This is a genomic window from Rahnella sp. PAMC25617, from assembly GCF_050606005.1.
Lineage (GTDB): Bacteria > Pseudomonadota > Gammaproteobacteria > Enterobacterales > Enterobacteriaceae > Rahnella > Rahnella variigena.
The window spans coordinates 1-56477 of the sequence record NZ_JBOCUM010000009.1 but is presented as its reverse complement, the minus strand read 5'-3'; the positions used below and the strand labels follow the sequence as shown (position 1 = coordinate 56477).

The 56477-nt window shown below is 49.9% G+C and carries 61 protein-coding genes, 4 tRNA genes and 1 other annotated feature; of the genes, 36 read left to right on the top strand and 29 right to left on the bottom strand.

Annotated elements, in window-relative coordinates; translation table 11 throughout:
- The first annotated feature begins 32 nt into the window (after nt 1–32).
- The 24 genes from fliP (at nt 33) to luxS (ending at nt 23859) form a co-directional block, all read left to right on the top strand.
- Nucleotides 33–689: a flagellar type III secretion system pore protein FliP gene (gene fliP, locus ACM615_RS12860; RefSeq protein ID WP_232829978.1), complete on the top strand. Its 657-nt coding sequence runs from the start codon at nt 33–35 to the stop codon at nt 687–689.
- A gap of 65 nt (nt 690–754) precedes the next feature.
- Nucleotides 755–1024, top strand: a complete 270-nt coding sequence (fliQ, locus tag ACM615_RS12855; protein ID WP_112291438.1) for a flagellar biosynthesis protein FliQ — start codon at nt 755–757, stop codon at nt 1022–1024.
- Nucleotides 1025–1026: 2 nt separating this feature from the next.
- A complete protein-coding gene (gene fliR / locus ACM615_RS12850; protein WP_120163533.1) occupies nt 1027–1806 on the top strand; it encodes a flagellar biosynthetic protein FliR in 780 nt (259 codons plus the stop codon).
- A 34-nt stretch (nt 1807–1840) separates the two neighbouring features.
- Complete coding sequence (locus tag ACM615_RS12845) at nt 1841–3517, top strand: methyl-accepting chemotaxis protein (protein ID WP_431012001.1); 1677 nt, start codon at nt 1841–1843, stop codon at nt 3515–3517.
- Between the two features lie 239 nt (nt 3518–3756).
- On the top strand, nt 3757–7107 hold the full coding sequence (locus ACM615_RS12840) for a methyltransferase regulatory domain-containing protein (protein WP_431012000.1): 3351 nt from the start codon (nt 3757–3759) through the stop codon (nt 7105–7107).
- A complete protein-coding gene (locus tag ACM615_RS12835) occupies nt 7100–8089 on the top strand; it encodes a hypothetical protein (RefSeq protein ID WP_129639222.1) in 990 nt (329 codons plus the stop codon). The genes ACM615_RS12840 and ACM615_RS12835 overlap by 8 nt, the downstream gene beginning before the upstream one ends.
- 91 nt (nt 8090–8180) lie before the next feature.
- Nucleotides 8181–9383 carry an ATP-grasp domain-containing protein gene (locus ACM615_RS12830; protein WP_431011999.1) on the top strand — a complete coding sequence of 401 codons (1203 nt, stop codon included), beginning with the start codon at nt 8181–8183 and terminating at the stop codon, nt 9381–9383.
- Nucleotides 9384–9401: 18 nt separating this feature from the next.
- The gene (locus tag ACM615_RS12825) at nt 9402–10469 is read left to right on the top strand and encodes an FkbM family methyltransferase (RefSeq protein ID WP_129639220.1); all 1068 of its coding nucleotides are present in this window, start codon (nt 9402–9404) and stop codon (nt 10467–10469) included.
- The gene (locus tag ACM615_RS12820) at nt 10462–11163 is read left to right on the top strand and encodes a WbqC family protein (RefSeq protein WP_205951112.1); all 702 of its coding nucleotides are present in this window, start codon (nt 10462–10464) and stop codon (nt 11161–11163) included. The genes ACM615_RS12825 and ACM615_RS12820 overlap by 8 nt, the downstream gene beginning before the upstream one ends.
- Nucleotides 11164–11185: 22 nt before the next feature.
- Nucleotides 11186–12334: a DegT/DnrJ/EryC1/StrS family aminotransferase gene (locus tag ACM615_RS12815; RefSeq protein ID WP_431011998.1), complete on the top strand. Its 1149-nt coding sequence runs from the start codon at nt 11186–11188 to the stop codon at nt 12332–12334.
- A 102-nt stretch (nt 12335–12436) separates the two neighbouring features.
- A complete protein-coding gene (gene mltB / locus ACM615_RS12810; protein WP_129639218.1) occupies nt 12437–13540 on the top strand; it encodes a lytic murein transglycosylase B in 1104 nt (367 codons plus the stop codon).
- 162 nt (nt 13541–13702) lie between these two features.
- Nucleotides 13703–14197: a nicotinamide-nucleotide amidase gene (pncC, locus tag ACM615_RS12805; RefSeq protein WP_113878058.1), complete on the top strand. Its 495-nt coding sequence runs from the start codon at nt 13703–13705 to the stop codon at nt 14195–14197.
- A 107-nt stretch (nt 14198–14304) separates the two neighbouring features.
- Nucleotides 14305–15369: a recombinase RecA gene (gene recA / locus ACM615_RS12800; protein ID WP_112291457.1), complete on the top strand. Its 1065-nt coding sequence runs from the start codon at nt 14305–14307 to the stop codon at nt 15367–15369.
- Between the two features lie 258 nt (nt 15370–15627).
- A complete protein-coding gene (gene recX, locus ACM615_RS12795) occupies nt 15628–16194 on the top strand; it encodes a recombination regulator RecX (RefSeq protein ID WP_181955564.1) in 567 nt (188 codons plus the stop codon).
- Nucleotides 16195–16332: 138 nt separating this feature from the next.
- Complete coding sequence (gene alaS, locus ACM615_RS12790) at nt 16333–18960, top strand: alanine--tRNA ligase (protein ID WP_129639217.1); 2628 nt, start codon at nt 16333–16335, stop codon at nt 18958–18960.
- Nucleotides 18961–19216: 256 nt separating this feature from the next.
- Nucleotides 19217–19402: a carbon storage regulator CsrA gene (csrA, locus tag ACM615_RS12785; protein WP_013574027.1), complete on the top strand. Its 186-nt coding sequence runs from the start codon at nt 19217–19219 to the stop codon at nt 19400–19402.
- Nucleotides 19403–19728: 326 nt separating this feature from the next.
- Nucleotides 19729–19821: transfer RNA gene (locus tag ACM615_RS12780), tRNA-Ser, on the top strand.
- A gap of 8 nt (nt 19822–19829) precedes the next feature.
- A tRNA-Arg gene (locus ACM615_RS12775) sits at nt 19830–19906 on the top strand.
- Between the two features lie 110 nt (nt 19907–20016).
- Nucleotides 20017–20093, top strand: a tRNA-Arg gene (locus tag ACM615_RS12770).
- A gap of 46 nt (nt 20094–20139) precedes the next feature.
- Nucleotides 20140–20216 (top strand) — tRNA-Arg (locus ACM615_RS12765).
- 321 nt (nt 20217–20537) lie between these two features.
- Entirely contained in the window at nt 20538–21104 is a 567-nt protein-coding gene (gene yqaB / locus ACM615_RS12760) for a fructose-1-phosphate/6-phosphogluconate phosphatase (RefSeq protein WP_431011997.1), read from the top strand.
- Nucleotides 21101–21529 carry a YqaA family protein gene (locus ACM615_RS12755; RefSeq protein WP_113878061.1) on the top strand — a complete coding sequence of 143 codons (429 nt, stop codon included), beginning with the start codon at nt 21101–21103 and terminating at the stop codon, nt 21527–21529. The genes yqaB and ACM615_RS12755 overlap by 4 nt, the downstream gene beginning before the upstream one ends.
- Nucleotides 21530–21614: 85 nt before the next feature.
- The gene (gene gshA, locus ACM615_RS12750) at nt 21615–23186 is read left to right on the top strand and encodes a glutamate--cysteine ligase (RefSeq protein ID WP_431011996.1); all 1572 of its coding nucleotides are present in this window, start codon (nt 21615–21617) and stop codon (nt 23184–23186) included.
- 157 nt (nt 23187–23343) lie between these two features.
- Entirely contained in the window at nt 23344–23859 is a 516-nt protein-coding gene (gene luxS / locus ACM615_RS12745; RefSeq protein WP_112286851.1) for an S-ribosylhomocysteine lyase, read from the top strand.
- A 68-nt stretch (nt 23860–23927) separates the two neighbouring features.
- On the opposite strand, the gene ACM615_RS12740 is transcribed toward luxS, so the two are convergent.
- Nucleotides 23928–25217, bottom strand: a complete 1290-nt coding sequence (locus ACM615_RS12740) for an HlyC/CorC family transporter (RefSeq protein WP_112286850.1) — start codon at nt 25215–25217, stop codon at nt 23928–23930.
- 16 nt (nt 25218–25233) lie between these two features.
- Entirely contained in the window at nt 25234–26025 is a 792-nt protein-coding gene (locus ACM615_RS12735) for a cytochrome C assembly family protein (protein ID WP_013574033.1), read from the bottom strand.
- 164 nt (nt 26026–26189) lie between these two features.
- Between ACM615_RS12735 and ffh the strand changes: the two genes are divergently transcribed.
- The 5 genes from ffh (at nt 26190) to rplS (ending at nt 29782) form a co-directional block, all read left to right on the top strand.
- Complete coding sequence (gene ffh, locus ACM615_RS12730) at nt 26190–27551, top strand: signal recognition particle protein (protein WP_112286849.1); 1362 nt, start codon at nt 26190–26192, stop codon at nt 27549–27551.
- A gap of 178 nt (nt 27552–27729) precedes the next feature.
- Nucleotides 27730–27978, top strand: coding sequence for a 30S ribosomal protein S16 (gene rpsP / locus ACM615_RS12725; protein ID WP_056772785.1), 249 nt, complete (start codon nt 27730–27732; stop codon nt 27976–27978).
- 18 nt (nt 27979–27996) lie between these two features.
- The gene (gene rimM / locus ACM615_RS12720; protein ID WP_013574036.1) at nt 27997–28545 is read left to right on the top strand and encodes a ribosome maturation factor RimM; all 549 of its coding nucleotides are present in this window, start codon (nt 27997–27999) and stop codon (nt 28543–28545) included.
- Nucleotides 28546–28612: 67 nt separating this feature from the next.
- Nucleotides 28613–29386: a tRNA (guanosine(37)-N1)-methyltransferase TrmD gene (trmD, locus tag ACM615_RS12715; RefSeq protein WP_013574037.1), complete on the top strand. Its 774-nt coding sequence runs from the start codon at nt 28613–28615 to the stop codon at nt 29384–29386.
- A gap of 48 nt (nt 29387–29434) precedes the next feature.
- Nucleotides 29435–29782 carry a 50S ribosomal protein L19 gene (rplS, locus tag ACM615_RS12710; protein ID WP_095923499.1) on the top strand — a complete coding sequence of 116 codons (348 nt, stop codon included), beginning with the start codon at nt 29435–29437 and terminating at the stop codon, nt 29780–29782.
- A gap of 91 nt (nt 29783–29873) precedes the next feature.
- On the opposite strand, the gene ACM615_RS12705 is transcribed toward rplS, so the two are convergent.
- From ACM615_RS12705 to ACM615_RS12670, 8 genes are all read right to left on the bottom strand, one after another.
- Entirely contained in the window at nt 29874–30053 is a 180-nt protein-coding gene (locus ACM615_RS12705; protein WP_112286848.1) for an ogr/Delta-like zinc finger family protein, read from the bottom strand.
- Between the two features lie 71 nt (nt 30054–30124).
- Nucleotides 30125–31198 (bottom strand): contractile injection system protein, VgrG/Pvc8 family, encoded by a 1074-nt coding sequence (locus ACM615_RS12700; protein ID WP_431011995.1) that lies wholly within the window; start codon nt 31196–31198, stop codon nt 30125–30127.
- Nucleotides 31199–31200: 2 nt separating this feature from the next.
- Nucleotides 31201–31671 carry a phage tail protein gene (locus ACM615_RS12695; RefSeq protein ID WP_113878063.1) on the bottom strand — a complete coding sequence of 157 codons (471 nt, stop codon included), beginning with the start codon at nt 31669–31671 and terminating at the stop codon, nt 31201–31203.
- Complete coding sequence (locus ACM615_RS12690; protein WP_431011994.1) at nt 31668–33296, bottom strand: phage tail tape measure protein; 1629 nt, start codon at nt 33294–33296, stop codon at nt 31668–31670. Before ACM615_RS12690 ends, ACM615_RS12695 begins: the two co-directional genes overlap by 4 nt.
- Nucleotides 33289–33423 carry a GpE family phage tail protein gene (locus ACM615_RS12685; protein WP_013574043.1) on the bottom strand — a complete coding sequence of 45 codons (135 nt, stop codon included), beginning with the start codon at nt 33421–33423 and terminating at the stop codon, nt 33289–33291. The genes ACM615_RS12690 and ACM615_RS12685 overlap by 8 nt, the downstream gene beginning before the upstream one ends.
- A gap of 20 nt (nt 33424–33443) precedes the next feature.
- Nucleotides 33444–33731, bottom strand: coding sequence for a phage tail assembly protein (locus tag ACM615_RS12680; RefSeq protein WP_113878065.1), 288 nt, complete (start codon nt 33729–33731; stop codon nt 33444–33446).
- 59 nt (nt 33732–33790) lie between these two features.
- Nucleotides 33791–34300: a phage major tail tube protein gene (locus ACM615_RS12675; RefSeq protein WP_013574045.1), complete on the bottom strand. Its 510-nt coding sequence runs from the start codon at nt 34298–34300 to the stop codon at nt 33791–33793.
- A gap of 14 nt (nt 34301–34314) precedes the next feature.
- Nucleotides 34315–35484 carry a phage tail sheath protein gene (locus ACM615_RS12670; protein ID WP_113878066.1) on the bottom strand — a complete coding sequence of 390 codons (1170 nt, stop codon included), beginning with the start codon at nt 35482–35484 and terminating at the stop codon, nt 34315–34317.
- A 247-nt stretch (nt 35485–35731) separates the two neighbouring features.
- On the opposite strand from ACM615_RS12670, the gene ACM615_RS12665 reads away from it, so the two are divergent.
- Entirely contained in the window at nt 35732–36508 is a 777-nt protein-coding gene (locus tag ACM615_RS12665) for a glycosyltransferase family 25 protein (protein ID WP_431011993.1), read from the top strand.
- Between the two features lie 82 nt (nt 36509–36590).
- Here the strand turns inward: ACM615_RS12665 and ACM615_RS12660 are convergent, their stop codons facing one another.
- The 15 genes from ACM615_RS12660 to ACM615_RS12590 all read right to left on the bottom strand — a co-directional run bounded on the left by ACM615_RS12660 (nt 36591) and on the right by ACM615_RS12590 (nt 45430).
- Complete coding sequence (locus ACM615_RS12660; protein WP_431011992.1) at nt 36591–37994, bottom strand: phage tail protein; 1404 nt, start codon at nt 37992–37994, stop codon at nt 36591–36593.
- A gap of 11 nt (nt 37995–38005) precedes the next feature.
- The gene (locus tag ACM615_RS12655; RefSeq protein WP_120163553.1) at nt 38006–38533 is read right to left on the bottom strand and encodes a phage tail protein I; all 528 of its coding nucleotides are present in this window, start codon (nt 38531–38533) and stop codon (nt 38006–38008) included.
- Nucleotides 38526–39434, bottom strand: a complete 909-nt coding sequence (locus ACM615_RS12650) for a baseplate assembly protein (RefSeq protein ID WP_431011991.1) — start codon at nt 39432–39434, stop codon at nt 38526–38528. Before ACM615_RS12650 ends, ACM615_RS12655 begins: the two co-directional genes overlap by 8 nt.
- 5 nt (nt 39435–39439) lie before the next feature.
- On the bottom strand, nt 39440–39790 hold the full coding sequence (locus tag ACM615_RS12645; protein ID WP_113878068.1) for a GPW/gp25 family protein: 351 nt from the start codon (nt 39788–39790) through the stop codon (nt 39440–39442).
- On the bottom strand, nt 39787–40428 hold the full coding sequence (locus ACM615_RS12640) for a phage baseplate assembly protein V (RefSeq protein WP_113878069.1): 642 nt from the start codon (nt 40426–40428) through the stop codon (nt 39787–39789). The genes ACM615_RS12645 and ACM615_RS12640 overlap by 4 nt, the downstream gene beginning before the upstream one ends.
- Before the next feature lie 81 nt (nt 40429–40509).
- The gene (locus ACM615_RS12635) at nt 40510–40971 is read right to left on the bottom strand and encodes a phage tail protein (protein ID WP_431011990.1); all 462 of its coding nucleotides are present in this window, start codon (nt 40969–40971) and stop codon (nt 40510–40512) included.
- Nucleotides 40934–41176, bottom strand: coding sequence for an Rz1-like lysis system protein LysC (lysC, locus tag ACM615_RS12630; protein ID WP_243701073.1), 243 nt, complete (start codon nt 41174–41176; stop codon nt 40934–40936). The genes ACM615_RS12635 and lysC overlap by 38 nt, the downstream gene beginning before the upstream one ends.
- The gene (lysB, locus tag ACM615_RS12625; protein ID WP_159282309.1) at nt 41064–41492 is read right to left on the bottom strand and encodes an Rz-like lysis system protein LysB; all 429 of its coding nucleotides are present in this window, start codon (nt 41490–41492) and stop codon (nt 41064–41066) included. Before lysB ends, lysC begins: the two co-directional genes overlap by 113 nt.
- Nucleotides 41493–42002, bottom strand: coding sequence for a lysozyme (locus tag ACM615_RS12620; protein WP_431011989.1), 510 nt, complete (start codon nt 42000–42002; stop codon nt 41493–41495).
- Nucleotides 41983–42204, bottom strand: coding sequence for an HP1 family phage holin (locus ACM615_RS12615; protein WP_279920059.1), 222 nt, complete (start codon nt 42202–42204; stop codon nt 41983–41985). Before ACM615_RS12615 ends, ACM615_RS12620 begins: the two co-directional genes overlap by 20 nt.
- A complete protein-coding gene (locus ACM615_RS12610; RefSeq protein ID WP_112290612.1) occupies nt 42195–42398 on the bottom strand; it encodes a tail protein X in 204 nt (67 codons plus the stop codon). Before ACM615_RS12610 ends, ACM615_RS12615 begins: the two co-directional genes overlap by 10 nt.
- A gap of 211 nt (nt 42399–42609) precedes the next feature.
- The gene (locus ACM615_RS12605) at nt 42610–42804 is read right to left on the bottom strand and encodes a hypothetical protein (RefSeq protein ID WP_112290611.1); all 195 of its coding nucleotides are present in this window, start codon (nt 42802–42804) and stop codon (nt 42610–42612) included.
- A gap of 75 nt (nt 42805–42879) precedes the next feature.
- Entirely contained in the window at nt 42880–44841 is a 1962-nt protein-coding gene (locus ACM615_RS12600; protein WP_431011988.1) for a replication endonuclease, read from the bottom strand.
- 92 nt (nt 44842–44933) lie between these two features.
- Nucleotides 44934–45155, bottom strand: coding sequence for a TraR/DksA C4-type zinc finger protein (locus ACM615_RS12595; RefSeq protein ID WP_112290608.1), 222 nt, complete (start codon nt 45153–45155; stop codon nt 44934–44936).
- Nucleotides 45155–45430, bottom strand: coding sequence for a hypothetical protein (locus tag ACM615_RS12590; RefSeq protein WP_132965901.1), 276 nt, complete (start codon nt 45428–45430; stop codon nt 45155–45157). Before ACM615_RS12590 ends, ACM615_RS12595 begins: the two co-directional genes overlap by 1 nt.
- 132 nt (nt 45431–45562) lie before the next feature.
- On the opposite strand from ACM615_RS12590, the gene ACM615_RS12585 reads away from it, so the two are divergent.
- From ACM615_RS12585 to tyrA, 3 genes are all read left to right on the top strand, one after another.
- Nucleotides 45563–46153, top strand: coding sequence for a phage repressor protein CI (locus tag ACM615_RS12585; protein WP_112290605.1), 591 nt, complete (start codon nt 45563–45565; stop codon nt 46151–46153).
- Nucleotides 46154–46444: 291 nt separating this feature from the next.
- On the top strand, nt 46445–47521 hold the full coding sequence (locus tag ACM615_RS12580) for a 3-deoxy-7-phosphoheptulonate synthase (RefSeq protein ID WP_112290603.1): 1077 nt from the start codon (nt 46445–46447) through the stop codon (nt 47519–47521).
- A 6-nt stretch (nt 47522–47527) separates the two neighbouring features.
- On the top strand, nt 47528–48649 hold the full coding sequence (gene tyrA, locus ACM615_RS12575; protein ID WP_129639203.1) for a bifunctional chorismate mutase/prephenate dehydrogenase: 1122 nt from the start codon (nt 47528–47530) through the stop codon (nt 48647–48649).
- A gap of 82 nt (nt 48650–48731) precedes the next feature.
- Here the strand turns inward: tyrA and pheA are convergent, their stop codons facing one another.
- The 4 genes from pheA to bamD form a co-directional block, all read right to left on the bottom strand.
- Complete coding sequence (gene pheA, locus ACM615_RS12570) at nt 48732–49886, bottom strand: bifunctional chorismate mutase/prephenate dehydratase (RefSeq protein ID WP_112290600.1); 1155 nt, start codon at nt 49884–49886, stop codon at nt 48732–48734.
- Between the two features lie 53 nt (nt 49887–49939).
- Nucleotides 49940–50064 (bottom strand) — a sequence feature (Phe leader region).
- Nucleotides 50016–50063 (bottom strand): hypothetical protein, encoded by a 48-nt coding sequence (locus tag ACM615_RS12565; protein ID WP_369794779.1) that lies wholly within the window; start codon nt 50061–50063, stop codon nt 50016–50018. (Overlaps the previous feature by 48 nt.)
- 134 nt (nt 50065–50198) lie before the next feature.
- On the bottom strand, nt 50199–50543 hold the full coding sequence (gene raiA / locus ACM615_RS12560; protein ID WP_112290598.1) for a ribosome-associated translation inhibitor RaiA: 345 nt from the start codon (nt 50541–50543) through the stop codon (nt 50199–50201).
- A gap of 316 nt (nt 50544–50859) precedes the next feature.
- Nucleotides 50860–51594: an outer membrane protein assembly factor BamD gene (gene bamD, locus ACM615_RS12555; protein ID WP_112290596.1), complete on the bottom strand. Its 735-nt coding sequence runs from the start codon at nt 51592–51594 to the stop codon at nt 50860–50862.
- Between the two features lie 130 nt (nt 51595–51724).
- On the opposite strand from bamD, the gene rluD reads away from it, so the two are divergent.
- The 3 genes from rluD to clpB all read left to right on the top strand — a co-directional run bounded on the left by rluD (nt 51725) and on the right by clpB (nt 56143).
- On the top strand, nt 51725–52702 hold the full coding sequence (gene rluD / locus ACM615_RS12550) for a 23S rRNA pseudouridine(1911/1915/1917) synthase RluD (RefSeq protein WP_112290595.1): 978 nt from the start codon (nt 51725–51727) through the stop codon (nt 52700–52702).
- Nucleotides 52702–53439, top strand: coding sequence for a purine nucleoside phosphorylase YfiH (gene yfiH, locus ACM615_RS12545; RefSeq protein ID WP_132965905.1), 738 nt, complete (start codon nt 52702–52704; stop codon nt 53437–53439). The genes rluD and yfiH overlap by 1 nt, the downstream gene beginning before the upstream one ends.
- 130 nt (nt 53440–53569) lie before the next feature.
- The gene (clpB, locus tag ACM615_RS12540; protein WP_129639200.1) at nt 53570–56143 is read left to right on the top strand and encodes an ATP-dependent chaperone ClpB; all 2574 of its coding nucleotides are present in this window, start codon (nt 53570–53572) and stop codon (nt 56141–56143) included.
- The last annotated feature ends 334 nt before the right edge of the window (nt 56144–56477 follow it).

The window sequence follows — 56477 nt, the reverse complement described above, 5'->3', positions numbered from 1 at the left end:
CCCGTGATGTTTTTGCTGCCAACGGTGATGTGATGCTGACCCGTTCAGCCGATGGGGAAAGCTGGTCACTGCCGGTGCAGACACTGGTTCTGCTGACCTCACTCACTTTCCTGCCCGCCATACTGCTGATGATGACCGGTTTTACCCGAGTGATCATCGTGTTAGGGCTATTGCGCAATGCACTCGGTACGCCCTCTACACCGCCCAATCAGGTCTTACTGGGGCTGGCGCTGTTCCTGACGTTTTATGTTATGTCTCCGGTCTTTAATCAGATCTACAAAGACGCCTGGCAGCCTTTATCGGAAGATAAAATCAGCATGGAAACCGCGCTGGAACGAGGCGTTCAGCCACTGCGCAGATTTATGCTCGAACAAACCCGCGAAACCGATCTGGCGCTGTATACGCGCATGGCTAAAGAAGAAAACTTCCAAAGTAAGGAAGAAGTGCCTCTGCGCATTTTACTGCCCGCGTTCGTGACCAGTGAATTGAAAACAGGTTTCCAGATTGGCTTCACTGTTTTCATTCCTTTCCTGATTATCGATCTGGTAGTCGCCAGCGTACTGATGGCGCTGGGCATGATGATGGTTCCCCCTGCGACCATTTCGCTGCCTTTCAAACTGATGCTGTTTGTTCTGGTGGATGGCTGGCAATTACTGATGGGCTCACTGGCACAAAGTTTCTTTAGTTAAGCCGTGAACAGTAAGCAGTGAATAGTTAAAAAGTTAAACAGTTAAACAGTTAAACAGGACGAAAAATGACACCGGAAAGTGTAATGGCGATGGGGTTTCAGGCCATGAAAGTCGGGTTAATGATTGCGGCACCTTTGTTATTCGCCGCATTGTTCACCGGATTGCTGGTCAGCATATTCCAGGCATCCACGCAAATTAATGAAATGACATTATCATTTATTCCAAAAATACTGATGATCGTGACTGTCGGTATTCTGATGGGGCCGTGGATGCTAAATCTTTTTCTGGATTATATGCGCACGCTCTTTACTAATTTGCCGTACGTCATCGGATAGTTATGCTTACGTTGTCCGTTGCCAGCTTATATGCCGTCATGAACCAGTATTTCTGGCCAATGCTGCGGGTGCTGGCTTTATTCACGACCGCGCCAATTTTTAATGAGCAGGGCATCGGGAAGAAAGCCAAGATAGGGTTGGCGATCGTGATTTCATTACTGATAGGACAACATCAGCCCAACACGCACATTGAAATTTTTTCTTTCGCCGGATTATGGGTAGGCGCGCAACAGTTCATTATCGGTGCTGCCATCGGGCTGACGGTGCAGTTTATTTTCGTGGCCGTGCGTAATGCCGGGGAGATTATCGGTCTGCAAATGGGATTATCCTTTGCCACATTTTTTGACCCGGCGGCGGGGGGAAATATGCCGGTGATTTCCCGCATCCTGAACCTGCTCGTGACGTTGCTGTTTCTGACCTTTAATGGTCATTTATGGATGCTTAATACTCTGGCGGACAGTTTTATATTACTGCCAGTCAGTGCAACGCCGATCAACGCAGATGGTTTGTTAGCGATTACTTACACCGCCGGAATGGTCTTTAAATGCGGGTTGATGCTGGGGCTACCCATTATCACTCTGCTTCTGACACTGAATTTGACGCTGGGACTGCTTAACCGCCTGACGCCTCAGCTTTCCATCTTTGTCGTCGGTTTTCCGCTGACGCTGAGTATTGGCATGATAGCGATGTCGATGATCATGTACACCCTTGCGCCGTTTTTTGAAAATATGATGGAAGATATTTTTGAGCAACTGACAAAAATAATCCTTCTGTTGACCTGACTTTTTTATATAGTAGATAATTGCAGAGGCTTTAATGGCATCCTTCAAAATATCGACCCTGATCAAAACTATTTTATTCCTGCTTTGCTTTATCCTGGTGATCATCTCGGCTTTTTCATTTAAATCCATGTCACAAGCCAGTGATTCTTTCAATGAAATGAAAACGCTGACTCAAAATCTCAGAGAGTTACGCCGCATGAGTACATTTCTTGGCTCTGTTCGCGGGGATATTAACTATGTGTACAATGACCCGACGGCTTCTCATGAGGTACTGGCAGAAAAAGCAGCAGTAATTTCTGAAGGAATTAAAAATGCACAGCGTCATGCCAGTAATTTTCAGCGCGCTGCTGAAAACAGTGAAGAGGGCAAAGTTTTTTCGACCAATGTTTATAATAAATTTAACGCATTAATTGAAAACTACACCAATAATATGCGTTCTCTCGAAGCTTACAACAATACCGGCTTCGATAACGGCAAGCTGGAAAATGCGCTGGATGACGCAGTACAGGAATACGCAGATTATAGCGTTAAGGTTGAGAGTAATATTACTGACAAGTTTTCTGCAGATCGTCTTGCATTCCTGATCACCTCAGGGATCCTTCTGGCATTGACTGTCTGTATCTCATGTCTGTCATTTATTCTTATCAAACGATTTGTGTTCAATCGTCTGCAAACAGCGTCATCCATGCTGGATAAAATCAGCTCCGGCGAGTTGTTCCATGAGTTTGAAACAGGGGCTCGCAACGAAATTGGTGTGATGCTGGAATCGCTGCAGAACATGAAAGGATCACTGAGCGGGATTATTACTTCCGTCCGTCTTACATCGGGTAACATCAGAACCGATGCTTCGGAAATCGATACCGGTAACCACGATCTGGCTTCCCGAACCGAAGAACAAGCCAGCGCACTGCAACAGACCGCCGCGAGCATGGAAGAAATTAAAACCACCGTGTCTAACAATGCCGAAAATGCACGTCAGGCAAACCTGTTGTCTCAGCAGGCACGTACCACTGCGGATAACGGATCTTCTGTGATGGCCAATGTGGTTTCCACAATGGATAAAATTTCCAAAAGTGCGCGCAAAATTTCTGAAATCAATGGCGTGATTGATGGCATTGCCAATCAGACGAATATTCTGGCACTGAATGCCGCGGTTGAAGCTGCGCGTGCCGGTGAGCAGGGACGAGGTTTCTCCGTTGTCGCCAGTGAAGTTCGCAATCTTGCAGCCCGCAGTGCCGATGCGGCAAAAGAAATTAACCTGCTGATTAATGAGTCTGTTAAAAACGTCGATGACGGTGCGCGCCTGATAGAAGATGCAGGTAAAACGATGCATGAGATTGTCACGTCCGTCACCCACGTCAGCAATATCATGCAGGAAATAACCCAGGCTTCTGAAGAACAAAGTACCGGGGTTTCCCAGATAGCGATGGCGGTGAATGAAATGGATTTAGCCACTCAGCAGAATGCGGCAATGGTGGAAGAGTCATCCGTGATAACTCAAAACCTAAATAATAATGCTCGGCACCTGTTTGATATCGTCTCCTTCTTCCGTGTGGAAAAAACCGATAATGCAACACAGCCTGTGATGGAGGAGTCTGTTCACGGAGAACCTGTCCGTCAGACGGGCCGGATTAAGAAAAACACTCAGGTGAAAGAACCTGCATTTAAAAAAGACGTCAGCACAACGGAAGGTGCCTGGACCGAATTTTAAATAATTTGATGACTCACGTTATTACCGGAAGAGGCAGATATGTCTCTTCCGTTTTTTTTTACCTGATAACTCTATTTGGTCGTTAAGTTGTCATCTTTTCAAACAATGGACTCTTGGGTTCTGATGATAAAATACCCCTATATTATTACTGTGTAAAAAATAAGGCTGCATTGCGCGAGTCGTGCGGTAGCTTTGCTTACAGATAACTAAAACAAATTTGAGATAACAGGATTTATATTTTGAAAGATTTGTATTCATCTCATCACTTTTCTCCTGCCGGAATTTATACCTCAGCGGCAATGTATGGCGTAAAAGGCGCTGATCCGAAAACGGCGAACGTTCTCCAGATCGGTTGTGGCGAGGGCGAAGATCTCATTCGCTTTGCCGTTGCGAATCCTTTAAGTTCGTCAGCAGGAATAGATGTTGACCCTGATTCTGTCAGAGAAGGGCAACAGAAGGTTTCCGCCTTTGGAATTGAAAATACCCATTTATATTGCCTCGGTTTACAGGATTTGTTTTCCATTGATCCGGGTAAGTTCGATTACATTATTATTCAGCAATTCTTCAGCCTGCTGGATGAGGAAACCCGTTATTCATTGCTGAGTTTCTGTGAGCAACATTTAACAGAACAGGGAATTATCGCGGTAAAGTGGAATACGTTACCGGGCGCACAGGTCACTGACACATTGCGTGAGGTCATTGCACTGCACACCCAAAATTCAGTCAGCGATGAAGAGAAAATCTCATCAGCAAGAGCGATGCTGGGATTTATGAATATTGCTCATCCTGACGGTGCCCTGAAAGACCGTATCACTGAAGCATTATCTTTATCGGATACAGAGCTGGCTGTACGTTATATTTACAGTAAAAATGATGCACGCTATTTTGTTAATTTCACTCACGACATTATAAAATCAAATGTTAACTACGTCGGGGATGTGACGCCTCAGTATGAAATAGCGCAGCACTACGGGAAAGAGGTCGCCACTGTACACACAACGGCCACAGAACGACTCGATAAAATCACCGCGCAGCAATATCTGGACTTTGCCGTCGACCGGCAGGTTCGCTTTAGTCTATTGATTTCAAAAAATAATCAATCAGTGATTCATGAACAGATGCAATTCAGCGAAATTGAAAATTTGCACTGGGCAGGAAATTATCAAAGACAAGCGGATGCAAAAACTTTCTATAATCGCCAGGGAGAATCCCTGACTTCAGATAATGATTTGCTGGGGCGGATCCTGGATGTAATGGGAAACAGCTGGCCGCTGAGTGTCAGTACGCAGCAGATTATAAAGAATACGTATTTGCCAGAAGAACCTGAACAGCATGCCGGCAATGTGATTAAAACACTGCAGGCATTATATATTGAAAACGTTTCAGGTATTTATGCGTCTTTAACGCCTTCGCCTTATAACCTCTCACGCTTTGGTAATCTTAAGCTGATTTATCCGACTGACAATATTATCTGGCCCGAATGCGGATACATCGAGTCAGAGAATCTGTGGGGGGAGAAGGCTGTTCTGAAGAAAAGTGAAGCCGGGTTTGTTCAGTCTGGTTTACGTCTTTCAGATGAGGAAAGTTATATGCTGGCGATGGATCTGGTGAGCAAAGGGTTGCTAACCGGTTCAGACATTGCCTGGTTGCGCTTATATCAGCAGGTAATGGCATTGCAAGATGTGGATATTGCCCGACGCCGGATTTCAAGCTTAATGCTGTTTTCCGCAAGCACAAAGGAAGGGGGATTCCGTCAGGAACATGCCGGTCATAAAAGCCTCAGTAAAAAAACAGAAAATGATGTAGACCAGAAAGCATTGAGTAAAGTGAAAGGGCTGTATTTATCCGGGCATGTTCAGGAATCTTTTGAAATCATGGAAGAACTGAGAACCAGATACCCGGACAGTGTCACGTTGTTAAGCGATATATCCTCTATTTATCATCAGGCCAATAATGTCGACGAGGCATTAAGATGCCTTACCAAAGGGTTGTCGATCAATTCGGGGTTGTTTGAATTTTACAGCGGTATTGTATTGTGCCTTTCAAAACTTAATGATCGTCATTATCCCAAAAAAGTTGCACAGCATTTGCTGAGAAATTATCCGAAAAATGCTGAAGCGTGGGATTTACTGGGTAAAGTTTATAACGATCTGCGTAACAGCCTGAAATATGAATATTGCGCACGTAAAGCCGCAGACATGAACAGTAATAACGCAACATACCTGCTCAAATTAGGCAATGTGCTGAGCGAACGTAATCAGATGCGTGAAGCCAGAGAGTATCTGGAAAAAGGCGTGAGATTGTCAGAGTCTTCACTCGGATATTTTGCTAATTACAGCAATATGTTGTTTGTCATTCTTCACGATCATCAATGTTCGCCAGAAGAAATCCTTGCCGAGCATCAGAAGTACGGTCAAAAGCTGAGCGCGTGGGCGAAAAATAAGACGGTTGAACGCCCGGTTTTAGTGAATGACAATCCCCGCCTGCGGGTTGGTTTTGTATCGGGTGACTTCAGGGACCATCCGGTGAGTAACTTCATCTATCCTGTGCTCAGTTCAATCGATAAAACCCGCTTTGACGTCATTGGCTACAATGTTTCTCCGTCTAATGACCGCCATACACAGCTTTATGCGGCATTATCTTCAGAATGGAATGACGTTAAAAGTCTGAGTCATATTGAGCTGGCAGAGAAAATTGCAGCGGATGGGATTGATATCCTGATCGACTTATCGGGCCATACGGCATTCAACCGCTTACCTGTTTTTGGTCTGAAACCGGTGCCGGTTCAGATGTCGTGGATAGGATATCCGGGGACTACCGGCGTAAAAGAGATGGATTACTATCTTATTGACAGCAATTTTGCCGCGCCGGGGGTATTAGACAGTCACTTTACTGAGAAACTGGCTTATTTACCTGCGGCTAAGCAATTCGAACCTGCTGATTACAATATAGATGTTAATGCTCTTCCTGCGCTCAAAAATGGGTATATCACGTTTGCCACGTTTAACCGCCCGCAAAAAATTACCGCCGCTGTGCTCGATGCATGGGCAAGAATATTAACTCAGCTTCCTGATGCCAGATTACTTTTCGCGTCAATGAGCGATGAGGAAATGATCGAAAAATACATGCTGGAGTTTGAAAGTCGTGGAGTCCGCAGGGAGCAAATTATTGCCCGTCTTAAGTGCGGTTTTGGGCCTTATCTGCAAATGCATAATGACGTGGATATTATCCTCGATACCTTCCCTTATACCGGCGGTACAACCACCAACCATGCCAGCTGGATGGGCGTCCCGTCGCTGACACTGGCGGGCGACAGTGTCGTGTCACGTCAGGCCGGCGCGGCGATGAAATTCCTGGGTCTTGAGGAGTTTGTCGCGAGTTCAACCGATGAATACGTGGCGAAAGCTGTCGCGCTCAACGGACAGTTTGAGCATCTGAACAGTGTGCGCTTGTCTCTTCGTGACCGTATTTTGGAAAGAGAAAAAAGAGTCAGCCATCGCGCATTCTATTTTGAAAAAGTCCTCGAACAGGCCTGGAGCTTGCACCAGCAAGGGTTGCCCGCACAAGCCATAGTTCTTGCCGATGACTAAATTCTCAGATGCTATCGGGGGATATTTCCCCCTTGAGCTTCCCCGCTTGCAGGCGCATTTTTATCCGAATTTAGCGTTATTTTCGTCTGCCCGTGGCGCTTTTTACGCATTGCTGGTGTCAGGCAAACCCGATGCAGTGTGGGTGCCGCGTTATATCTGTGATGCGATGCTTTCACCCCTGGAAACATTGCAGATCCCGGTGAAATATTATTCGCTGGATAGCCAGTTGATGCCGGACTCAGAGGTGGTGCCAGCGGAGAATGAATGGGTATTGTGGGTCAACTATTTCGGGTTATGTGATGTTCAGGAGCAAAAAATGCTCGCCCGGTTTAATCCCCGTCAGCTCATCCTTGATCATTCCCAGGCCTTTTATTCCCCGCCCGGCGATTGTCTGGCAACGCTGTATTCACCGAGAAAATTCTTCGGAGTCCCTGACGGTGGCCTGCTGGCAACGTCATTACCTGTGGATGTGCCGCAAACTGACCCGCTGGTTTCCCTGAACCGCTCGGCGCATTTGTTGCGGCGACTGGCAGAGAACGCGGAGTCTGGTTTTGCGGCCTATCAGCAGGCAGAAGAGACGTTTACACAGGCGCCGTCTGCCATGTCTCAGCTGACGGAAACACTGTTAAAAACGATTGATTATCAGCAATGCCGAAAGGCGAGGAACGAAAATTTTCAGTTCCTGCATCAGCACCTCGGACGCTTTAACGAGGCTGCATTTGATAACGTTACTGCTGACGGGGCTCTTTGCTATCCCTTTTTGAACAGAACATCCGGTCTGCGTCAGTTCTTAACTAATGAACGTATTTACACGCCTTCGTACTGGCATGATGCAGGCTGCAGAGTCAGGCCATCAGGCATTGAGAGCGATTTTATTCATCATCTGATCCCTTTACCTGTCGATCAAAGATATGGCATTGCGGAAATGGAATTCATTGTTGAAAAAGTCGCTGATTTTCTTAACCCGTCTGCGGGGGGTTAAATTAAAAACTTAAATGAAAAAATTAAACGTTTTAGTATTCCCCTGCGGCTCGGAAAATGCGGGTGAAATATATCAGGCACTCCGGTATTCCGTGCATGTTAATCAGTTAGTGGGGGCGTCAGGCGTCAGCGATCATGGTGAATTCAGGTTCGAAAATTACCGGGGCGATTTGCCGCTGATTGATGACGAAAGTTTTGACGATGCTTTTCTGGCCCTGTTAGAAGAGTGCCAGACGGATATTGTTTTTGCTACCCATGACAGTGTGGCCGTAAAACTCGCGCTACTGGCGCAGCGGCAGGGGTTTTATCTGGTGAATGGCAATGCCACCACTGCACAAATTACCCGCTATAAAAGTGAAACCTATGCGCTTTTCCAGGATTGTCGCTGGGTGCCCGCCTGTTATCACCCGGAATATCCCGTGGCAGAATGGCCGGTGCTGATTAAACCGGATTGCGGGCAGGGGGGAAAGGATGTTCAGAGGGTCGATGATGCGGCTCAGTTACTTCAGGCCATTAAAAACGTTCCTCAGCCACTGGTGGTGGAGTTTCTGCCCGGTGAAGAAATCACGGTCGATTGTTTCACCGATCGAAAAAGGCAACTCATCTGGGCAGGGCCGCGCAGCCGGGAACGTGTACGTGCCGGTATCAGTATGCGTTCGCAAAAACAGAACCCGGATGATGAAATCATGGACATCATTACCACGATAAATTCCCGCCTGGTGTTTCGTGGTCCGTGGTTTGTTCAGTTAAAAAAAGATAAATATGGCAAATGGAAGTTGCTGGAAATATCTTGCCGTATTGCAGGCACAATGGTTTTCCAGCGCGCGCGTGGAATTAATTTACCTCTGATGACGCTGCATGATTTTCTGGAGCGCAGTATAACGCCGCTCGCCAGTGAACATATCACTCTGGTTGACAGATCCATTAAAACCGTCAGTCGTATCGATATTCCTGTTGAACATGTTTTTATTGATCTCGACGATACGCTAATCATTAACGGTTATGCCGTTCCGGCTGTGATGGCATTACTTTATCAATGCAAAGCACAGGGGAAATCACTTCACCTGATTACCCGGCATATCAGTGATCCTGTTGATACCCTGCGTCAGTCTGCAATTGCTGAGTCTTTATTCGATCAGGTTATTCATTTAACGGAAAGTACAGATAAGAAGTCATTTTATATTCCTGAGAAGAGTCTTTTTATCGATAACTATTTTATTGAACGTCAGGATGTCGCGAAGCTGAAAAATGTCGCAGTGATGGATGTGGATGCTGTTGAGTTTTTGCTACGTTAACCGGATACGGAAATTATTATGATTTATAAAGATGCTGTTATATTTTGCGAGGAGTTTGCAAAAACTACCCGACCACGGTTTGCTTTTGGGGTGACGACTCATTCAAAAGATATCGCCAAAAAATTTGCGGTAACCGGATTTATCGATGAGTTTACTGATGCTACGTCGGTTGACGGTCTGCCTGTCGTTTCATGGTCAGAAGTGCCGGCGGATGCCATGGTGGTGTCCGGTATAGCAGATGGTCGTCCCCTGACTGCCCAGAAGATAATGGAACATAAACATTGTGACTGTTTAGATTTCTTTTCCTTCTATCGGTATTTCACGACTTTTTTAAACCCTGTCGCTTTTTACCATGGTCAGGCTTTTGTCGATGATTACCGCCAGAATAAAAGCCGCTATGAAAACGTACGTCATCAGCTGGCGGATGCCCTCTCAGCAGAAACGTTCGACAAAATTATTAATTTCAGGCTGACAAACCGCTTAGCGGCACTTGAAGGTTTTACCTGCCGGACGAATGAGCAGTATTTTGATCTGCCGTTTGTCAAAGATTATGCCCGTCACTTTGTAGATTGTGGCGGTTTTGATGGCGCAACCAGCCTGGAATTTGCGAGACTGTTTCCGGATTATAAAAGTATTCAGGTTTTTGAACCCGACATCAGCCAGTGCCAGCTTATCGCGCAAACGCTGAACGCTCTTCCGGGTGTGAGAGTCTACCCTTATGGTGTTTCGGACCAGTCAGAAACACTGCGGTTTTCACGGGCCGGCAGTGCATCGAAGATTTGTGATTCAGGCGACGTCACCATTGAGGTTGTTACGCTGGATGGATTGCTTAAAGGAGATGTCAGCTGCTTAAAAATGGATATTGAGGGCTACGAATTGCCTGCATTAGCCGGTGCGCAGAATATTATTAAAACTCAAAAGCCCCTGCTGGCTATTTGTTGTTACCATAAGCCTGATGATCTGTGGACAATTCCTCAGCGGGTTCTCAGCTACAATCCGGACTATAAAATTTATTTACGCCATTATTCCGAGGGGCTTTTAGAGACCGTATTTTATTTTGTTCCTGAAAGTCTTACTGATGAGTGAATTAAAACGCGTTGCTATCATGCAGCCTTACATTTTTCCTTATTTAGGCTATTTCCAGCTGGCTGCTTCAGGCGATATTTTTGTGCTGTATGACAATGTTAACTATATCAAGCAGGGGTATATAAACAGGAATTGTATTCTCAGTGCCGGTCAGATTCAGCGTTTTGTTATTCCTGTCCCCGGAGCGTCCTCATTCAAACCTATTAAGGAACTTGAGTTCAGTCAGGACGTGGGGAAAGTCATCAAACAAATACGGCAGGCCTATCAGAACAGGCCTTTTTTTGGCGCAGTTTTCCCCATTATTGAGCAGGTGTTGCAGTCTGAACAGCGAAGTATTGCCCTGATGTGCCAGAAGATGATGCGCTGTTTCTTTGATTATCTGGGTATGGAAAAGGTTGTGATGCTTTCCAGCCAGATTAATTATGCTCAGACGGGCAGTGCCAGCGACAAAATTATTGCTATATGCCATTCACTTGGTGCAGATGTTTATATTAACAGTGCAGGTGGTGTTGATTTATATGACCGCGAACAGTTTTTAAAATCAAAGCTGGTTTTGAAGTTTATAAAAATGAATGACATCCGCTATCCGCAAGGTTGTGAGGAGTTTCATCCTAATCTTTCTATTATTGATGTGCTGATGAACTGCTCTGTAGAAACGGTTCGGGACTTATTATCAGAATATCGCTTGTTCTAACTTTCTCAGGATTACAGCCATCATGGAAAAAAACATATTTGTCACTCGTCCTTTATTACCTCCGCTTGAGGAGTTCATTCCTTATCTGGAAAATATCTGGGAAAGTCAGCACCTGACAAACGCTGGCCCGTATCATCAACAGCTGGAAAAAGAACTGGCTGAGTATCTGGGTGTGGAACATTTGTGTTTGTTTTCAAATGGTACGCTGGCCTTACTGACCGCTTTTCAGGTGCTGGGGATCACCGGTGAGGTGATCACGACGCCTTATTCTTTTGTCGCTACGGCACATTCACTGCTCTGGAATGGCCTCACGCCGGTTTTTGTCGATACCGATCCTGATACGTTCAATCTTGATGCAGACAAGCTTGAGCAGGCGATTACTCCGGCTACAACGGCAATCCTGCCCGTCCATTGTTATGGTATCCCCTGTAACACCCGCAAAATCGAAGAGCTGGCGGATGCGTACGGGCTGAAGGTCATCTACGATGCAGCCCACGCTTTTGGTGTTAAACAAAATGGCGTCAGCGTCCTGCGTCAGGGCGACCTGTCTATTCTGAGTTTTCACGCCACTAAAGTGTTCAATACGATTGAGGGCGGTGCCATTATCTGTCACGACGCCAAAATGAAGCAGCGCATCGATTATCTGAAAAATTTTGGTTTCGTTAATGAGACCACCGTTGTTGCGGCGGGTATTAACGGCAAGATGAATGAATTACAAGCCGCGTACGGGCTCCTTCAGTTGCAACACATTGATAAAGCTCTTGATGATCGTGGCAGACTCTATCGCCATTACAATATGCTGCTTGCGGATATTCCGGGGATTTCACTGATGTCGATCCCTGAGGATGTGACCTGGAATTATGCGTACTACCCGATCATGGTTAATGAAGATTTTGCTCTTACGCGTGACGAGCTGTACGAATTGCTGAAAGACAATCACATCATGGCGCGACGCTACTTTTATCCCTTAATCAGCAGTTTCTTTATGTATAAATTTGCTGAAAGTGCCAGCAGGGAAAATCTGCCTGTTGCGCACCAGCTCGCGGAAAAAGTCATCTGTTTGCCGCTTTATCCTGGTCTGGAAGAAAGCATACAGAATAAAATTGCCGGACTGATTAAAAATGCCGCCGCCACATCACCTCACTCCTCTCCATTAATCATGGCGCAGTAATCTGGTTAACAAGCTTGTAAAGACGGTGATTTTCAGTTTTTTCGGCTCTGATAATGCTCTACCATATCTGTACCTCTTTTATTGCATGGTTACGGATATCCGATGCGCCACCTGGCAATCATTCTTCCCCTGGTTCTTACACTTTCTGCCTGTAGCAGTAATAAACCCGCGCCTCAGCCTGAAGGGCCGCGTAATCCTTTCTCCGATGGAAGAAATGCCAGCGCCAGTGCGGTGCCCGACGGCGGTTTTCTGCTCCAGCCTGAGCATACCGGCGCGGTGCAGACCGGCGATTTTGCCTATGATCCGGCCATGAATCAGTTTGTTGACAAAATGGTGCGCGAGCACGGTTTTGACCGTCAGCAGCTGCATGATGTGTTGTCGCAAACCAAACGTCTGGGATTTGTATTACGACTGATGGATCAGCAGGCACCTTCCGGTCCGCCATCGACCGTGCCAAACGGCGCGTGGAACCGCTATCGCAGCAAATTCATCACGCCGGATAACGTGCAAAATGGTGTGGTGTTCTGGAATCAATATCAGGATGCGTTGCAGCGTGCGGAGCAGATCTATGGCGTGCCGCCGGAAATCATTGTCGGCATTATCGGCGTGGAAACCCGCTGGGGACGCGTAATGGGTAAAACCCGCATTATCGATGCGCTGGCGACCTTATCCTTTGCCTATCCGCGCCGTGCAGCGTATTTCTCCGGTGAACTGGAAACGTTCCTGCTGATGTCCCGTCGGGAAGGGGATGATCCGCTGAGTCTGCGCGGTTCCTTCGCCGGTGCAATGGGCTATGGCCAGTTTATGCCGTCATCTTATAAAGACTACGCCGTCGACTTTAACGGCGACGGTCATGCCAACCTGTGGGATCCGATTGATGCTATCGGCAGTGTCGCCAATTACTTCAAAGCCCACGGCTGGACCAAAGGCGCGCCAATTGCGGTGCCGGCAGCCGGGCAGGCACCTCTGCTGGAGAACGGCTTTAAAACCAAATATCCGCTGTATACATTGAAAGCCGCCGGACTGAGCCCGTTAGGATCGCTTGGCAACTATCAGGAAGCGAGCCTGCTGCGCCTTGATATGGGCACCAATTACCAGTACTGGTACGGGCTGCCGAACTTCTACACCATCACCCGTTACAACCACAGCGTGCATTATGCGATGGCGGTATGGCAGTTGGGTGAGGCGGTGAAAGCCGCGCGCTAACCCCGGATCGTTCAACTCTCATGAGGGCCGCAGATCGTGGCCCTTCTTTTTTCTTTTTACTCCAGTTCTGAATACATCGCGCAAATCACTTCAACGGGACTCGCAGACCGGAAGAGAAATGCTAACATCGGGGTAGTTTCAGATGTCCCGCCGGGAGGGGATATGGACGAAAAACGTTTACATGAACTGAGTGTGGAAGTCGGGGCGGCGCTGAAAGCCAGGGGATGGTGGGTCACTTGTGCGGAGTCCTGCACCGGCGGCCTGATTGCCAAGGCGATTACTGACATCGCCGGAAGCTCCGCCTGGTTTGATCGCGGATTTGTCACTTACAGTAATGCGGCCAAACATGAATTGCTGGGCGTGTCTGAAAGCACGCTGGAGCAATATGGCGCAGTGAGTGAGCAGGTGGTGCATGAAATGGCGCAGGGCGTATTGCACGCCGCGGGCGCGGATGTGGCCGTTTCGGTCAGCGGTATTGCCGGACCTGATGGCGGTTCTGCAGAAAAACCTGTCGGCACGGTCTGGTTCGGATTTGCCGGAAAAGACGGGCGCGTTCTGACGGCTAAACAGCAGTTTTCCGGCGATCGCGAAGCGGTGCGTTTGCAAGCTGCTGTTTTTTCGCTACAAACTGCATTGCGTGAGTTTATTAAAAATTAGGCTTGATACTGTATGAGCATACAGTATAATTACTGCCAATTACCTGTACATAAATTATATTCAGTGATGCGGGCGGGATGTTCCCCTGCATCAGACGAGGAGTAAAAATGGCTATTGATGAGAACAAGCAAAAAGCGTTAGCTGCAGCACTGGGCCAGATTGAAAAGCAATTCGGTAAAGGCTCCATCATGCGTCTGGGTGAAGATCGCTCCATGGACGTAGAAACGATCTCTACCGGCTCTTTGTCTCTGGATATCGCGTTAGGTGCCGGCGGTTTACCAATGGGCCGTATCGTTGAAATTTACGGACCAGAATCTTCCGGTAAAACCACGCTGACTTTGCAAGTTATCGCAGCAGCACAGCGCGAAGGCAAAACCTGTGCGTTCATTGATGCAGAGCACGCACTGGACCCGATCTACGCTAAAAAACTGGGCGTAGATATCGATAACCTGCTGTGTTCTCAGCCAGATACTGGTGAACAGGCTCTGGAAATCTGTGACGCGCTGACCCGTTCAGGCGCTGTTGACGTGATCATCGTCGACTCCGTGGCTGCACTGACACCGAAAGCAGAAATCGAAGGCGAAATTGGTGACTCTCACATGGGCCTCGCGGCACGTATGATGAGCCAGGCGATGCGTAAGCTGGCCGGTAACCTGAAAAACGCCAACACACTGCTTATCTTCATCAACCAGATCCGTATGAAAATTGGTGTGATGTTCGGTAACCCGGAAACCACCACCGGCGGTAACGCGCTGAAATTCTACGCCTCTGTGCGTCTGGATATCCGTCGTATCGGCGCGATTAAAGAAGGTGATGTGGTTGTCGGTAGCGAAACACGTGTGAAAGTGGTGAAGAACAAAATCGCTGCGCCATTTAAACAAGCCGAATTCCAGATCATGTATGGCGAAGGTATCAACATCAACGGCGAACTGATCGACCTGGGCGTTAAGCACAAACTGATCGAGAAAGCCGGTGCATGGTACAGCTACAACGGCGAGAAGATTGGTCAGGGTAAAGCGAACTCCTGCAACTACCTGAAAGAAAATCCGAAAGTGGCTGCTGAGCTGGATAAAAAACTGCGTGACATGCTGCTGAGCGGCACGGGTGAACTGAGCGCAGCAACGACAGCTGAAGTCGCTGACGACAACATGGAAACCAGCGAAGAGTTTTAATTTCGCGGTTGTCTGACAAAGACATTTGAAGGGCAGGGGACTTTGTCCGTAACTTTCAAACGTCGCTAAAATGCCAGTCTGGTTTCCAGACTGGCATTTTGCATATAAGGGGAAAACCTTATGTCCGATGAAAACATACCTGATAAAAAAATCGTGAATGAGAACGTCATCGACCTGAAAAAACTGCTGGAAGAGGTGGCACAAAATAGCGAGTCAACACTGTTTGAGCCGCCCAAAAAAGATGGCGATGCAGCGAAAATCAATACACTGATAAACCGCGCAATGCGTCTGCTTGCTCAGCGCGACCATGGCGAAACAGAATTACGCCGCAAGTTACTCATTCCTCCGATGCCTTTTGTTAAGCCTCAAAATAAGAAAAGCAGCTGGGCTTCACGTAAAAAGCCAGCGCAAAATGAGTTCGCCGAAGAAGAGGTGGTGAGAGCCAAACCTGAGCCGCGGCCGGTGCCGGAAGCGATTCCGGAAGAACATGTACAGGCGGTGATCGACTACTGTTATCAACATCAGTGGCTCGATGATGCCAAATTTGCCAGCCGCTATATTTCGGGTCGCAGTCATAAAGGTTACGGTGCGCAGCGCATCCGTTCGGAATTACTGCAAAAAGGTGTCGATAAAGAAATCATCACAGTCGCACTGGAAAACACAGACGTGGACTGGTGCGCGCTGGCGCGAGATTTGGCGGTCAGAAAATTTGGCGAAAATTTACCGACTGACTGGAAAGAAAAATCAAAAGTTCTGCGTTATTTGCTCTATCGGGGCTTCTTTCAGGAAGAAATACAGTCTATTTATCGCGATTTTGACGATTGACCGCATACGGTATTTTACTTCCCCGCGCAGAAATTTTATCTTATCCGCACTTTTTCGTTCGTGAGCTGTACAGATTGCTGCCATATGCAGCGTTATCCGGCTCAAGAGCCGTTCTTCCAGCATGATTCCGGGATATTTATGAGCAAGAGCACCGCTGAGATCCGTCAAGCGTTTCTCGATTTCTTCCATAGTAAGGGACACAACATTGTTTCAAGCAGTTCGCTTGTCCCGACAAACGATCCGACACTGTTGTTTACCAATGCCGGGATGAACCAATTTAAAGACGTTTTCCTCGGTCTGGATAAGCGCGATTACAACCGTGCCACCACGTCCCAGCGTTGTGTCCGCGCAGGCGGTAAACACAATGACCTCGAAAACGTCGGTTACACCGCACGCCATCACACCTTCTTCGAAATGCTGGGCAACTTCAGCTTCGGTGATTACTTCAAGCATGAAGCCATCAGCTACGCCTGGGAATTACTGACCGGCGAAAACTGGTTCAATCTGCCGAAAGAAAAGCTGTGGGTCACTGTCTATGAGACGGATGACGAAGCGTTTGATATCTGGGAAAAAGAAGTCGGCGTTCCGAAAGAACGTATTATCCGCATTGGCGATAATAAAGGCGGTGCATTCGCTTCTGACAACTTCTGGCAGATGGGCGATACCGGTCCTTGTGGCCCTTGTACTGAGATTTTCTACGATCATGGCGATCACATCTGGGGCGGCCCTCCGGGTTCTGCTGAAGAAGATGGCGATCGTTACATCGAAATCTGGAACCTGGTGTTCATGCAGTTCAACCGTCAGGCTGACGGTACCATGCTGCCATTGCCAAAACCGTCCGTAGATACCGGGATGGGACTGGAGCGTATCACTGCGGTGATGCAGCATGTGAACTCCAACTACGACATCGACCTGTTCCAGAAACTGATCGCTGCGGTGGCTGAAGTCACGGGTGCGACCGATCTGACCAACAAATCCCTGCGTGTTATCGCCGACCATATCCGTTCCTGCGCATTCCTGATTGCAGACGGCGTGATCCCATCGAATGAAAACCGTGGCTATGTGCTGCGCCGCATCATTCGTCGCGCGATCCGCCACGGCAACATGCTGGGCGCGAAAGACACCTTCTTCTACAAACTGGTTGCTCCGCTGATTGAAGTGATGGGCCCGGCTGCGACAGAACTGAAAGAACAGCAGGCGATGGTTGAGCAACTGCTGAAAACCGAAGAAGAGCAGTTTGCCCGTACTCTGGAACGCGGCCTGGCATTGCTGGACGAAGAATTGTCCGCTCTGAAAGGCGACACTCTGGACGGCGAAATTGCTTTTCGTCTGTATGACACCTTTGGTTTCCCGCTGGATCTGACCGCTGACGTTTGCCGTGAACGCAATCTGAAAGTGGACGAAGCTGGTTTTGAGAAAGCGATGGAAGTTCAGCGTCGTCGTGCGCGTGAGTCCAGCGGTTTCAGCGCCGATTACAACAGCATGGTTCGTGTTGATGGCGTGACGCAGTTCTCCGGCTACGAACATCTGCAACGCCATTCAAAAGTGGTGGCGCTGTTTGTTGAAGGTCAGCCAGTGAATGAGATCCAGGCGGGCGTTAATGCAATTGTCGTTCTGGATGACACACCGTTCTACGGTGAATCCGGTGGTCAGGTTGGCGATAAAGGCATCCTGAAAACGGCAGCAGGCGTGTTCTCTGTGTCTGATACCCAGAAATACGGCAAAGCGATTGGTCATCAGGGTTCCCTGAATAGCGGTAAGCTGAGCGTTGGCGACAGCGTTGAAGCTGAAGTTGATATTGCACGCCGTGACCGTATCCGTCTGAACCACTCGGCAACGCACTTGCTGCACGCTGCGCTGCGTCAGGTGCTGGGCAAGCACGTTGCTCAGAAAGGTTCTCTGGTCAACGATAACTATCTGCGTTTTGACTTCTCGCATTTTGAAGCGATGAAACCAGAAGAGATCCGTCAGGTCGAAGATCTGGTGAATGCTCAGATCCGTCGTAACCTGCCAATCCAGACCACCATCATGGATCTGGAAGAGGCGAAAGAAAAAGGTGCAATGGCGCTGTTTGGTGAGAAATACGAAGACAGCGTTCGTGTTCTGACCATGGGCGATTTCTCCACCGAACTGTGTGGTGGTACTCACGCCAGCCGTACCGGCGATATCGGTCTGTTCCGCATTCAGAGTGAATCGGGCACAGCGGCAGGTATCCGTCGTATCGAAGGGATCACCGGCGAAAACGCGATTACTGCCCTGCATCAGCAAAGCGATTTGCTGCAGGATGTCGCGCATCTGGTAAAAGGTGATGTGAACAGTATTACCGATAAAATCCGTACCCTGATTGAGCGTTCACGTGTGCTGGAAAAAGAGCTTCAGCAGGTGAAAGGTCAGCAAGCTGCGCAGGAAAGTGCATCACTTTCCAGCCAGACCAAAGAAGTGAAAGGCGTTAAGCTGCTGGTTCGTCAGCTGGATAACGTAGAGCCTAAAATTTTGCGTACAATGGTTGATGACCTGAAAAATCAGCTGGGTTCTGTGATTATTGTTCTGGCAACCATCGCTGACGATAAAGTCAGTCTGATTGCCGGTGTCACGAAAGATCTGACTGATCGTGTTAAAGCCGGTGAGCTGATTGCTTCTGTAGCACAGCAGGTCGGTGGCAAGGGCGGTGGTCGTCCTGATATGGCGCAGGCAGGTGGCAGCGACGTGCAGGCACTGCCTGCTGCTCTGGCGACTGTTGAAGCCTGGGTTGAAGCTAAGCTGTAAGAAGAAATAAATAGCTAACCCTGAAAACGCCATAATCTATTGTGCTGTATGGCGTTTTCAGTCTTAATGGCGGTGTGAGCTTCGCGATTAAAGTCGCGACAATGACGATATCGGCTAAACTTAAAGTACTCATGGCTGAAGTTGCAGGCTGCTTACATTTAATGTAGGGGTCATGGCTTACGTTTTACCCGCTTATGATCGATAATGGCCGGGAAACTGAGAGACCCGACTCTTTTAATTATTCAAGGAGCAAAGAATGCTTATTCTAACTCGCCGAGTTGGTGAAACCCTCATGATTGGCGATGAGGTTACTGTTACCGTTTTAGGTGTTAAAGGTAATCAGGTGCGCATTGGTGTGAATGCACCAAAAGAGGTCTCTGTTCACCGTGAAGAGATTTATCAGCGCATTCAGGCTGAAAAGTCGCAGCAGACGAGTTACTGATTTACGAGGCGTCTCGCTAATGGCGAGGCGCTGAACCTCTTTTGTCCGCTTTTTCGATTTCCTTTCCCCTTAATTTCCTGCATTTTTCATTTTTAATTTCTGTCAGTGCCACATCCCCTGACTCGTCTTTTCTAAAAAAGAAGCCGTTTTTTCGCTATTCACACCCTGTTTTTGTCTTCAAACTGCGCAGGTTGCGCGTGAAATGTCCAAACGGGTGATTGTTAGGAAAAAAGGGTTTGACTTATAAGGGCCAGAAAGTAATATGTGCGCCACGCAGTGCCGATGAGCTTAAACAAAGTTAGTCAGCACACTCGCAAGAGGCGTATGGTGAGGTGGCCGAGAGGCTGAAGGCGCTCCCCTGCTAAGGGAGTATGCGGTCAAAAGCTGCATCCGGGGTTCGAATCCCCGCCTCACCGCCATTTAAAATGCACCCATAGCTCAGCTGGATAGAGTACTCGGCTACGAACCGAGCGGTCGGAAGTTCGAATCTTCCTGGGTGCACCATACTTTCCTGAACGTATGTTGATTTGCAATCAAATTAGCGTGACGGGCAAAGGCGAAAGCCGATGTAGTGCGGAAAAATGGTCAGGTAAATCTGCAGTAAGAATCAAAATGCACCCATAGCTCAGCTGGATAGAGTACTCGGCTACGAACCGAGCGGTCGGAAGTTCGAATCTTCCTGGGTGCACCATTCTTTCTCTTAGTATTTTCCGAAAAAACTCAGCACGACCCCCAATGCACCCATAGCTCAGCTGGATAGAGTACTCGGCTACGAACCGAGCGGTCGGAAGTTCGAATCTTCCTGGGTGCACCATATTCCAGACATGTTGCAGCGATGGCTTTCATATAGAGTCCTCCGGCATGAAGGCAGCACGAAGGAAGATAACGTTGCTTTAGCAACGGCCCGCAGGGCGAGGCCCCGCCGAGTAATCTTCCTGGGTGCACCATATTAGAGAAACCCGCTTCGGCGGGTTTTTTGCTTTCCGGTTATCACCTCTTTATTTCATCTCTTCCTTTTCATTTCCCTGACCTTTCCTACGTGTTCGGATGTGCTGTAGGTGTGCACAAAATGCGACTTTCGAAAGACTTTGCGATAAAGTAGTTTTCCTGTTTTTTCGTGATCATGGAGCTTTCGATGTACGATCGATACGAAGGGCTAATATTTGATATGGATGGCACCATATTGGATACCGAACCGACGCACCGTAAGGCATGGCATCAGGTATTGACCAAATACAGCATGCAGTATGATGTCGAATCCATGGTTGCTCTGAACGGTTCTCCGACCTGGCGCATCGCGAAGTTTGTGATCGACAGTAATAACGTTGAGATGGATCCCCATCTTCTGGCGGCTGAGAAAACGGCTGCGGTTCAGGAAATGTTGCTTGATGCCGTACGTCCTTTGCCACTGATTGATGTCGTGAAGGCCTATCATGGTCGCCGGCCAATGGCGGTAGGGACGGGCAGTGAGCACTGGATGGCCGATGCTCTGTTGCGACATTTAGGCCTGCGTGATTGCTTCGATGCGATTGTGGGCGCCAATGACGTGCAGAACCACAAACCTGCGCCTGACACTTTTTTGCGTTGCGCTGAGTTAATCGGCGTACCTCCCGAAAAATGCGTTGTGTTTGAAGATGCAGATTTCGGTATTGAGGCGGCGAAACGCGCCAATATGGCTTTTGTGGACGTGCGCACGCTGTGAGCAGCGCCGTGGCGCTGGCTTCCTTATTCGGCAGCAGCTTTTTAAGTGCCACACTTTTGCCTGGAAATTCAGAAGTTTTATTAGTGGCTTTATTGTCAGCTGGCAGCGCAATGCCAGCGGCACTGGTTTTGTCTGCAACTGTTGGCAATACCTTAGGTGGCATAACCAACGTCATCATCGGACGCTTTCTGCCACAGCTTAAACCTCAGCGTGGGCTCCACGTTGCACAGGGTTGGTTAAAGCGCTTTGGACCGGCAGCTTTATTGCTGAGCTGGTTACCGGTGATAGGTGATGTGTTATGCGTGTTAGCAGGTTGGCTGCGAATGCCGTGGGGGGCTGTGGTTTTTTTCATGCTTATTGGAAAAGCGGTGCGTTACATCCTTTTGACGGTTGTGACGCTGCAGGGGCTCTCATGGTTCGGTTAGATTGGCATCAGCTATCAATTATGGTCACATCTATGCAGACTCAGTATGCTTGCAAATTAATGGTTTCACCGAGCGGGAGGTCAATTTGATCCCGGATGTATCTCAGGCGCTTTCCTGGCTGGAAGCCCACCCTCAGGCATTAAAAGGTATTCGTCGCGGTATTGAGCGTGAAACGTTGCGGGTCAATCCCGATGGTTCATTAGCGACAACCGGCCACCCGGAATCTTTAGGTGCGGCACTGACGCATCGCTGGATAACCACCGACTTTGCTGAAGCCTTATTAGAATTTATTACGCCCGTCGATGACAACATCGAACATCTGATGGCGTTCCTGCGTGACATTCATCGTCACGTAGCCCGTGAGCTCGGCGACGAGCGCATGTGGCCATTCAGCATGCCGTGCTTTATCGAGTCCGGACAGGATATCGAGCTGGCGCAGTACGGTTCATCTAACGCCGGGCGCTTTAAAACGCTTTATCGTGAAGGCCTGAAAAACCGTTATGGCGCGCTGATGCAGGTAATTTCCGGCATCCATTACAACTTCTCGCTGCCGCTGAGTTTCTGGCAGGAAAAGCTGGGCGTGTCTGATGCTGAAAGCGGTAAAGAAGCAATTTCTGCGGGTTATTTCAAACTCATCCGCAACTATTACCGTTTTGGCTGGGTGATCCCTTATCTGTTCGGTGCCTCGCCTGCGATCTGTTCTTCATTCCTGAAAGGGCGTGAAACAGATTTGCCGTTTGAATATACCGAAGCGGGATTGTGCTATCTGCCGTATGCGACATCGTTGCGTCTGAGTGATTTGGGTTACACCAATAAATCACAAAGCAATCTGGGCATTACCTTCAATGACCTGACTACCTACGTTCAGGGTGTGAAGAAAGCGATTCGTACCCCATCTGCTGAATATGCGGAAATGGGTGTGCAGAAGGACGGGAAATATCTGCAACTGAACACCAATGTGTTACAGATTGAGAACGAACTTTATGCGCCAATTCGTCCTAAGCGTGTCACCAAATCCGGTGAAACACCTTCTGATGCCCTGATGCGCAGCGGGATCGAATACATTGAGGTCCGTTCGCTGGATGTCAATCCGTTCTCTCCGGTGGGTATTGATGCCACTCAGGCGCGTTTCCTGGATCTGTTTTTGGTATGGTGTGCGTTAGCCGATGCCCCGGAAATGAACAGCGAAGAGTTGCTCTGTACGCGTAAGAACTGGAACCGGGTGATCCTGGAAGGGCGCAAACCGGGTCAGACGATCGGTATGGGGTGTCACGATGAACGCCAGCCGTTAGCTAAAGTAGGTAATGAGTTATTTGCTGATTTGAACCGTGTGGCTCAGGTCATGGATAACCAGAACGGCGATACCCTTTATCAGGGCGTCTGCAAAGAGCTGGTTGCGGCGTTTGATGATCCTGAGCTGACTTACTCAGCACGTATCATGAAAGAGCTGAAACAGCAGGGCGTCGGTAATCTCGGGCTGGAACTGGCGGAGAAGTATCGCCAGATGCTGGTCAGTGAGCCGCTGGAAGTATTAGATGCCAGCGCATTAATGGCTGAGCAGGACGGTTCATGGCAGCGTCAGCGCGCACTGGAAGCGGCGGATAAGCTAAGCTTTGAAGAATACCTGGCTGCGAATGCAGGCAGTAGCGTTGAGTAGAAAAGAAAAAGGCCACAATCAATGTGGCCAAATAAACATCTCTGTTTACAGGGATGATGATAACAAATGCGCGTCTTTCACTAATTAAGACCCGCATGCTGGGAAAAGGTTTCCTGAGTTCGTAAAAAAAATTAATTTATTTAGGAGAGGTGACGATATGCCACTGTTGGATAGCTTTACCGTAGACCATACCCGTATGGCAGCACCTGCTGTTCGCGTCGCAAAAACCATGCATACCCCGCACGGCGATACCATTACTGTGTTCGATCTGCGCTTCTGCCGCCCGAACCTTGAAGTAATGCCAGAGCGTGGTATTCATACTCTTGAGCACCTGTTTGCAGGGTTCATGCGTAACCACCTGAACGGTAGCGGTGTTGAGATCATCGATATTTCTCCGATGGGGTGCCGCACAGGTTTCTACATGAGCCTGATTGGTGTGCCAGAAGAGCAACGTGTGGCGGATGCCTGGAAAGCGGCGATGGCGGATGTTCTGAAGGTAAAAGAACAGCGTCAGATCCCTGAGCTGAATGAATATCAGTGCGGTACTTTCGAGATGCATTCCCTGAAAGAAGCACAGGAAATCGCGCAGCACATTCTCGACCATGACGTTGTGGTAAACCATAACGACGAACTGGCTCTGCCGAAAGAAAAACTGTCCGAGCTGCACATCTAGTTTTGATGTGTTCCAAAGACAAAAAAGACGCGATGTTCGCGTCTTTTTTTATGCCTAGATTCAGCGGATTAGTGCTGATTTACGGTGTTTTTGAGCGGCTGTAACGGACGAACCTGCACCTGCTTGATCATATTGTCCTGCACATCAAGAACCTCAACCTCATAGTCTTCAATGCGCAAACTGGTACCAATATTAGGAATTTCTTCCAGCACTTCCAGCAGCATGCCGTTAATGGTGCGCGCACCGTCTTCCGGCAGATGCCAGTTAAAGGCTTTGTTCAGCTCACGGACGTTCGCACTGCCTTCAATCAATACAGAACCATCGCTTTGCGGCGTGACTTCTTCGGCAAGTGTTGGTGACATAGACGTGGTGAAGTCACCGACGATCTCTTCGAGGATATCTTCGACGGTGACCAGCCCCTGAATATCACCGTATTCATCCACCACGATGCCCACTTTCTTTTTGTTTCGCTGGAATTTCACTAACTGAATGTTCAGCGGCGTGCCTTCCGGGATGTAATAAATTTCGTCGGCGGCACGCAGCAGGTTTTCTTTGGTGAACTCTTTTTTCTCGGTCATCAGACGATAGGCTTCACGCAGGCGCAGCATACCAATCGCATCGTCGAGCGAATCACGATAAAGCACGATGCGGCCATGCGGCGAGTGCGTCAGCTGGCGGATGATCGACTTCCAGTCGTCGTTGATATCAATACCGACGATTTCATTGCGCGGCACCATGATGTCGTCCACCGTCACTTTTTCCAGATCCAGCACGGAAAGCAGCATGTCCTGATTACGGCGGGAGATGTTCGAGCGTGATTCGTTAACGATGGTTCGCAGCTCTTCTTTACTCACCGCATCGCTGAGGCTGGTGGTGGTTTTGATGCCGCACATTCTCATCAGCAAACGCGAGAGGCTGTTGAGGATCCACACCAGTGGCATCATGATTTTTTGCAGCGGACGCAACAAAATGCTGCTCGGGAACGCGATGCGTTCAGGATTCAGCGCGGCAAATGTTTTTGGCAGCACTTCAGCAAACAGAAGGACGACAAACGTCAGCACACCGGTGGCAATCGCCACACCGGCATCACCGTAAAGACGAATGCCCACAATTGTTGCCAGAGCGGAAGCAAGGATGTTGACCAGGTTGTTGCCGATGAGCACGAGGCTTATCAGCTGATCCGGGCGCTTTAACAGCTTTTCGACGCGGCGTGCCCCGCGGTTACCCTGTTTGGCCAGGTGACGTAACCGGTAACGGTTGAGTGTCATCATACCGGTTTCGGAGGCTGAAAAATAAGCCGAAACCACCACCATGATGATCAATGTGATGATCAGGGTTGTTGTCGAGACGTGCTCCAACGGGTATTCCTTTTAATTAATGAACCATGATTTGCTGGATCAGGCGGCTGCCGAAATAGGCAAGAGTAAGCAGGATGGCGCCTGCCATGCTGAACCATACCACGCGGCGGCCACGCCAGCCTTCGTGATAATGGCCCCATAACAGGACGATATAAACGAACCATGCCAGTATCGATAAGACGGCCTTGTCGATATTTTCCGGGCTGAACAGGTTGTTCAGGTACAGCAATCCGGTGCACAGCGTCAGCGTCAGTAAGATCACGCCAATCTGGGTGATGTGAAACAGCTTACGCTCGATGCTCATCAGCGGCGGCATGTCGGCTGTAAACGTCAGGCGTTTGTTCTTCAGCTGGTAATCCAGCCACGCCAGTTGCAACGCGTAAAGTGCCGCGATCATCAACGTAGCATAAGAGAACAGCGCCAGGCCGATGTGTACCAGTAAGCCTTTGCTTTCTTCCAGATGCGTGATGAATTCGCCCGGAAGAAAGGTGACGAATGCCAGATTGATCAGCGAGAAGCTGTAAACAATCGGTAACACAAACCATCCGCGGTTGCGTGATGCCACGATGGTCATCACCGTGCCGATGATTAAGCTGACCACAGAGCCGATGTTCACCAGGCTGAGATTCTGGCCGGTGCTGACATCGAAAATACGCTGCTGCAATGCCACCGCGTGGCAGACAAGCGCTACCACAACAGAAATCAGTGCTAAACGCCGGTATGCGCTGTTCTTCCGGATGATGCTCGGAATGATCAGTGCAAGGCTGAGCAGATAGGCCAACATGGCGACGAGAGCAAAAACTGACATAGCGTTTCAGTAGCATCGAAAAGTGAATGAGAACCGCAGTATAACGTTACCGGCGTCACGCTCCAACCTATCTGAGATGCCAAAGCAGAGATCGTCCGCGCTTCGTGTTATAATCCCGCAATTACGTCGCGAAAGCGGCCTGTCATAACGTTGAGCAAGAGACGATGTTTGAGAATTTAAGCGATCGATTGTCGCGCACACTGCGCAATATCAGCGGCCGCGGGCGGCTGACCGAAGAAAATATTAAAGAAACATTACGTGAAGTACGTATGGCATTACTGGAAGCGGACGTTGCGCTGCCGGTGGTTCGCGACTTCATCAACCGGGTGAAAGAGAGCGCCGTTGGCGTTGAGGTCAATAAGAGCCTCACACCGGGTCAGGAATTCGTCAAAATTGTCCAGAAAGAACTGGAAACCGCGATGGGCGAGGCGAACACCGAGCTCAACTTAGCGGCGCAGCCACCGGCTGTGGTTCTGATGGCGGGTTTACAAGGTGCCGGTAAAACCACCAGCGTCGGTAAACTGGCGAAATTCCTGAAAGAGAAGAAAAAGAAAAAAGTACTGGTGGTGTCTGCCGACGTTTATCGCCCTGCGGCGATCAAACAGCTGGAAACCCTGGCACAACAAGTTGAAGTGGATTTCTTTGCGTCTGATGCGCAGGAAAAGCCGGTTGATATCGTCACCCGCGCCCTGCAACAGGCCAAACTGAAATTCTACGACGTTCTGATTGTCGATACCGCCGGCCGTTTACACGTCGACGAAGCGATGATGGACGAAATCAAACAGGTTCACGCCGCGATTAATCCGGTTGAAACGCTGTTTGTTGTCGATGCCATGACCGGTCAGGATGCCGCGAATACCGCGAAAGCGTTTAATGAAGCGCTGCCGCTCACCGGTGTTATCCTGACCAAAGTCGACGGTGATGCGCGTGGCGGTGCTGCACTGTCGATTCGTCACATCACCGGCAAACCGATCAAATTCCTGGGTATGGGTGAAAAAACCGATGCTCTGGAGCCGTTCCATCCGGATCGTATCGCTTCGCGTATTCTGGGTATGGGCGACGTTCTCTCTCTTATCGAAGACATTGAGAGCAAAGTTGACCGTGCGCAGGCTGAAAAGCTGGCCAGTAAACTCAAGAAAGGCGACGGCTTTGACCTGACCGATTTCCTCGAGCAGCTCAAGCAAATGCGGAATATGGGCGGCATGGCGAGTATGATGAGCAAACTGCCGGGTGTCGGTCAGTTGCCGGATAACGTCAAATCCCAGATGGATGACAAAGTGCTGGTGCGCATGGAAGCGATCATCAACTCGATGACGCACAAAGAGCGCGCTAAGCCAGAAATTATTAAAGGTTCCCGTAAACGCCGCATCGCGGTGGGTTCCGGCATGCAGGTGCAGGACGTCAACCGCTTACTGAAGCAGTTCGACGATATGCAGCGCATGATGAAGAAAATGAAGAATGGCGGCATGGCGAAAATGATGCGTGGCATGAAGGGTATGATGCCACCAGGTTTCCCAGGCCGTTAATCGACATCACTGTCTATATATCAGCCACATAGGCGGCTCATGCAAATTGCGGGCTAGGCTATCTACGCTTTAGATTGCTTTTTGCGCCAAAATGAGTAAAATTTTCGGGCTTTTTATATTGCAACCAGACCCCGTTCCCCGATGGGGTCTGGTTGTTTTATTAACTAAAGAGGATGTTATGGTAACAATTCGTTTAGCACGTGGCGGCGCAAAAAAGCGTCCGTTTTATCAAGTAGTAGTGACCGACAGCCGCAACGCTCGTGACGGTCGTTTCATCGAACGCGTAGGTTTCTTCAACCCATTGGCTTCTGGCCAGGCTGAAGCTCTGCGTCTGGATCTGGATCGTGTTGCCCATTGGGTAGATCTGGGTGCAACCGTTTCTGATCGCGTTTCTGCGCTGATCAAAGACGCTAAGAAAGCAGCTTAATCTGTCGCGGTGGTGGCAATGAGCAAGCAATCCAATCCAGTGGTACCCGCTGAGCCGTTAGTACTCGGCAAAATGGGTTCAACATACGGCATTCGTGGTTGGCTCAGAGTGTTTTCATCCACCGAAGACGCTGAAAGCATCTTCGATTACCAGCCGTGGTTTATCCAGCGTGCCGGTAAGTGGCAAGTTGTCGAGCTGGAAGGCTGGAAACGCCACACTCAGGACCTGATCATCAAAGTCAAAGGCGTTGATGACCGGGATGCAGCGAATCTTCTGACCAATTGCGAAATTGTCGTCGATTCAAAGCAACTGCCTCCACTGGAAGACGGTGACTACTACTGGAAAGACCTTTTTGGTTGCCAGGTAGTGACAACTTCCGGTTACGAACTGGGCAAAATCATCGATATGATGGAAACCGGTTCTAACGATGTGATGGTAGTTAAAGCCAACCTGAAAGATGCCTTCGGACTCAAGGAGCGGTTGATTCCGTTCCTCGATGGGCAGGTTATCAAGAAAGTCGATCTCGCTACTCGCACTGTTGAAGTAGATTGGGATCCTGGTTTTTGACCTCCGTAGTGTTTATACACGTAAACAAGGTCTGGTTGAGCGGTCAAACATTTGGAAGGGGTAGGCTATGTGGATCGGTATAATTAGCCTGTTTCCTGAAATGTTCCGCGCAATTACGGATTACGGGGTAACTGGCCGGGCAGTTAAGAATGGCCTGTTGAGCGTAAATTGCTGGAGTCCTCGTGACTTCGCATACGATCGACATCGTACCGTGGATGAGCGCCCTTACGGCGGTGGTCCCGGAATGCTGATGATGGTGCAACCCTTGCGGGAAGCGATTCATGCAGCAAAAGCAGCGGCAGGCGAAGGTGTGAAAGTGATTTATCTTTCACCTCAGGGTCGCAAACTGGATCAAACCGGTGTTTGCGAACTGGCGGCTCATCAGAAAATCATTCTGGTTTGTGGCCGTTATGAAGGGATTGATGAGCGCATAATCAAAACCGAAATTGATGAAGAATGGTCAATTGGCGATTATGTTCTCAGCGGTGGAGAGTTACCCGCAATGACTCTGATTGATTCAGTATCCCGCTTTATACCGGGCGTTCTGGGTCGTCAGGCTTCAGCAGAAGAAGATTCTTTCGCTGACGGATTGTTGGATTGCCCCCACTATACCCGCCCTGAAGTGTTGGAAGGCATGGAGGTACCGCCGGTTTTACTGTCGGGAAACCACGCTGATATACGTCGCTGGCGCCTGAAACAGTCGCTGGGTCGAACCTGGCTTAGAAGACCTGAACTTCTGGAAAACCTAGCTCTGACTGACGAGCAAGAGGTGTTGCTGAGAGAGTTCCAAAAGGAACATCGGCTCAGTCAACAAAACTATGAAGGGAACGCCAAAGCGTAACGCGAGGCCGTCCCGATATATCAGTTTACCTAGGGTAAGAGACATATTATGAGCAATATCATTAAGCAAATCGAACAAGAGCAGATGAAGCAAGACGTACCTGCTTTCCGTCCAGGTGATTCCCTGGAAATTAAGGTATGGGTCGTTGAAGGTTCTAAAAAGCGTCTGCAGGCATTCGAGGGCGTGGTTATCGCTATTCGTAACCGCGGTCTGCACTCTGCATTCACTGTTCGCAAAATTTCTAACGGCGAAGGTGTTGAGCGTGTATTCCAGACTCACTCCCCAGTAATCGACAGCATTACTGTTAAACGTCGTGGTGCCGTTCGTAAAGCTAAACTGTACTACCTGCGTGAGCGTACTGGTAAGTCTGCACGTATCAAAGAACGTCTGGGCTAAGGTATCGCTAACGCGACATCTACTAGTTAATATAGAACAAGGGGTTAGCCATCGGCTAACCCCTTTTTTTGCATCAGTGCCTGCAAATTAACTATGCAGCGGATGGCTGGGCACCAGGTTTTGAGATAACCCGGGCGACCGATTCGTGCGTGGCAAAGGTGCAGCTGCATTCGATATTCTGACACTGATGATAGCGTTCTTTCGTTGATTCACTCAGATAACGGCTTGAACGTGTATGGGCTACTTTTCCACAAAGCGGGCAATGCATCATAAAAACCTCCGGCATGACAGGTAAGCAATGGAGTCATTATGAAACCTGAATCTTGCAAAAGCAAGTTATGATTATGATATTGAAGACAGGTAAGTGATATCTGCAACATACGGTTTCAGGTTTAATGTGGTCGTGAACCCTTTCTCATTCATCTCGTGTACAGCAGAATCAATCACCCAGTTCTGGCTGTCGATCACGTCTTTAAATCCCTGCACATTTACCGGCGTTTGTGCGCTGAGATCGGCGCGTCCCAATGCCAGCCGGATGCTGAAAGACGCAGAATCATTCTGAATCTGATAAAACGCGGCATCTGCTGCGCGCCTTGCGGTCTCTTCATCAGGAAAGATTTTAGACAGTTGCAGAATATTATCGCCTGAGCCTGCGGTATAACTCTTTTCTCCTGAGTTTTTCAACGCCACATTGCTGCTGGTCGCTTTTTGGAGATCGTGCCACTGTGCCTTCACGCCTGTGTAAGCCTTCTTGTCCATCATCTGATAGTTGTGATTATCGCCATCGCTGCGGACAATTGTTTTCCAGGGAATAGTCTGCCCGGAAGCAGTCCTGCCGGTGCCAGCTTTAAAAAACAAGATTGCGCCGTTTTTGACAGTCACCTGCGCACCATAGCTTTGTGCCAGACGGGTGATGAAGTAGCTGTCAGTCTCAGCTGTCTGGTCGATATGTGGGATCTTAATGCTATCGAGTTCCTGAGGGATAACCGGCAGATCCAATTTATTCCGGCTCGATATGATGCGCACAATAGCGCCCAGCGTGTAATCGTCATAAGACTGGCTGAGTTTAGTGGTAAATGAACCGCGGAAATCTGCGCTGCGAGCAGTGACCACGATTCTGTCTGGTGAACCTGAATAAACCACTGTATCTACCGTGAAATAGCCGCAGTCATAGAGCGCCTGTTTCGACCATCCCAGATGCAGATGCAAAACGGCACCGCGAACAGGCATCTGTAATTGTCCGTCGCTGTCGTCGAAGGTTAAATTCAAGGTGTCCGCGGTAAAACCGCTGTTATCCGTGACGGATAGACTGATGATCCGATCCGAGATGTTTTCTTCCAGCACCTTATTTTTTATCGCCAGGGTGAACACCGGCGCGATGCGTGCCCCCACGGGTAACTGAAGATCAGTAAGCATGTTCAGACTCCGCTTGCGAAATTGCTGATGGTTGAGCTGGCTTTGTTATACAAACCTTCGGCCTGAGTCATCAAATCACCGAACATGGCGGCCTGCGACTCATCGACGCGGGTCAGGTTGAGCGTAAAATTAATACTTCGCGCCTGGCCGCTGGAATTAAACTCAGCATTGTCATTGGCAATATTTTTGATGACATACATGCCATAAATTGTGCCGCTGCCTTCGATCAACGGCCATGCACGGCCGGAGTCGGCCATGCTCTGGAGTACCTGTAAATAGCGCATACCGCCGGTCATTTCAGGCAATAATTGCCCGGTAATTTTTATCGTTTCCTCACCCAATCCGAGAAATTGCGAAACGGGACGCTGTCCGAAACGCGCGTTCGTGCCCCAGCCATAATTCACCTGACGGGACGTATTCTGATAAGGCAGCGTGCTCAATTTAAATACAAATAAACCCAGCGACATCATCATGAGTAAATCCCTCCGTTGTTGTACTGGCTGAGAAGATTGTTGGTATCGTTCCATTTCTGCTGGTTTATTGAATCTTCAATCCAGGTTCTGATCTGGTTATGATCTGTCTCCGGTGTGGCCGTGAAGCTTAAGTTCACGGTCGTCGCCCGGTTATCCGTCAGGCTGTTCGCTACGGAAGTTTTAGCGGGCTGATACAGGCTCAGCGTGCCGCCCGTCGGAGAAATGCTCTCCACCGGCGCTGCCGGAATACCCTGACTTTCGGCATCGTCATTGCCAAAAATCGCATCCCAACCTTTTTTCGCCCAGCTGAAGACTTCACCGATTTGAGAAACCGCTTTATTAAGCGTGACGAAAATCTCTGCGATTGCTTCCCCGACCACTTTGCCAATATTGGTGAAGCCGCTCAGGGTATCCTGACTGAATTTTATCGGTTCAAACAAATCGGTAATCCATCCCAGCGCGGTTCTGAAAGGTGTAAACGCAGCAGTTATTGGTCCCATTACCGAGCTAAATCCTTCAATCACTCCGCCAACAAACGCACTGATCGGCTCCCAAAGTTTCACTACGGCGATACCGATACCGGCGATCAATGCGATCACGGGCAGCAGCGGAAGTCCGATGGCGGCAAAGGCGGTGGCAATAACGCCGCCGGTGCCGGTAAAAATGGTTCCAAGCAGTCCTGCACCTGCCATCAGCATATTGATTCCGCTCAGTACCGGCGCGATGGTCATGCCGAGCGCACCCATTCCGCCGACAATGCCCGTGATGCCTAATGCCAGACCGAGCAGGGAATTCACCAGCACCGGATTATCAGTGAGCCAGGTATTGATCGTGCCCAGCCAGCTGGTGGCCGTTTGAGTCAGTTCTCGCAGGGCGGCACTTTGCCCGTCGAAAAGGTTGATACGGATAGTGTCCCAGGTGGCAAAAAGCTTAGTAATGTCACCGTCAAGGTTGTCGCCTTTCACGGTCACCGCCATCTGTGCCGCAGGCGTTGCGCCATTCAGTGCTGCCGGTGTTTGTTCCAGAACCTGATCGGCATTCATTCCGTTTTTAGCGAGTGTCTGCTGTTTAGCGACCACCTCCGCCGGTGAATGACCGGCTGCCGCCATCGACAGACTTTGCTGCCGTAAAGCGGCAACATGCGGATCGCCATTTTTCAGACCGAGAACCGACTGCACTTCTGCCAGCCCGGCTTCCAGAGCTGCACCCGGTTTAAGAAAGTTTTGAGCCAGCGCCAGTTTCGGTTGTGCAAAGGAAAGGGCAGACGAGCTGATATTTTTTAACTGGTCAATTTTCAGTTCGCGATTTTTATATTGCTGCCCGATTTCCAGCCCTCGTTGTTCCATTTGCATCGGGCGTTGCTGGCGCAGCTTTTCTGCCGGCTGGCTGGCCACCGCTTTTTTCAGACCGGAAAATGCCTGCGTTTCGGTTTCGCTGTCCGGGGCGAAAAGCGACTTTTCAAACTGAAGGGAAGCGTCAGTGATATCTTCTGAGACGACGCTGAATAACGTCTTCCCGGGCAGTGTCAGCAGGTTGTTTCTGACCTTGTCGGTTTCGGCCCTGAAGGCGGCCAGATCCTGATTTATTTTTTCCAGCGTATGAGGTAACTGTTCGAGATTACTCATCTGTTTTTACTCCGCTGCGTTGCAGTGCCTTATGTCGCCAGTTCAGCAGATCGGTGAGTGACATGCCGTCCATCTCAGACGGCGGCCAGTGAAATATCACCGCGATATCTGCCATCAGGTCATCCACGGTGAGGCGGGGCGCAATACTTACGCCACCGGTTTCGGCGATAAAAAACCAATCACCTTGCCTGCGAGCGCAATCAGATCCGGCAGCTCCAGGCGCGAGCACTCTTCTTTGGTCAGGTTCGGATAGGTGATACGCGGTAAAATGGTGATCAGCGCGTCTACATCCGCGTTCGCCAGTGCCGCAAGACCGATACCGCGTAAGCTGCCCGCAGTGGGTCTGGTGACCTGAACTTCGGTGATTTCCATTTCGCCGCGTTTGAGCGGAACGTCAAGAATCACGGTGTTGTCATTAATGTCAGTCGGGTTCATGTGTTTTCCTGCTTGAGTGGGAAATGAAGCCGGCAATGACTGCCGGCTTTAGGAGGGAATTACAGGCCGAGTGCGGTACGGTGTTCCGCCAGACGGTCAACGCCGTTGACGACTTCGACCATATTGACGGTGTCGATCTCAATCAGCTCTTTGCCGTCGATGGTCAGTTTGAAATACGTACACTGGGTGGTGACTTTGGTTTCAGTGTCTTCACCCTGTTTGTACTCACCGAAATCAAACTCTTTGTGACGGCCGCGCATCATCACTTCGACCGCGGAAACATCACCGGTGTCGTCACGCTGCAGCGAACCGGCAAAACGCAGTGGAATATCAGATGTGCTGCCCCATTGCTGCAGAACCAGCTCATCCAGACCGCCGATGGACCATTCCAGCGTCAGCGCATCGTCGTCCAGACCGAAGTCCACCGCGACCGAACCGCTCATGCCGCCGCCACGATAGTTTTGCAGTTTGCGGGTGAGTTTCGGCAGCGTCAGTGAAGAGACCAGACCGAGGTAGCTGTTCCCGTCATTAAACAGGTTCAGGTATTTCAATTTCTTAGGAAGTGCCATGAGTCATTGTCTCCTTAGCTGTTAATGGACGCGGCAAAGTTCACCAGGTAAGAGTCGGTGATACGCTGGCGCAGGGTCAGATCTTCCAGTGGAGGAACCGGGGTGTAGTCGTAATCGATATACAGTTTGCCGGCTTTCAGGGTTTCCGCTGTGTTTGCGGTTTCGTCGTACCAGCAGTCACCGTCAATAATGTAACCCGCTGATTTCATTTCGCGCATTTTGGCTTTGATGCCGTCGATCATGTCGCGAACCAGTGAGGGCGTCATTGGTTTATCGACCGCCCACATATGCGCTTCTGCCATAGTATCGGCCAGCACTTGCGCGGTACGGGTGTAGTTTTCAAACAGGAACAACGTGTCATCGCTGCAGGTACGGTTGCCCCAGAAACGGAAGCCGTCTTTGCGAACCAGCGTGGTGACACAGGCTTCGTTCAGCAGATCGGCGTCAGTGCCGGTCGCCTGCAAATCCCAGAAGACGCTGGCTGAAAGGCCGGTCACCCCGTTCACGCCGACGTTTGACAGCGTTTTATGCCAGCCGGTTTCCTGGTCGATTTTGGCGCGTAAGCCCAGAGCGCGAGCGGTGGCATAAGCGATATCCGACTGGCTGGTGGTGGTATTCCAGTTAACAAAGTCCGGCCAGATCAGCATCAGTTCGCGCTGACTGAAGTTTTCGCGGTATTTAATCGCATCGGAAATCGTTTTTGCGCCATAGACGCCGACATAACCAAAGGCACGCAGTTGCTGGCAAACACCTGCCAGCGCGGTTGCGACTGCCTGATTATCCAGACCAGGAACGCCGAGAATACGTGGTTTAACGCCAAGCTCAGCCTGAGCAGAAAGCAGCGCTTTCATGCCGGTATAACGGCCATTGGCATCAGAACCGCCGATGATATTGCTGGTGGTCTCAGCCTCATCTTCGCCCGTGGCAACACGCACCACGACCGTGACCGGTTTACACTGGTCAGCAATCGCCAGAAGCGCTGAGCGCAACGTGCCGCTGGTGCCTGCTTTACCGCTGGCGGCCAGAACATCAGTGATCAGGACCGGAGTATTCAAAGGAAAAACGGTCGCATCCGCATCTTCTGCGGTACAAACCATGCCGATAATTGCTGTGGAAACGGTAGAAATAACGCGGGTGCCGTCGTTGATTTCAACAACACGTACGCCGTGATGATAATCAGCCATCAGGTTGACTCTCTCTGTTGTGGGTGGTGAAGCAAGGATGCCGGTTTGCAACAGAAAGCGCATTTCATCAGGGGCGTGGGGGCGGTGGCACAACAGAGGTTAGAAAACTACATTCCGCGTGTTTACTTCTTTACGCTTGTAATTGATGAAAATTAAATTCAAAATTGAAGGGAGATAAAATTCTATGATGCTTCTGGGAATTTATGTTCGGAAAACTGAAATGCAACGTTAATAAAAGGTTTTTTAAGTGAAAATATACATTATCAACCTGAAACGTTCGGTTGAACGAAGGTTAGCAATTACAACCCAGTGTGACGCATTGGGTTTAGATTATGAGGTGATTGAAGCTGTCGATGGACGTATTTTTTCTCCTGAAGAATTAAAGTTGCATACCGCTGAAATCAACTATGCATATCGTCCAGGAGAGATCGGGTGTGCTTTAAGTCATCTTCGCATATATGAGAAAATAGTAACGGACAACCTGAGTGCTGCCTTGGTTCTGGAAGATGACGCATTATTATCGACAAATCTTAGCTCTATAATAGAAGCAGTGATTTCACTTAATAATGCATCATGCCCTATGGTTACCCTTCTAACCCCTGTGAACAGACTTATCGATAAGCCTATGGCGTTAGGCGTTTATGGGGCAAAAATCTATCCTGTCTATCATGCCACTACTTCCCATGGCTATATAATAAATAATTTTGCTGCCAAAAACTTGTTGGAAAATTTATATCCGGTTTGGATAACTGCAGATAAATGGGCAGTGTTTGAGGATTATTCATTTATTAAAGTTCAGGCTGTATTCCCACCTCCGGTCACACTGGCAGAGGAAGCATTGGTTTCAACAATCGTCGAAGATGTTGATACTCAGATTTTTAAAAATGAACGGCAGCAAGCCTGGCAAAAAATTATGCGTAGACGCCCATTTAAAGTTAAATTAAAAAGTCGTCTCAAACGCATTTTTTTGCCAATTTTCTATAAAATAATCACAGTAAAAAATCTTAAGGGCAATCGGTTGTAATTTATAAGTTCGTGGATTGTTTTTTAATTCAATCCACGATGAGCTAACTAATATTCCATCTGAATAAAGTTCTTCACTAGTTTTATGCCATTCTGACAATGTAATTCATTGCAATGTTTTTAACGGTATTTTCTACGCCCCCTGTAGCATTCACAGTTATTCCGTGACTATGTGATCCAATAACCATTGTATGATTATGTGCACCAATATCAGTATAATGATTATGTGCCCCTATACTAACAGTATGGGCGTGATTGCCATCGGATGATGTGACAGCTTCTGCCCCTGTATTGGTTCCTCCTTTGGCCCACGCTGCATTAACCAGGCTAGTTGGCCGGGTACCATAAATAACGGCTCCATCTTGGTTGCCAGGTATACGAATACCATTACCATGCTGGTGATTTCCCTGCGCATCCGTGCCTCTGTTTCCATAATCGAAACTTGAGCTATCTCTGCGCCCATAGTCAAATGTAGATGTGGCTTTAGTACCGAGGTCAGTATTAGAAATAGATGCGCTATGCGTATGTGTCTTAATGCCATCTTGTTCGAATGAAAGTATTGTACGGTTACTGGTTGGTTTACCTTTTATAATCCACCCTCGCATATCTGGAATAATACCCGAAGGATAAGCAAGAGCAAGTTTTGGATATGCGTTTTTATCAAACGCCTGGCCAATCATTAATGCAAAACCATCCGGAATAATATCTGATGGCCAGGGAATAGGTGCACCAACGGGATATTCGCTTCCAACAATATTTTTGATATTAGAGGTTGTAAGTTCGATATCCGCCGTACCATCAAACGCCACTCCTGCTATTTTCCTTGCCGTCGCCAGCTTAGTCGCTGCAACAGCTGTTCCGCCGGAGGGTAAGCGCCCGTTTGCATTATCATTCGCAGCTTTCACCGCTTTTGGCGTTGCCGCCAGAACTTCGCTGGTACTGCCCACCGCGCTGCTCAGCTGCACAAAACCTTTCGCGGTTAGCGTACCGTCTGGGTGACGTCGTGAGGCTTCATGCTCAGCCAGCAGATTATTGACGTATTCTTCGGTTGCAATAATCAGTGTGTCGTCGATGGTCAGACTAACTGCATCAGTATCTGTGACGGTGATGATCATGCGCAGGGTTTGTGTCCGGCCAGAACCTTCATCGAGTGTGGGTTTATAAGTATCGGCCATATTACTGACCGCAATCAGGGTGCCGTCTGCAGCATAAAGGCCCATCTCACGCATCCAGAAACCGCCGACTTCTGCCGGGATAATGGCTTCGGCAATAATCCAGTTGGCATTTTTATTGTCGATTTTGATGGAGTTCAGCTTCAGACGGTAGGTTTCATGGACCAGTGCCGTCTGACTCACAGAGGGCTCAGTCGCGTTGCCATTACCATCACCGACGGCCAGATGGGTAATATTGACGTCTTTTCCGCTTTCGATGGCTGACGCAATGCGCGCCTGCCCAAGCGTGGTGACGACGGATTTAAATTTGCTCATAAGATTCCTTATCAGTCCGGATAAACAGTGAGTATTTCTGCGTCATACATTGCCGCGGCGAGATAGACGGTGCCGGGAATGTCCTGAGTAATCGTCAGTCCGATCAGATGACGGCTGGCGGGTTTCGCATCATCAATCAGGCGCTCCATTTCTTCGTACATGGCTTCGTCAATCCCGGAATCGAGAACACCGATGTCGAGTTTGAACGTGCCAGGCGGGTCATTGGTTTCCCACCATTCGGTGACGTTAATGACATAACCGAGAGGCTCGACCACGCGTTTGATGGCGCTGATGGTGCCTTTATGCTGATGAATGAACCAGGCAGACTGAATCACGCTGCGTTTTGTCGCCGTTGGCCATTCGCTGTCCCAGCGGTCAACAGAAAGTGCCCATGCCAGATAAGGTAAAAATTTGGCGGGGCAGGTCTGCGGGTTCCATAATGTTTTTAGCGGAACATTCACACGAGCCAGTTCAGCGCAGGCTTCTGCGGCTGCCAGTTCCAGCGCGGAAGAACCACTGGGCAGCAACCTGTTACTCATCGGAGCCTCCGACGGTAATCACGTAATTTGTGCAGTAAGAGGCTTGTGTGCTGTCGAGCACAATGTCAGCGGCGGGTTTAGCAAGCTCCACACGCTGGACACCTTCGACATGCAGCGCCGCATAGATGGCTGAAAGTCGGATATCGCGTCCCAGGCGATGCTGATCGCTGATGTAAGATTTTAGCTTTTCTTCGGCGGCCAGAATGATAGGTTCAGATTCTGGCCCCGGAAACAGGTAGAGCGTGGCATCAATCTCATAGGGGACGACACTGGCAGACTGAACCAGAACACGGTCGGCAACAGGCCGGACATTTTCGTCGTTCAGTGCGATACGAACTTTCGTTAACAGGTCTTCCGGAGCGATACCATCGGCTTCACGCGACAGTACAGAAATGGTGACATTCGCTGGAGACGGGCTGATAACCGAGATGTCCGCCACCCGGCCATCGGCAGACAAACCGTGGAACTCGTATGACCCGGACGGACCGGCAACGCTCATTCCTTCAAAGGCCTGCGGAATTCGGGTGCGGAAATCTGCATCACTTTCCATGACAGCGGCGACTGGCGGAACTTTGGTGTTATCAGCAGGCGTCAGCACCAGTCGTTGTACGCCATTGTTCGCCGCCAGCTGATCCAGATCGCTGCCTGTCGCATACGCCACCATAACCGCGCGGGCGGATTCGTTAACTCGCTGGCGCAGGATCAGTTCGCGGTAAGCGTTCTCCTGCAACAGCTTGACCAGCGGTTCGGATTCCAGCGTCAGTGTCCGGCTGATGGCTTCCTGCTGGTCGGCGGGATAGAGCGAAATCAGCGTCGTTTTACGTTCTTCAAGCAGGGTTTCATAATCCAGTTGTTCGACCACATCGGGGGCCGGTAACTGGCTCAAATCGATCGTTGCCATAAGTGTCAGCTCACAGGAATATTCAGGGAAAAATCCGTCGCCGTATCGTTACGGCTTCCGGTCAGTTCAATCACCATCTTGCCGTCGTAGCCGGTGTCAAAAGTGATAGCAGTCAGTGAAACGCGGGGTTCCCACTGCAACAGGGCGGTGTAACACACGGCCATCATCTGTAGCCGCAGGGCGCCGTTTTGCGGCTGGTCAATCAGCTCCGAAAGCAGCGAGCCGTAATTGCGGCGCATTACTCTTGAGCCCACCGGCGTATTCAAAATATCGCTGACGGACTGGCGAATATGGTCGAGATCTTCGATAGCCAGACCGTTATTTCTGTCCATCCCCAGGTATTTCGGATTTTTCATTGCGGGCCTCCTGTCTGACCGCCACCGGTCTGAACACCGCTGTGGCGATGGGTATGCACAACGATGCCGTTGGATGTCAGGCTGCCGCCGTTATGGATTAAGTTGCCGGTCAGCGTGCCACCTTGTTTCACTTCAAGGGACCCGGTGGTCAGCTTGCTTGTGCAAACTACTTCCGGCGTGTCCAGCGTGATGCGGGTGCTGGCGGTGCAGCGGATTTCGGGTGCTGTTACCTCCACTTTCTGCGATGCGTTGATGACTGCGGTTTTAATTCCCGTCACTTTTAAAGCGCTTTGTGCCGGTTCGTATTCAAAAATGGCGCCGTCCGGGAAGGCCAGATGAAGGGCATCTGGCGAAGCCGATGGCGCGGGTGAGGCATCGGAGAAAACGGCGGGTAAGACGAACGCCGTATTCAGTTCGCCGCCCATCGAGAGCAGCAAAACCTGCTCGCCGACGGAAGGCGCCCACCAGCTGCGCGTGCGGCCAGCGCGGTGCGTCATCCACGGCAGCCAGGCCGTTACGTTGCTGCCCGTCGCGACGCGGCAACGTGCATTGGCCAGATCCAGTTCTGAGACGTTGCCGATGCGCACCAGATTGCCAATCAGCCGCATTATGTCGTTGAGTTGAAGAGTCGTATTCATGGGATAAAGGATGCCGTTTCAGAGGGTTGAGCGACAACCGGTGACCGTTCGTCAGCGGCTGACACAACAAGGTTTACCGTGTCACACCGTCCAGCTGCTGATCAGTTCTCCGTTGAGATAAACCTCACGCGGCAGCGTCACGTTTTCCGGCAATGGGGGTTCAGGCAGATGCGTGATGGTGCGGACATCCTCTGAATCTGAAACCTGCACGCGCTCAGTCAGTTGCAGCGTCAGGACCAGACTGTTCGCCTGCTGAGTGAAAGTGAAATCACTCAGCCGTTGCGCCGCGTTGCCGAGGATCTCAGGCTGATTAACCTGCAGCCAGTCGAGGACGGTGACCACGACCATATCGACCAGTGTTTCGCTGATCGCTTCATCCGTAATCGTCACTGTCAGCGGATAGCGATATTCAAAAGACAGCGAAGGTGCCGATGTGGCTACCACGTTGCCGGCGCCGGTAGTCAGGGCCAGTTTTTCCGGTGCGGCAGTAAGCTGAGGGATTTGTTCAGTCAGCCGTTGTTGCAACTGAATCGGTTTTTTCATGTTGTGCCTCCTGACACTTTTTGATGGCTTCGATTTGTAAGCCGCAATCCATCAGCGCAGATTCCAGCTGGAGAATGTCGGCGCTCAGATCTTCATTGGTGACCGGTTTGCTGGCCGGGATCGGGCATGAGCTGACCGCCGGACAGCCAACGTAAATAATCGATGGCGGAGCTGAAGGCGGGACGCTGGTGCAGCCGGCTAACATCAGCAGGCAGCCCGGTATCAGCCCACTGACGGGTTTGCAGATTTTCATGGAGGCTCCTCTGCCTTTGTTTTTCGCGGCTTTGCATCATTTTCCGGGCCGTGCTCAGGTCTTCACGTAACGCCAGCTCAGCCTGCTCGCGCTGGCGCATTTGCTGGTTGAGGTCGGTGATCAGCTGATCCCGTTGCTTCACCTGAGCCGCCAGGGCATCGCGTTGCAGACTGGCGTTGTTGAGGTCGTGCTGTAATGAACGGTTGGAAAGCAACAGGATGGCGATCAGCAATACCATCCCGGCCAGAAGGGCCGGTAACAGGCGCATTCAGACCCCTTTCAGGCAGACGGCACGCTCGGCATTACGCCTGCGTTCCAGTCCGCGATTACGTTCACCATTAACGAAAACCCAGCGCAGGAGCTGATCACAAGCTTTCTGCCACTGCTGCTGGTTGATGAAAAATGCCAGCGTGGATTGACAGGCTGCACCGGTACCAACGTTAAAACTGAATGACACGACGGCATCAAAAACCGGCTGTGGCATGGTTACCGGCATACATTTTTTAATGGCACGCTCGGTCTGCTGAATATCTGCCAGCAGGTTTTCAGCGGCCTGATGTTCGGTAATGGTTTGTGCCGGTTTAACTCCTGCCGTGTGGCCGATGCCGCTGGTCCATACACCGGCACTGCACTGGTAGGGCTGCAACTGACAGCCTTCAAAATCGGTGATAAGCCGCAATCCTTCTGCCGACACCTGCAGTGACAGATAGCCCGGCAATACCGCCATCAGCCCTAACACGACGGCAGCACTACAGCGTTTAAGAGTTGAGGTTTTCATAGGTGTCTTTGCGCAGGCCGCTGCGTGCCAGCAACTGATAGCTTTTGCGCCGGTAATACCAGTTGATCAGAAACGTACCGACCCCGACACCAGAGCCGACCAGAAAGGCGACGTCCTGCGATGTCAGGCTGGCGAGCCAGGTCAGTGAGGTGGCAATAAAATAGGCGCAGCCTGAACTGATGCGCTCAGTACTCAGTCCCATAATTTGATCGCCTCCTGAACCGGTTGTTCTGCAATGTCCGGTAAATCAACGGCCGTACCGTGAGGCAATAACGGGCCTAAATCGGCGATGCCTTTATTGGCGGCAAAGACTTTTTCGACGACCGCAGCCGTACGGTTGTAATAACGCCAGCATAGGGAATCGAGGGTGTCGCCCTGTTGTGCATAGACTTTCATGGGTTTTCTCCGCGAGTGAGTAGGATCGTCAGTTGATGAGATCAGTCTGCGGAATAGGGCGTGGAGCGGCAATCTGGAAGGGATGTGAAACGACTGGCACAACAGAGAAGCAGATAAATAACACAGGGAGAGGGCGGGGCGCTTAGTCCGGAGGGAAACCGGTCGGGCAAGCGCCAACAATGTTGACAACTACCGCCGCAGGGTCTGGCAATCAGTGAGGGTCGTCAGTACTCCCGTTATAGCAGACTGCGTTCTGGTTCTCGTCAGTCAGCGCCTGACCTGCCAGTTCTGAAATCAGCGACATCATGACCAGAAATTCTTTTGGATTGCATTGGGCTGTCTGCGATATGTCTGCGATCAGTTGTATCCTGGACAACGTTAGCTGTTGTTTAGTCAGGTTTTCCATTTTCTCCCCTCGCCAGATACTGTGTTTATATACAGTATTCTTTAATTGATCTAATACGTCAACACTCAGGGCATTTTAAAATTTATAATTGCTTGAATTTAAGCATGAATTTTTATTGGCACGGTTTTTGTGGTGATTGCCGGTTATATTCGTCGGAGGCGATCCACAGTTATTGACAGAACTCCAAGGTAAGCGAATCTCCGGCATTTCCACAGAACAAGGCCGGTGACGGACAATCCGCCATTGTTCGGTATGTGTCAGGTAAATAAGCGAAGTACCAAGATGCGGCGCGTAAATGCCGATGACTTTATGACGGGGCTCACCCCAGATATTGGTTTCCCCGCTGAGCTGGCGCGCAACGCGAACCGTTTGCTCTTTTCGCGGAATGTGTATGCCGCCCTGTGCCTGAATATAACCGGCAAAATCCCCCTGGTCGGCGGCGCTGCGGACGTCCTCAACGCGTGTATCAAAGCGGCTGCTCAGACTCTGATGTCTGATCCGCCGACATTCACGCCACGCGCCGACGGCAGGAATGCCAATGGCGTGAAATTGTGGGATCCGCCACGTCGATGCCCATGAGGTGACCGCAGTCGCGACATCAGTAAGCAGGCGTCCGGAGTCAAAATCCTTTTCGCCATCAAGCGCATAACCATCAATATTCTTGGAGACGTATTTCGCAATGTAACCCGCCGCACCGCCGCGGTTCAGCGGCTTACAATTAAAACGTGACTCCGCAGCGCCTGGCTCATCCGGATCCTCTTCCAGCGCGTAACGGCGCATTACTTCAGTCACCTTTTGCTGCTGATCCGCTGGTGTGAACAGCATCATGTGCCAGTGCGGGGTGCCGTCGTGATGCGGTTCGACGACGCGCACACCGTACACTTTCAGGTTCCGGTCTTTAAACGTGGTGCGGATTTTTGCCCAAACCGCGACCAGATAACGTTGTGCATCTTTGGGTGTAAACGCGTGCTGATACCATTTCTGGTTAAAAATGGGTGATGATCCGGCGCCAGTCGTTTTCAGCGGATGGTATTTTGAAGGTGTGGTCAGCGTGATAAACAGGCCGCAGTCCCGCTGCTGGTCAGCAACATCTTCGATACCGGCGATCAGCGTCATCAGTTCCATACGGCGAAGTTTAGGGTTGGAAATGCTGGCTAATACGGTCTCCAGCAGGCTCAGTGTTTCCCCTGATTCGACATTTTCGAGCTGGCATTGTTTCAGGTAATTAATGGCGGATAAGCGGCGTGACACCACATCACGGATGGCGTTTTTACTCGCATATGGCGATGTTGCGCGGCTCACATAACCGCAGGCAATCATCAGGGCTTCGCGCCATAAACGTTGTTTTGAACGCAGCTGTTTTTCCCACCATTCACCACTGACCAGACGGGAAATACTGGCGACGGCTGAATGTGCGGTCATACGGCCTTTTTGCCATCTCTGCCAGTAAAGAGGCTGTACGCGACACGAGCGGGCCATCGCGGCGATATGCCCGTAAATCTCGTGCTGCGTGCTGTCTTGCAATAACACGTCGGGTTGATCAGGTCGATTTTGCAGCCAGCGTTCACAGTGATATTCGTAAGCATCTTGCATATGCACTGCCAGCTTGCTGGCCAGCCTTCTCAGGCTGTCATCATTAAGATCAGGCAGGCGGTTAAACATTTCTTCTTCCATGAGGAGCTTTTGCGAGATCTGACGGTTCAGGGTGTTGCGCGCATTCACCTGCTGAATCCGCGGCCACAAACGCTGCGTAAATACTGTCATCAGAAAATGGACCGCCGCGCGGACTCCCTTTGTTTTCAGCAAAAACGCATACCGCTGATGTAAAGGCGTACGCAGACAGCGAGGCAATGCTGCCATCCGGGAAAGGGCTGTTTGCTGGCGCAGGCAGAAATCACGGTTAAGCGGTTTTTCAAGCGGACTGCTGAGCGCCGGTCGCGGGGCATTCCACTCCCATTTCCCTGCGAACAATTGCCCCGCTGCCCGGTTAAAAGCCGGCGGCGGGGAAGGCATTACCCTGCCTCTGTTATCTGACATGTTTATTTCCGAAAATTAGAATACAAAAAACCTTCTGGAAATAAGTTTATTTCCAGCGCAGACACGAAAATTAATAGCATTAATCTGAGGGTTTATACGGGGCGATAATTCTTTCTTTTAATTTCCTCAATTTCCTGGCACTCAATACATCGCTGTACGCCGGGAATGATTTTCCTGCGTGGCTCCGCAATGGGAGTGTCACAATCCACGCAGAAGAAGGCAGACGGCGAAGGCTGCGTGCGGGTAGCCTGCGTAATCTGTGCTTGAAGGATTTTTAACTGATACTCCTGCGATTCATCTATCCAGTCTGCCATCAGTAAAGTTCTCCTTTAAATATCGCCGTGAAATGGCGTAGTGATAATAAGGCCTGTGTTATTTTCATTTGTTCCTCATCATTTAATTGTGAATATGTCAGTAAGGTATGATGACGTTTAAGGCCGGCATGAAAACATAAGGTAAGTTTCCATTTTTCACTGGCCTGATCATAAATAACCTCAACCGGATCCTTACTCTGAGCGAAATAAATTTCTTTCAGATGAGCGATATGGCGCAGTCCGGTCTGGCGCTGCTGCTCTGTTCCTAAAAACATCGCGTCTCCTTATTTCTCCACGACGCCGTAAATTTGGTATCATGGTCGTCAGTCGGTACATTACATAATCAATCTAAGCTTGCATTTGCGAGTTGTCAAGATGATATTTACAGATTCAGGGGTTTTCGCCAGATGCAATTAGATGAACTTGAAGGTGGAAAAGCTGTTCTGACGCGTATGCTTCAGGCTTACGGCTTTAGCATGCAAAAGGAGCTGGGGGATCTGTACGGTTTATCATCTGGAACGATAAGTACCTGGGTAAGAAGAGATTATTTCCCCGGTGATGTGGTCGTGGCCTGTGCGCTGGACACCGGCGTGTCATTACGCTGGCTGGCGACAGGCAAAGGCAACATGCAGGATTCAGCGCTTTCAGGCGCAGCAGCGTCCGGTGACATCCGTCAACTTAAAAAATTGAGATTGCGTGGCGGAGCGCTGGAAGAAGAGGGCGTCTGGTCTGTTGATCCTTCGCTGCTGGATGACTCGCTGACTCAACCGGCTTATGTTGTGAAAGGCCATCACTCGTGGATTATTGATCTGGGCAGTACCCATCCGGGCAATGGCCGCTGGTTGCTGGATATCGATGGTGATCTGGATGTTTACGATGTGGCCCGTATTCCCGGTAACCGACTCAGCGTGACGCGTCAGGAAAGCCATTTCGAGTGTGGCGTGGATGAAGTGACTGCCCTGGGGCAGGTCTTTATTACTCTGGATCGTAACCTTTAAATTTCGTTTCCTCAGCAGCATCCCCGTTGCTGAGGGCATTCCCTGCCTCATTCTCTCTTTACCTTGTCCTGAATTCCCATGACTTCCCTGTTAACCCGTATGTAACAATTACGGTACACCTCTTTGGGTTAAGATTCTCCTTATGTAAATATAACTTTCCATTGCTTGCTTGGTTACGTTGTATTGGTAATTTTATGTTTACAAGTAAGGCTTGATAAGTTTACGTGCTGTGTTAATGTTGTCCGCAGATGCCTCTGTGGCAGCCCATTTTCCTTATAGCGGAACACGATCATGCAAAAAGACGCCCTGAATAATGTTCACATCACTGCTGAACAAATCCTTATCACTCCTGAAGAGTTGAAAAATCGTTTTCCTTTAAGCATCAGCGACGAAAACAGTATTTCCGAAGCACGTAAAACCATCGCCGATATCGTGCATGGACGTGATCCTCGCCTTCTGGTGGTGTGTGGCCCTTGTTCAATTCATGACGTTGATGCCGCGCTCGATTACGCACGCCATCTGAAAACACTGGCGGCTGAGCTGAGCGATCGTTTGTACATCGTGATGCGCGTTTACTTTGAAAAACCACGTACCACTGTCGGCTGGAAAGGGTTGATTAACGATCCACACATGGACGGTACGTTTGATGTGGAAGCAGGGCTGCATATTGCCCGTGATTTGCTGCTGCAACTGGTCGGCATGGGTTTACCGCTGGCAACTGAAGCGCTGGATCCAAACAGTCCGCAATACTTAGGCGATCTGTTCAGCTGGTCAGCAATCGGTGCGCGTACCACGGAATCTCAGACACACCGTGAAATGGCGTCTGGTCTGTCAATGCCGGTTGGCTTCAAGAACGGCACCGACGGCAGCCTGGGCACGGCGATCAACGCCATGCGTGCAGCTGAGATGGCGCACCGTTTTGTGGGCATTAATCAGGCCGGGCAAGTTTGCCTGTTGCAGACTCAGGGCAACCCGGACGGGCATGTGATTTTACGCGGCGGTAAGACACCAAATTACAGCGAGCAGGACGTTCAGGCTTGTGAAAAACAGATGACCGACGCGGGACTCCGTCCTTCCTTGATGATAGATTGCAGTCACGGTAACTCAAACAAAGACTATCGTCGCCAGCCTGTTGTGGCTCAGTCCGTCATCGACCAGATTAAAGCCGGTAACCGCTCTATCACGGGGCTGATGCTGGAAAGTCATCTGAACGAAGGCAGCCAGTCTTCTGAACAACCGCGTTCAGCCATGAAATACGGTGTGTCTGTTACTGATGCCTGTATCAACTGGGAAACGACTGAAGACCTGCTGCGTACCATGCATCAGGAACTGGGTGATGCGCTGGCGGCACGAATCGCAGGAGAGTAAGTTTTTATGGTGGCAGAACTTAACGCGTTGCGCGATCAGATCGACGACGTTGATAAAGCGTTGTTAGATCTCTTATCACGGCGTCTTGCGCTGGTGGCGGAAGTCGGTGAAGTCAAAAGCCGTTATGGTTTGCCGATTTATGTGCCTGAACGTGAAGCAGCGATGCTGGCTTCACGTCGTCAGGAAGCGCAAAACCTCGGTGTTCCGCCGGATCTGATTGAAGATGTATTGCGCCGCGTGATGCGTGAGTCCTACTCAAGCGAAAACGATAAAGGCTTCAAGACGCTGCATCCGGCACTGCGTCCGGTGGTGATTATCGGCGGGAACGGGCAGATGGGGCGTTTGTTCACCCGTTTGCTGGAGCTTTCCGGTTATCAGGTGAAAGTGCTGGAGCAGGAAGACTGGCCGCAGGCAGAAACATTGCTGGCGGATGCCGGAATGGTCATCGTCAGTGTACCGATCCATCTGACCGAAGAAGTGATTGCACGTCTGCCGAAACTTCCTGATGACTGTATTCTGGTGGATCTGGCGTCGGTGAAAAACCGTCCGCTGCAGGCAATGCTGGCAGTGCATGAAGGCCCGGTACTTGGCCTGCATCCGATGTTCGGTCCGGATGTCAGCAGCCTGGCTAAACAGGTGGTGGTGTATTGCGATGGCCGCGAACCTCAGGCATATCAGTGGCTGCTTGAACAGTTGCAGGTCTGGGGCGCACGGTTGCATAAAATCAGCGCCGTCGAACATGATCAGAATATGGCGTTTATTCAGGCATTGCGCCACTTCGCGACCTTTGCGTATGGTCTGCATTTGTCAGAAGAGAATGTGCAGATCGAGCAATTGCTTTCACTGTCTTCACCGATTTACCGCCTCGAACTGGCGATGGTCGGGCGACTGTTTGCGCAGGATCCGCAGCTTTATGCTGACATTATTATGTCGTCAGAAAGCAATCTGGCGCTGATCAAACGATACTATCAGCGTTTTGGTGATGCGCTTGCTCTGCTTGAAAGCGGCGATAAACAGGCGTTTATCGACAAATTCAGAAAGGTTGAGCACTGGTTTGGCGATTATGCGCCACGCTTCCTGAAAGAAAGTGGTGCGCTGCTGAGACAGGCTAACGACAACCGTAAGTAAGTTGTCCTGAAATGAAAAAAGGGCGCTGCCATTGTGTGCAGCGCCCTTTTTGTTTGCGGTAAATTACAGGTTGTTTGTGAAATTATAAATCAACAGAGACGACGTTCTCGCTTGGATAACAGCCGAGCACTTTCAGCGAACGGGTGATCGGAGCCAGATCCTTCAGCGCCTTTTTCATCTCTTCAGAACGCAAGTTGGCCTGCACATCGATATAAAACATCTCTTCCCATGGATTGCCGTTAATCGGGCGAGATTCCAGTTTGGTCATGATGATGCCCTGATCGCGCAGCACCAGCAGCGCATTCACCAGCGCACCTGCCTGCTGGCCGGTCGCCATAATCAGCGTGGTTTTTGCCGGAACCTGATCTGTGACTTCAATTGCCTTGCGTGCCAGGATAATGAAGCGGGTAATGTTTTCCTGCTGGTTCGCCAGATTATGTTCAAGCACCTGCAGTTTATATAACGCACCACCGGCTTCGCTGCCGAGCGCTGCCACGTGTGGAGAATTGGCCGCGGCCACTTTTTCCATCGCCGCCGCAGTGCTTTCGCAGTATTCAATTTTCCAGTGAGGGAAGCGGTTGATGAACTGACTGCATTGCTGGAAAGGCTGAGGATGGCTGTAAACCGTCTGGATCTGCGACAAATCCGTGTCGGTCGCGACCAGTACGCAATGATTGATAGGATTGGTCAGCTCACCCACAATCGACAGGCTGGTGTGTTGCAGCAGGTCATAAACGTCATTGATTGAACCGGAGCTGGTATTTTCAATCGGCAATACGGCGTAATCGGCCTGACCGGTTTCTACCTGAGAGAAGATATCCTGGAATTTCTGGCAGCCACATTCGATGAACTGGTCGAAATGGCGGGCGGCAAACTGGCGTGCGGCAAGATGTGAATAAGAACCTTTCGGGCCGAGGAAAGCGATACGGGCGGAATCAGAAGGGGTTTTATTCAGATGTTGCTGGAGCAGAGCCTGCTGGGTCAGAACGGAATCTTCAATGATCAGCTGATACACGCGGGTGATGTAATGACCGTCCAGCCCCTGTTTTTTCCCTTCCTGAATCAGTGCGTTAATCAGTTCAATTTCACGTTCTTTGTCGCGGATCGGGCGGTGAGAGTGCATTTTGGATTGCGCGACTTCTATCGCCATCGTGCGTCGTTCTGCCAGCAGAGCCAGCAGTTTCAGGTCTAATGCGCTGATGCGTTCGCGCAGTGCCAGTAATGAGTTCTCGGTCATGTTGTTACCCTTTTTGATGTTCTTTCTTTCAGCAAAATGTGTAAAACGCAGGCATAAAAAAAGCCCCCTTTTCAGGAGGCTTTGTTGTTCGTCTTCGCATTCATTCTTTCGCGACGAAACGCCTCCCAATCAGGGGAAGGTAAAAAAGAATGCGAAGAAAAACAGACGGGTATTCATGTGAGCGTTGTTTCCATAAGTTTGAGCAGAGTCTTAAAGTAACCGCTGGCTTTTCCCTGTGTCAATAAGATTTCCTCAGGACACAAAAAACGCGCTCCTGAGAGCGCGCTGTGAACTGCCTTTCCGATAAGCCGGTTATTCCTCTTCTTCCTGCACCGGTTCCAGATTGAGTTCTTTGACGCCAGATTCTGCACGGCGGGCTTCACCCTTGTGCTGCGCTTTGTTGAGCTGACGCTCAAGCTTGGCGGTCATGTCGTTAATCGCAGCGTACATATCATCGTGCGTAGCACTGGCAACCAGTTTCCCGTTTGGTGTACTGATGGTCGCATCGGCGACAAATCCCTGAGGTTCTTTCGACAGGATTATATGCGGGTTAATGAGCTGAGTTTGCCATTTATCCAGTTTTTTCAGACGGCCTTCGATGTGTTCACGAATCGCGGCGGTGATGTCCATTTGTTTACTGGTAATGTTGACTGTCATATGACTTACCTCTCTTATTTCCGTCTCCGATGAATCCAACATACCAGCCTTTTTTATGAAATGCCTGTCCAAAACCACGGTTTTTTGTCACTTTTTGTCAACTTTGGCGTTTATGTGACCCAGGGTAATTAATGGCGGGAAAGGCCTTGAGACTTCACTGAGGAGCAGGCATGATTGATAGGATCAGTGCATTATCTTCTGCGTTTTTTAACCTGTTTTTTCGTTCATCACGTTCACTCTTCTCTGACTTTTCCCGAATTAAAGCCAAAAAAAACGGCAGCCTGAGCTACCGTTTGTGTGTACGGACATTTTAAAATTATGCTGCGTTATTGGCCGCAATAATTTTCGCAACTTTATCAGCCTGGTTGTTCAGCTGCAGTTCACGATAGGCACTTTCCATCAACGGTAGCGCGTCATGCGTCGCTTTCGTATCCGGGTAATCTTTCAGCATTTGCTCAACACGGTTAACAACAGCGACGTAAGCACCGCGTTTAGTGTAGTATTGCACCACTGACAGCTCGTATTTCGCCAAACGATCTTTCAGGAATACCAAACGTTTAGTCGCATCAGTGGCGTACTGGCTGTTTGGATACGTGTGGATCAACTGGCTGAAATCGCGGAATGCTGCACGCGCATGCTGCGGATCACGGTCTGAACGATCAACACCGAAGAATCCTTGCAGCGCACTGTCATCCAACGCCATATCCGTTAAACCACGCATATACATGACGTAGTCGATGTTTGGATGGGTTGGGTTCAGGCGCATAAAGCGATCAATAGAAGCCTGAGCCATTGGCAAGTCAGCAGACTTGTAATAGGCATAAATCAGATCTAACTGAACTTGCTGCGAGTAAGGCCCAAACGGATAGCGGTTATCCAGCGCTTCTAATTGCGCAATCGCGCCTTTAAAGTTACCGTCCTGCAGCTTTTGCTGGGCAGTGGCATAAAGGACGTTAGGCGGGTTATCGGGAACCGTTTCTTTGGAACTGGAGCAACCGACCAGCGCCAGGCTCAACGTGGCTGCTGCCACCAGATATTTCACACGCGTCATGACGTTTTGATTATCCTCAGGTGTTATTCTGGGAGACTGTCCGTTAAGCTCCCGACAAAGACCAGCTACAATAGCACATTATTTTAAACGGCATCGCCGTGAAAACCCAACGTTAACCAAGAAGCTGCATATGGCACAACAAGTACAACTCACCGCAACGGTGGCCGAATCTCAACTCGGTCAACGGTTAGATCAGGCTTTGGCCGAATTGTTCCCTGATTATTCAAGATCTCGCATAAAAGATTGGATCCTTGAAGACAGGGTCACGGTCAATGGCAAAAAAGTGACCAAACCAAAAGAAAAAGTGTTGGGTGGCGAGGCTATCGCAATCGATGCGCAAATTGAAGAAGAAGCGCGTTGGCTGCCACAAGATATCGCTTTAGATATCGTGTATGAAGATAACGATATTTTAGTCATCAATAAACCCCGCGATCTGGTTGTTCATCCGGGTGCAGGGAATCCTGATGGCACGGTACTTAATGCATTGCTGCATTATTACCCGGCAATCATTGATGTTCCGCGCTGCGGCATTGTTCACCGTCTCGATAAAGACACCACGGGTCTGATGGTCGTCGCGAAATCAGTTCCTGCGCAAACGCATCTGGTCACTGCACTTCAGGCGCGTGAAATCACCCGCGAATATGAAGCAGTCGCTATTGGTACAATGACGGCAGGCGGCACAGTGAATGAGCCGATTGCGCGCCATTCCACCAAGCGTACGCACATGGCGGTTCATCCGACCGGCAAACCGGCGACCACACACTATCGCATTATGGAGCATTTCCGTGCTCATACGCGTCTGCGTCTGCGTCTGGAATCCGGCCGTACGCATCAGATCCGCGTACATATGGCACATATTAACCATCCTCTGTTGGGTGATCAGCTTTATGGTGGCCGTCCGCGTCTGCCAAAAGGTGCTTCCGAAGCATTTATCAATATGCTGCGTAGCTTTGATCGTCAGGCTCTTCATGCGACCATGCTGCGTCTTTATCATCCGGTAACCGGTATTCAGATGGAATGGCATGCGCCACTTCCGCAGGATATGGTTGACCTGATCAATGCGCTTAAAGCGGATACCGAAGAGTTCAAGGACCAGATGAACTGGTAATGAGCCTGCTTATCCAGCCTCAGTGGCCGCAACCGGCATCGGTGCGGTCATGTGCGACAACCCGCAAAGGAGGCGTCAGTCTGCCTCCTTACGGTTCGCTTAACCTCGGCAGTCATGTCGGGGATTCTCCTGAGCATGTTGCGCTGAACCGCCAGCGGTTGATTGAACTTGGCGGTCTGCCTGATTCGCCACACTGGCTTGAGCAGGTTCATGGCACCGACGTGCTTCGTTTATCATCGCAAACTCCCCTTATTCCGACACAGATTGCCGATGCGGCCTATACCCGCGAGCCAGGCGTTGTCTGTGCAGCAATGACAGCCGATTGTTTACCGGTTCTGTTTTGCAGTAAAAACGGCGATGAAGTGGCTGCAGCACATGCGGGCTGGCGTGGTTTGTGTGCAGGCGTGTTGGAAAATACGGTTGCCTGCTTTGAGGCTGCTCCTGCAGAAATCATGGCGTGGATGGGACCGGCAATTGGTCCTGCGCATTTTGAAGTCGGCGGAGAAGTGCGTGACGCCTTTTTGGCGGAGAACAGTAATGCATCCGTTGCTTTTACCCCAGCGGGCACCAAATTTATGGCCGACATTTACCTCTTAGCCAGATTGCGTTTACAGGCCGCTGGTCTCACCGCTATTTATGGCGGCGAGTATTGCACTGTGACCGACAGCACCACATTTTACTCTTACCGGCGCGACGGAATTACCGGACGGCTGGCAAGTTTAATTTGGCTGATATAACCTATCGAATCAAGACGATCCATCGCGCATAGCAGCAGTCCTCCTAATATACTGCCAAGATAACCTTGAAAACGTGAGGGTTGACCTCATCTAATCTCCAGTAGCAATTTTGTTCAGTATTGGAGGTGTTATGCGTCTGGATCGTCTTACCAGCAAATTCCAGCTTGCCCTCGCGGATGCTCAGTCACTCGCGCTCGGGCGCGACAATCAATTTATCGAACCTGTTCACCTGATGAGCGCTTTGCTTACTCAGGAAGGTGGGACCGTTCGTCCTTTATTAACTGCGGCTGGGGTAGATACCCAGAAACTGCGCACGGACGTTGATCAGGCTTTGGGGCGTTTGCCGCAAGTTGAAGGTACCGGTGGGGATGTTCAACCATCCAATGAACTGGTACGTGTTTTAAATCTTTGTGACAAATTGGCACAGCAGCGTGCTGATACCTTTATTTCTTCAGAACTGTTTGTTCTGGCTGTGATGAAAGACCGCGGCTCTTTAACGGATGTGTTAAAAGCCTGCGGCGCAACTGCCGAGAAAATTACTGCGGCTATCGATCAAATGCGTGGAGGTGAGAAAGTGGATGACCAGAATGCCGAAGACCAACGTCAGGCATTGAAAAAATTCACTATCGATCTGACCGAACGTGCCGAGCAGGGCAAACTGGATCCGGTCATCGGTCGTGATGAAGAAATTCGCCGAACCATTCAGGTTCTGCAACGGCGTACCAAAAATAACCCGGTTCTTATTGGTGAGCCTGGTGTCGGTAAAACCGCGATTGCGGAGGGGCTGGCACAACGCATCATTAATGGTGAAGTGCCGGAAGGCCTGAAAAATAAACGAGTGCTTTCATTAGATATGGGCGCACTGGTGGCTGGCGCAAAATATCGCGGTGAATTTGAAGAACGTCTGAAAGGCGTGCTGAGTGATCTGGCTAAACAGGAAGGCAACGTCATTCTGTTTATCGACGAATTGCATACCATGGTTGGCGCGGGTAAAGCCGATGGCGCGATGGATGCCGGCAATATGCTGAAACCGGCTCTGGCGCGTGGTGAACTTCACTGCGTAGGTGCGACGACATTAAATGAATATCGTCAGTTTATAGAGAAGGATGCGGCGTTAGAGCGTCGTTTCCAGAAAGTGTTTGTTGCCGAGCCTTCTGTTGAAGACACCATCGCTATCTTGCGTGGCCTGAAAGAACGCTACGAGCTGCATCACCATGTCCAGATTACTGACCCGGCTATCGTTGCGGCGGCGACGTTGTCCCACCGTTACATCTCGGATCGTCAGTTACCGGATAAAGCGATCGACCTTATAGATGAAGCGGCATCCAGCATTCGTATGCAGATGGACTCTAAACCGGAGTCTCTGGACCGTCTCGATCGCCGTATTATCCAGCTGAAACTGGAACAGCAGGCGTTGAAGAAAGAGTCTGATGACGCCAGTGTGAAACGTCTGGAGATGCTGGAAACCGAACTGAAACAGAAAGAGCGCGAATATTCTGAGCTGGAAGAAGAGTGGAAAGCCGAAAAAGCTTCCCTGACTGGCACGCAGAATATTAAAGCGGAACTGGAGCAGGCGAAGATCACGCTTGAACAGGCTCGCCGCGTGGGTGACCTGGGACGTATGTCAGAATTGCAGTACGGGAAAATACCGGAACTGGAAAAACAGCTGGCAGCAGCCACTCAGGCGGAAGGTAAAACCATGAAGTTGTTACGCAACCGCGTGACAGATGTGGAAATTGCCGACGTGCTGGCGCGCTGGACCGGTATTCCGGTGGCACGCATGCTGGAAAGCGAACGTGAAAAACTGCTGCGTATGGAAGAAGAGTTGCACAATCGTGTGATTGGTCAGAACGAAGCGGTTGAAGCGGTATCGAATGCGATTCGTCGTAGTCGTGCAGGGTTGTCGGATCCAAACCGCCCGATCGGGTCATTCCTGTTCCTCGGTCCGACCGGTGTGGGTAAAACAGAGCTGTGTAAGGCGCTGGCGACATTCCTGTTTAACAGCGATGACGCGATGGTTCGCATCGATATGTCAGAGTTTATGGAAAAACACTCCGTTTCACGTCTGGTCGGTGCGCCTCCGGGTTATGTCGGTTATGAGGAAGGGGGTTACCTGACCGAAGCGGTTCGTCGTCGTCCTTACTCTGTCATCTTATTAGATGAAGTAGAGAAGGCGCACCCTGATGTCTTCAACATCTTATTACAGGTGCTGGATGACGGTCGCTTAACGGACGGGCAGGGCAGAACGGTCGACTTCCGTAATACGGTGGTCATCATGACCTCTAACCTGGGTTCAGACATTATTCAGCAACACTTTGGCGAGGCCAGCTATGCGCAGATGAAAGAATCGGTCATGGAAGTGGTCACACACAGCTTCCGTCCGGAATTCATCAACCGTATAGATGAAGTTGTCGTGTTCCATCCGCTGGGTCATGCGCATATTAAAAACATCGCTAAGATTCAGCTGGAACGTTTGTATAAACGTTTAGAAGAACACGGCTATACGGCAACGCTCACCGAGGCGGCGCTCGAGTTGCTGGGCAATACTGGATTTGACCCGGTTTATGGCGCGCGTCCGTTGAAACGTGCCATCCAGCAGGAGATTGAAAACCCGCTGGCTCAGCAAATTTTGTCTGGCAAGCTGATACCAGGTAAGCCAATTACTGTCGATGTGGAAAATGATCACATCATCGCAAGACAGTAATTAGGTAATAAGGAAGCTAAAACGGGCTCCGGAGCAATCCGGAGCCCGTTTTTTATGCATTTTTTGTTCATTATTAATTCATTTGATGAATTTATGGGCGGTTGGTGAGAAAAGTGAAATTAGCCCTTGCGGCCTGCTGAGAACTCCCTATAATGCCGCTCCATCGACAGGGAACAACGTGAACAACATCACGAAGTAACCGGGTCGGAAAGATTAAAAACAGCGACAACCGGATGAAATAAACGGTTGACACTGAATGAGGAAAGCGTAATATATGCCACCTCGAGTTAGCAAGCGAAAGCGCGTAACTCACTGCTCTTTAACAATTTATCAG

Excerpts from the sequence above, each read along its gene's own strand:
- fliP (WP_232829978.1), top strand. The coding sequence starts at position 33 with ATGCTGACCCGTTCAGCCGATGGGGAAAGCTGGTCACTGCCGGTGCAG.
- fliQ (WP_112291438.1), top strand. The coding sequence starts at position 755 with ATGACACCGGAAAGTGTAATGGCGATGGGGTTTCAGGCCATGAAAGTC.
- fliR (WP_120163533.1), top strand. The coding sequence starts at position 1,027 with ATGCTTACGTTGTCCGTTGCCAGCTTATATGCCGTCATGAACCAGTAT.
- ACM615_RS12845 (WP_431012001.1), top strand. The coding sequence starts at position 1,841 with ATGGCATCCTTCAAAATATCGACCCTGATCAAAACTATTTTATTCCTG.
- ACM615_RS12835 (WP_129639222.1), top strand. The coding sequence starts at position 7,100 with ATGACTAAATTCTCAGATGCTATCGGGGGATATTTCCCCCTTGAGCTT.
- ACM615_RS12825 (WP_129639220.1), top strand. The coding sequence starts at position 9,402 with ATGATTTATAAAGATGCTGTTATATTTTGCGAGGAGTTTGCAAAAACT.
- ACM615_RS12820 (WP_205951112.1), top strand. The coding sequence starts at position 10,462 with ATGAGTGAATTAAAACGCGTTGCTATCATGCAGCCTTACATTTTTCCT.
- ACM615_RS12815 (WP_431011998.1), top strand. The coding sequence starts at position 11,186 with ATGGAAAAAAACATATTTGTCACTCGTCCTTTATTACCTCCGCTTGAG.
- mltB (WP_129639218.1), top strand. The coding sequence starts at position 12,437 with ATGCGCCACCTGGCAATCATTCTTCCCCTGGTTCTTACACTTTCTGCC.
- pncC (WP_113878058.1), top strand. The coding sequence starts at position 13,703 with ATGGACGAAAAACGTTTACATGAACTGAGTGTGGAAGTCGGGGCGGCG.
- recA (WP_112291457.1), top strand. The coding sequence starts at position 14,305 with ATGGCTATTGATGAGAACAAGCAAAAAGCGTTAGCTGCAGCACTGGGC.
- alaS (WP_129639217.1), top strand. The coding sequence starts at position 16,333 with ATGAGCAAGAGCACCGCTGAGATCCGTCAAGCGTTTCTCGATTTCTTC.
- csrA (WP_013574027.1), top strand. The coding sequence starts at position 19,217 with ATGCTTATTCTAACTCGCCGAGTTGGTGAAACCCTCATGATTGGCGAT.
- yqaB (WP_431011997.1), top strand. The coding sequence starts at position 20,538 with ATGTACGATCGATACGAAGGGCTAATATTTGATATGGATGGCACCATA.
- luxS (WP_112286851.1), top strand. The coding sequence starts at position 23,344 with ATGCCACTGTTGGATAGCTTTACCGTAGACCATACCCGTATGGCAGCA.
- ACM615_RS12735 (WP_013574033.1), bottom strand. The coding sequence starts at position 26,025 with ATGTCAGTTTTTGCTCTCGTCGCCATGTTGGCCTATCTGCTCAGCCTT.
- ffh (WP_112286849.1), top strand. The coding sequence starts at position 26,190 with ATGTTTGAGAATTTAAGCGATCGATTGTCGCGCACACTGCGCAATATC.
- rpsP (WP_056772785.1), top strand. The coding sequence starts at position 27,730 with ATGGTAACAATTCGTTTAGCACGTGGCGGCGCAAAAAAGCGTCCGTTT.
- rimM (WP_013574036.1), top strand. The coding sequence starts at position 27,997 with ATGAGCAAGCAATCCAATCCAGTGGTACCCGCTGAGCCGTTAGTACTC.
- trmD (WP_013574037.1), top strand. The coding sequence starts at position 28,613 with ATGTGGATCGGTATAATTAGCCTGTTTCCTGAAATGTTCCGCGCAATT.
- rplS (WP_095923499.1), top strand. The coding sequence starts at position 29,435 with ATGAGCAATATCATTAAGCAAATCGAACAAGAGCAGATGAAGCAAGAC.
- ACM615_RS12705 (WP_112286848.1), bottom strand. The coding sequence starts at position 30,053 with ATGATGCATTGCCCGCTTTGTGGAAAAGTAGCCCATACACGTTCAAGC.
- ACM615_RS12700 (WP_431011995.1), bottom strand. The coding sequence starts at position 31,198 with ATGCTTACTGATCTTCAGTTACCCGTGGGGGCACGCATCGCGCCGGTG.
- ACM615_RS12695 (WP_113878063.1), bottom strand. The coding sequence starts at position 31,671 with ATGATGATGTCGCTGGGTTTATTTGTATTTAAATTGAGCACGCTGCCT.
- ACM615_RS12690 (WP_431011994.1), bottom strand. The coding sequence starts at position 33,296 with ATGAGTAATCTCGAACAGTTACCTCATACGCTGGAAAAAATAAATCAG.
- ACM615_RS12680 (WP_113878065.1), bottom strand. The coding sequence starts at position 33,731 with ATGAACCCGACTGACATTAATGACAACACCGTGATTCTTGACGTTCCG.
- ACM615_RS12675 (WP_013574045.1), bottom strand. The coding sequence starts at position 34,300 with ATGGCACTTCCTAAGAAATTGAAATACCTGAACCTGTTTAATGACGGG.
- ACM615_RS12670 (WP_113878066.1), bottom strand. The coding sequence starts at position 35,484 with ATGGCTGATTATCATCACGGCGTACGTGTTGTTGAAATCAACGACGGC.
- ACM615_RS12660 (WP_431011992.1), bottom strand. The coding sequence starts at position 37,994 with ATGAGCAAATTTAAATCCGTCGTCACCACGCTTGGGCAGGCGCGCATT.
- ACM615_RS12655 (WP_120163553.1), bottom strand. The coding sequence starts at position 38,533 with ATGAGTAACAGGTTGCTGCCCAGTGGTTCTTCCGCGCTGGAACTGGCA.
- ACM615_RS12650 (WP_431011991.1), bottom strand. The coding sequence starts at position 39,434 with ATGGCAACGATCGATTTGAGCCAGTTACCGGCCCCCGATGTGGTCGAA.
- ACM615_RS12645 (WP_113878068.1), bottom strand. The coding sequence starts at position 39,790 with ATGAAAAATCCGAAATACCTGGGGATGGACAGAAATAACGGTCTGGCT.
- ACM615_RS12640 (WP_113878069.1), bottom strand. The coding sequence starts at position 40,428 with ATGAATACGACTCTTCAACTCAACGACATAATGCGGCTGATTGGCAAT.
- ACM615_RS12635 (WP_431011990.1), bottom strand. The coding sequence starts at position 40,971 with ATGAAAAAACCGATTCAGTTGCAACAACGGCTGACTGAACAAATCCCT.
- lysC (WP_243701073.1), bottom strand. The coding sequence starts at position 41,176 with ATGTTAGCCGGCTGCACCAGCGTCCCGCCTTCAGCTCCGCCATCGATT.
- lysB (WP_159282309.1), bottom strand. The coding sequence starts at position 41,492 with ATGCGCCTGTTACCGGCCCTTCTGGCCGGGATGGTATTGCTGATCGCC.
- ACM615_RS12620 (WP_431011989.1), bottom strand. The coding sequence starts at position 42,002 with ATGAAAACCTCAACTCTTAAACGCTGTAGTGCTGCCGTCGTGTTAGGG.
- ACM615_RS12615 (WP_279920059.1), bottom strand. The coding sequence starts at position 42,204 with ATGGGACTGAGTACTGAGCGCATCAGTTCAGGCTGCGCCTATTTTATT.
- ACM615_RS12610 (WP_112290612.1), bottom strand. The coding sequence starts at position 42,398 with ATGAAAGTCTATGCACAACAGGGCGACACCCTCGATTCCCTATGCTGG.
- ACM615_RS12605 (WP_112290611.1), bottom strand. The coding sequence starts at position 42,804 with ATGGAAAACCTGACTAAACAACAGCTAACGTTGTCCAGGATACAACTG.
- ACM615_RS12600 (WP_431011988.1), bottom strand. The coding sequence starts at position 44,841 with ATGTCAGATAACAGAGGCAGGGTAATGCCTTCCCCGCCGCCGGCTTTT.
- ACM615_RS12595 (WP_112290608.1), bottom strand. The coding sequence starts at position 45,155 with ATGGCAGACTGGATAGATGAATCGCAGGAGTATCAGTTAAAAATCCTT.
- ACM615_RS12590 (WP_132965901.1), bottom strand. The coding sequence starts at position 45,430 with ATGTTTTTAGGAACAGAGCAGCAGCGCCAGACCGGACTGCGCCATATC.
- ACM615_RS12585 (WP_112290605.1), top strand. The coding sequence starts at position 45,563 with ATGCAATTAGATGAACTTGAAGGTGGAAAAGCTGTTCTGACGCGTATG.
- ACM615_RS12580 (WP_112290603.1), top strand. The coding sequence starts at position 46,445 with ATGCAAAAAGACGCCCTGAATAATGTTCACATCACTGCTGAACAAATC.
- tyrA (WP_129639203.1), top strand. The coding sequence starts at position 47,528 with ATGGTGGCAGAACTTAACGCGTTGCGCGATCAGATCGACGACGTTGAT.
- pheA (WP_112290600.1), bottom strand. The coding sequence starts at position 49,886 with ATGACCGAGAACTCATTACTGGCACTGCGCGAACGCATCAGCGCATTA.
- raiA (WP_112290598.1), bottom strand. The coding sequence starts at position 50,543 with ATGACAGTCAACATTACCAGTAAACAAATGGACATCACCGCCGCGATT.
- bamD (WP_112290596.1), bottom strand. The coding sequence starts at position 51,594 with ATGACGCGTGTGAAATATCTGGTGGCAGCAGCCACGTTGAGCCTGGCG.
- rluD (WP_112290595.1), top strand. The coding sequence starts at position 51,725 with ATGGCACAACAAGTACAACTCACCGCAACGGTGGCCGAATCTCAACTC.
- yfiH (WP_132965905.1), top strand. The coding sequence starts at position 52,702 with ATGAGCCTGCTTATCCAGCCTCAGTGGCCGCAACCGGCATCGGTGCGG.
- clpB (WP_129639200.1), top strand. The coding sequence starts at position 53,570 with ATGCGTCTGGATCGTCTTACCAGCAAATTCCAGCTTGCCCTCGCGGAT.